General features: G+C 53.1%; 55 protein-coding genes and 1 pseudogene. 21 read left to right on the top strand and 35 right to left on the bottom strand.

The window, feature by feature from the left end:
• The first annotated feature begins 655 nt into the window (after window positions 1–655).
• Window positions 656–1,003 carry an HNH nuclease YajD gene (yajD, locus tag ACS603_RS10980; RefSeq protein WP_014070216.1) on the top strand — a complete coding sequence of 116 codons (348 nt, stop codon included), beginning with the start codon at window positions 656–658 and terminating at the stop codon, window positions 1,001–1,003.
• A gap of 450 nt (window positions 1,004–1,453) precedes the next feature.
• Here yajD and ACS603_RS10975 read toward each other — a convergent pair whose 3' ends face one another.
• The 5 genes from ACS603_RS10975 to ACS603_RS10955 form a co-directional block, all read right to left on the bottom strand.
• Complete coding sequence (locus ACS603_RS10975) at window positions 1,454–3,415, bottom strand: putative bifunctional diguanylate cyclase/phosphodiesterase (RefSeq protein ID WP_395677313.1); 1,962 nt, start codon at window positions 3,413–3,415, stop codon at window positions 1,454–1,456.
• Between the two features lie 17 nt (window positions 3,416–3,432).
• Window positions 3,433–3,927, bottom strand: a complete 495-nt coding sequence (locus ACS603_RS10970; RefSeq protein ID WP_315688594.1) for a putative pterin-binding protein — start codon at window positions 3,925–3,927, stop codon at window positions 3,433–3,435.
• Window positions 3,928–4,279: 352 nt separating this feature from the next.
• On the bottom strand, window positions 4,280–4,678 hold the full coding sequence (locus tag ACS603_RS10965) for a cell envelope integrity TolA C-terminal domain-containing protein (protein ID WP_182060987.1): 399 nt from the start codon (window positions 4,676–4,678) through the stop codon (window positions 4,280–4,282).
• Window positions 4,679–4,688: 10 nt separating this feature from the next.
• A complete protein-coding gene (gene dapF / locus ACS603_RS10960; protein WP_474944244.1) occupies window positions 4,689–5,543 on the bottom strand; it encodes a diaminopimelate epimerase in 855 nt (284 codons plus the stop codon).
• Between the two features lie 186 nt (window positions 5,544–5,729).
• Window positions 5,730–6,662, bottom strand: a complete 933-nt coding sequence (locus ACS603_RS10955) for a LysR family transcriptional regulator (RefSeq protein WP_474944243.1) — start codon at window positions 6,660–6,662, stop codon at window positions 5,730–5,732.
• 86 nt (window positions 6,663–6,748) lie between these two features.
• Between ACS603_RS10955 and ACS603_RS10950 the strand changes: the two genes are divergently transcribed.
• On the top strand, window positions 6,749–7,225 hold the full coding sequence (locus ACS603_RS10950; protein ID WP_014070197.1) for a GNAT family N-acetyltransferase: 477 nt from the start codon (window positions 6,749–6,751) through the stop codon (window positions 7,223–7,225).
• Window positions 7,226–7,347: 122 nt separating this feature from the next.
• On the opposite strand, the gene gstA is transcribed toward ACS603_RS10950, so the two are convergent.
• On the bottom strand, window positions 7,348–7,953 hold the full coding sequence (gene gstA, locus ACS603_RS10945) for a glutathione transferase GstA (RefSeq protein WP_474944242.1): 606 nt from the start codon (window positions 7,951–7,953) through the stop codon (window positions 7,348–7,350).
• Window positions 7,954–8,080: 127 nt separating this feature from the next.
• Between gstA and ACS603_RS10940 the strand changes: the two genes are divergently transcribed.
• A complete protein-coding gene (locus tag ACS603_RS10940; RefSeq protein ID WP_474944241.1) occupies window positions 8,081–8,956 on the top strand; it encodes a LysR family transcriptional regulator in 876 nt (291 codons plus the stop codon).
• Window positions 8,957–8,984: 28 nt separating this feature from the next.
• On the opposite strand, the gene ACS603_RS10935 is transcribed toward ACS603_RS10940, so the two are convergent.
• Together ACS603_RS10935 and ACS603_RS10930 are read right to left on the bottom strand one after the other, a co-directional pair.
• Window positions 8,985–9,467: a glutathione peroxidase gene (locus ACS603_RS10935; protein WP_315688589.1), complete on the bottom strand. Its 483-nt coding sequence runs from the start codon at window positions 9,465–9,467 to the stop codon at window positions 8,985–8,987.
• Window positions 9,468–9,726: 259 nt separating this feature from the next.
• Window positions 9,727–9,963, bottom strand: coding sequence for a tautomerase family protein (locus ACS603_RS10930; RefSeq protein WP_315688588.1), 237 nt, complete (start codon window positions 9,961–9,963; stop codon window positions 9,727–9,729).
• 61 nt (window positions 9,964–10,024) lie between these two features.
• Here ACS603_RS10930 and ACS603_RS10925 point away from each other — a divergent pair, with 61 nt between their 5' ends.
• Window positions 10,025–10,501, top strand: a complete 477-nt coding sequence (locus ACS603_RS10925; RefSeq protein WP_315688587.1) for a winged helix-turn-helix transcriptional regulator — start codon at window positions 10,025–10,027, stop codon at window positions 10,499–10,501.
• A gap of 74 nt (window positions 10,502–10,575) precedes the next feature.
• On the opposite strand, the gene ACS603_RS10920 is transcribed toward ACS603_RS10925, so the two are convergent.
• Window positions 10,576–11,484, bottom strand: coding sequence for a LysR family transcriptional regulator (locus ACS603_RS10920; RefSeq protein WP_474944240.1), 909 nt, complete (start codon window positions 11,482–11,484; stop codon window positions 10,576–10,578).
• 94 nt (window positions 11,485–11,578) lie between these two features.
• Here ACS603_RS10920 and ACS603_RS10915 point away from each other — a divergent pair, with 94 nt between their 5' ends.
• The 4 genes and pseudogenes from ACS603_RS10915 (at window position 11,579) to ACS603_RS10900 (ending at window position 15,465) form a co-directional block, all read left to right on the top strand.
• Window positions 11,579–12,547, top strand: a complete 969-nt coding sequence (locus ACS603_RS10915; protein WP_474944239.1) for an NAD-dependent epimerase/dehydratase family protein — start codon at window positions 11,579–11,581, stop codon at window positions 12,545–12,547.
• A gap of 181 nt (window positions 12,548–12,728) precedes the next feature.
• Window positions 12,729–14,465, top strand: coding sequence for a SulP family inorganic anion transporter (locus tag ACS603_RS10910; protein WP_315688584.1), 1,737 nt, complete (start codon window positions 12,729–12,731; stop codon window positions 14,463–14,465).
• An 85-nt stretch (window positions 14,466–14,550) separates the two neighbouring features.
• Window positions 14,551–14,838 (top strand): annotated as a pseudogene (locus tag ACS603_RS10905) (CatB-related O-acetyltransferase); the annotation flags it as partial.
• 159 nt (window positions 14,839–14,997) lie between these two features.
• On the top strand, window positions 14,998–15,465 hold the full coding sequence (locus ACS603_RS10900; protein ID WP_315688583.1) for a GNAT family N-acetyltransferase: 468 nt from the start codon (window positions 14,998–15,000) through the stop codon (window positions 15,463–15,465).
• Window positions 15,466–15,577: 112 nt separating this feature from the next.
• Here ACS603_RS10900 and paaY read toward each other — a convergent pair whose 3' ends face one another.
• From paaY to paaA, 13 genes are all read right to left on the bottom strand, one after another.
• Entirely contained in the window at window positions 15,578–16,174 is a 597-nt protein-coding gene (gene paaY, locus ACS603_RS10895; RefSeq protein WP_474944238.1) for a phenylacetic acid degradation protein PaaY, read from the bottom strand.
• A gap of 9 nt (window positions 16,175–16,183) precedes the next feature.
• Window positions 16,184–17,119: a phenylacetic acid degradation operon negative regulatory protein PaaX gene (paaX, locus tag ACS603_RS10890; protein WP_014070179.1), complete on the bottom strand. Its 936-nt coding sequence runs from the start codon at window positions 17,117–17,119 to the stop codon at window positions 16,184–16,186.
• Between the two features lie 79 nt (window positions 17,120–17,198).
• Complete coding sequence (paaK, locus tag ACS603_RS10885; protein WP_182060942.1) at window positions 17,199–18,515, bottom strand: phenylacetate--CoA ligase PaaK; 1,317 nt, start codon at window positions 18,513–18,515, stop codon at window positions 17,199–17,201.
• Between the two features lie 26 nt (window positions 18,516–18,541).
• Window positions 18,542–19,744: a 3-oxoadipyl-CoA thiolase gene (gene pcaF, locus ACS603_RS10880; RefSeq protein WP_474944237.1), complete on the bottom strand. Its 1,203-nt coding sequence runs from the start codon at window positions 19,742–19,744 to the stop codon at window positions 18,542–18,544.
• On the bottom strand, window positions 19,744–20,166 hold the full coding sequence (paaI, locus tag ACS603_RS10875) for a hydroxyphenylacetyl-CoA thioesterase PaaI (protein WP_014070176.1): 423 nt from the start codon (window positions 20,164–20,166) through the stop codon (window positions 19,744–19,746). Before paaI ends, pcaF begins: the two co-directional genes overlap by 1 nt.
• Entirely contained in the window at window positions 20,156–21,583 is a 1,428-nt protein-coding gene (gene paaH, locus ACS603_RS10870; RefSeq protein ID WP_474944236.1) for a 3-hydroxyacyl-CoA dehydrogenase PaaH, read from the bottom strand. The genes paaI and paaH overlap by 11 nt, the downstream gene beginning before the upstream one ends.
• A 1-nt stretch (window position 21,584) precedes the next feature.
• Window positions 21,585–22,373, bottom strand: a complete 789-nt coding sequence (gene paaG / locus ACS603_RS10865; protein ID WP_315688699.1) for a 2-(1,2-epoxy-1,2-dihydrophenyl)acetyl-CoA isomerase PaaG — start codon at window positions 22,371–22,373, stop codon at window positions 21,585–21,587.
• Entirely contained in the window at window positions 22,373–23,140 is a 768-nt protein-coding gene (paaF, locus tag ACS603_RS10860; protein WP_182060939.1) for a 2,3-dehydroadipyl-CoA hydratase PaaF, read from the bottom strand. The genes paaG and paaF overlap by 1 nt, the downstream gene beginning before the upstream one ends.
• Complete coding sequence (gene paaE, locus ACS603_RS10855; protein WP_315688579.1) at window positions 23,137–24,207, bottom strand: 1,2-phenylacetyl-CoA epoxidase subunit PaaE; 1,071 nt, start codon at window positions 24,205–24,207, stop codon at window positions 23,137–23,139. Before paaE ends, paaF begins: the two co-directional genes overlap by 4 nt.
• Before the next feature lie 7 nt (window positions 24,208–24,214).
• Window positions 24,215–24,712 carry a 1,2-phenylacetyl-CoA epoxidase subunit PaaD gene (gene paaD / locus ACS603_RS10850; RefSeq protein ID WP_182060937.1) on the bottom strand — a complete coding sequence of 166 codons (498 nt, stop codon included), beginning with the start codon at window positions 24,710–24,712 and terminating at the stop codon, window positions 24,215–24,217.
• Between the two features lie 11 nt (window positions 24,713–24,723).
• On the bottom strand, window positions 24,724–25,470 hold the full coding sequence (paaC, locus tag ACS603_RS10845) for a 1,2-phenylacetyl-CoA epoxidase subunit PaaC (protein WP_182060936.1): 747 nt from the start codon (window positions 25,468–25,470) through the stop codon (window positions 24,724–24,726).
• 8 nt (window positions 25,471–25,478) lie between these two features.
• Window positions 25,479–25,766 carry a 1,2-phenylacetyl-CoA epoxidase subunit PaaB gene (gene paaB / locus ACS603_RS10840; RefSeq protein WP_003857353.1) on the bottom strand — a complete coding sequence of 96 codons (288 nt, stop codon included), beginning with the start codon at window positions 25,764–25,766 and terminating at the stop codon, window positions 25,479–25,481.
• A 12-nt stretch (window positions 25,767–25,778) separates the two neighbouring features.
• Entirely contained in the window at window positions 25,779–26,708 is a 930-nt protein-coding gene (gene paaA, locus ACS603_RS10835) for a 1,2-phenylacetyl-CoA epoxidase subunit PaaA (RefSeq protein ID WP_474944235.1), read from the bottom strand.
• Between the two features lie 284 nt (window positions 26,709–26,992).
• Between paaA and paaZ the strand changes: the two genes are divergently transcribed.
• From paaZ to ACS603_RS10820, 3 genes are all read left to right on the top strand, one after another.
• The gene (gene paaZ, locus ACS603_RS10830; protein ID WP_474944234.1) at window positions 26,993–29,038 is read left to right on the top strand and encodes a phenylacetic acid degradation bifunctional protein PaaZ; all 2,046 of its coding nucleotides are present in this window, start codon (window positions 26,993–26,995) and stop codon (window positions 29,036–29,038) included.
• Window positions 29,039–29,203: 165 nt separating this feature from the next.
• Window positions 29,204–31,477, top strand: coding sequence for a primary-amine oxidase (tynA, locus tag ACS603_RS10825; protein WP_474944233.1), 2,274 nt, complete (start codon window positions 29,204–29,206; stop codon window positions 31,475–31,477).
• Between the two features lie 260 nt (window positions 31,478–31,737).
• Complete coding sequence (locus ACS603_RS10820; protein WP_315688576.1) at window positions 31,738–32,844, top strand: GGDEF domain-containing protein; 1,107 nt, start codon at window positions 31,738–31,740, stop codon at window positions 32,842–32,844.
• A gap of 59 nt (window positions 32,845–32,903) precedes the next feature.
• On the opposite strand, the gene ACS603_RS10815 is transcribed toward ACS603_RS10820, so the two are convergent.
• Window positions 32,904–34,403, bottom strand: a complete 1,500-nt coding sequence (locus tag ACS603_RS10815; RefSeq protein ID WP_474944232.1) for an aldehyde dehydrogenase family protein — start codon at window positions 34,401–34,403, stop codon at window positions 32,904–32,906.
• Between the two features lie 241 nt (window positions 34,404–34,644).
• Between ACS603_RS10815 and feaR the strand changes: the two genes are divergently transcribed.
• Window positions 34,645–35,553, top strand: a complete 909-nt coding sequence (gene feaR, locus ACS603_RS10810; RefSeq protein ID WP_182060929.1) for a transcriptional regulator FeaR — start codon at window positions 34,645–34,647, stop codon at window positions 35,551–35,553.
• On the opposite strand, the gene ACS603_RS10805 is transcribed toward feaR, so the two are convergent.
• Genes ACS603_RS10805 through ACS603_RS10795 form a run of 3 tightly spaced genes read right to left on the bottom strand, consistent with a single transcriptional unit; the run spans window position 35,554 to window position 38,712 of the window.
• Window positions 35,554–35,874, bottom strand: coding sequence for a YdbL family probable chaperone protein (locus ACS603_RS10805; RefSeq protein WP_474944231.1), 321 nt, complete (start codon window positions 35,872–35,874; stop codon window positions 35,554–35,556). It abuts the gene before it with no gap.
• Between the two features lie 7 nt (window positions 35,875–35,881).
• The gene (locus ACS603_RS10800) at window positions 35,882–36,073 is read right to left on the bottom strand and encodes a YnbE family lipoprotein (protein ID WP_014070162.1); all 192 of its coding nucleotides are present in this window, start codon (window positions 36,071–36,073) and stop codon (window positions 35,882–35,884) included.
• Window positions 36,070–38,712 carry a YdbH family protein gene (locus ACS603_RS10795; RefSeq protein WP_474944230.1) on the bottom strand — a complete coding sequence of 881 codons (2,643 nt, stop codon included), beginning with the start codon at window positions 38,710–38,712 and terminating at the stop codon, window positions 36,070–36,072. The genes ACS603_RS10800 and ACS603_RS10795 overlap by 4 nt, the downstream gene beginning before the upstream one ends.
• Before the next feature lie 394 nt (window positions 38,713–39,106).
• On the opposite strand from ACS603_RS10795, the gene ACS603_RS10790 reads away from it, so the two are divergent.
• Complete coding sequence (locus ACS603_RS10790) at window positions 39,107–40,096, top strand: 2-hydroxyacid dehydrogenase (RefSeq protein ID WP_182060926.1); 990 nt, start codon at window positions 39,107–39,109, stop codon at window positions 40,094–40,096.
• A gap of 103 nt (window positions 40,097–40,199) precedes the next feature.
• Here ACS603_RS10790 and dcp read toward each other — a convergent pair whose 3' ends face one another.
• A complete protein-coding gene (dcp, locus tag ACS603_RS10785; RefSeq protein ID WP_474944229.1) occupies window positions 40,200–42,230 on the bottom strand; it encodes a peptidyl-dipeptidase Dcp in 2,031 nt (676 codons plus the stop codon).
• A gap of 143 nt (window positions 42,231–42,373) precedes the next feature.
• Here dcp and ydfG point away from each other — a divergent pair, with 143 nt between their 5' ends.
• Window positions 42,374–43,120, top strand: a complete 747-nt coding sequence (gene ydfG / locus ACS603_RS10780) for a bifunctional NADP-dependent 3-hydroxy acid dehydrogenase/3-hydroxypropionate dehydrogenase YdfG (protein ID WP_182060924.1) — start codon at window positions 42,374–42,376, stop codon at window positions 43,118–43,120.
• Window positions 43,121–43,211: 91 nt separating this feature from the next.
• Entirely contained in the window at window positions 43,212–43,898 is a 687-nt protein-coding gene (locus tag ACS603_RS10775; RefSeq protein ID WP_182060923.1) for a GntR family transcriptional regulator, read from the top strand.
• Between the two features lie 43 nt (window positions 43,899–43,941).
• On the opposite strand, the gene ACS603_RS10770 is transcribed toward ACS603_RS10775, so the two are convergent.
• Complete coding sequence (locus tag ACS603_RS10770; protein ID WP_474944228.1) at window positions 43,942–44,373, bottom strand: universal stress protein; 432 nt, start codon at window positions 44,371–44,373, stop codon at window positions 43,942–43,944.
• Window positions 44,374–44,660: 287 nt separating this feature from the next.
• On the opposite strand from ACS603_RS10770, the gene ydfZ reads away from it, so the two are divergent.
• Entirely contained in the window at window positions 44,661–44,864 is a 204-nt protein-coding gene (gene ydfZ, locus ACS603_RS10765) for a putative selenium delivery protein YdfZ (protein WP_014070153.1), read from the top strand.
• A 42-nt stretch (window positions 44,865–44,906) separates the two neighbouring features.
• Here the strand turns inward: ydfZ and ACS603_RS10760 are convergent, their stop codons facing one another.
• The 6 genes from ACS603_RS10760 to ACS603_RS10735 form a co-directional block, all read right to left on the bottom strand.
• Window positions 44,907–46,370 carry a mannitol dehydrogenase family protein gene (locus tag ACS603_RS10760; protein WP_474944227.1) on the bottom strand — a complete coding sequence of 488 codons (1,464 nt, stop codon included), beginning with the start codon at window positions 46,368–46,370 and terminating at the stop codon, window positions 44,907–44,909.
• A gap of 217 nt (window positions 46,371–46,587) precedes the next feature.
• The gene (locus ACS603_RS10755) at window positions 46,588–48,144 is read right to left on the bottom strand and encodes an MFS transporter (RefSeq protein ID WP_474944226.1); all 1,557 of its coding nucleotides are present in this window, start codon (window positions 48,142–48,144) and stop codon (window positions 46,588–46,590) included.
• Window positions 48,145–48,327: 183 nt separating this feature from the next.
• The gene (locus ACS603_RS10750) at window positions 48,328–49,704 is read right to left on the bottom strand and encodes an MFS transporter (RefSeq protein ID WP_474944225.1); all 1,377 of its coding nucleotides are present in this window, start codon (window positions 49,702–49,704) and stop codon (window positions 48,328–48,330) included.
• A 73-nt stretch (window positions 49,705–49,777) separates the two neighbouring features.
• Window positions 49,778–50,797 (bottom strand): Zn-dependent oxidoreductase, encoded by a 1,020-nt coding sequence (locus ACS603_RS10745; protein ID WP_474944224.1) that lies wholly within the window; start codon window positions 50,795–50,797, stop codon window positions 49,778–49,780.
• A 14-nt stretch (window positions 50,798–50,811) separates the two neighbouring features.
• Complete coding sequence (gene rspA / locus ACS603_RS10740; RefSeq protein WP_182060918.1) at window positions 50,812–52,026, bottom strand: starvation-sensing protein RspA; 1,215 nt, start codon at window positions 52,024–52,026, stop codon at window positions 50,812–50,814.
• 111 nt (window positions 52,027–52,137) lie between these two features.
• Window positions 52,138–52,464: a YnfA family protein gene (locus tag ACS603_RS10735; protein WP_041162057.1), complete on the bottom strand. Its 327-nt coding sequence runs from the start codon at window positions 52,462–52,464 to the stop codon at window positions 52,138–52,140.
• A gap of 152 nt (window positions 52,465–52,616) precedes the next feature.
• Between ACS603_RS10735 and ACS603_RS10730 the strand changes: the two genes are divergently transcribed.
• Window positions 52,617–52,955, top strand: a complete 339-nt coding sequence (locus ACS603_RS10730; RefSeq protein ID WP_182060917.1) for a DUF1283 family protein — start codon at window positions 52,617–52,619, stop codon at window positions 52,953–52,955.
• 15 nt (window positions 52,956–52,970) lie between these two features.
• Window positions 52,971–53,531 carry a spermidine N1-acetyltransferase gene (gene speG, locus ACS603_RS10725; RefSeq protein ID WP_182060916.1) on the top strand — a complete coding sequence of 187 codons (561 nt, stop codon included), beginning with the start codon at window positions 52,971–52,973 and terminating at the stop codon, window positions 53,529–53,531.
• A 20-nt stretch (window positions 53,532–53,551) separates the two neighbouring features.
• On the opposite strand, the gene ACS603_RS10720 is transcribed toward speG, so the two are convergent.
• Window positions 53,552–54,298, bottom strand: coding sequence for a YnfC family lipoprotein (locus tag ACS603_RS10720; RefSeq protein WP_395678269.1), 747 nt, complete (start codon window positions 54,296–54,298; stop codon window positions 53,552–53,554).
• Between the two features lie 74 nt (window positions 54,299–54,372).
• Between ACS603_RS10720 and ACS603_RS10715 the strand changes: the two genes are divergently transcribed.
• From ACS603_RS10715 to ACS603_RS10705, 3 genes are all read left to right on the top strand, one after another.
• Window positions 54,373–54,666 (top strand): DUF1161 domain-containing protein, encoded by a 294-nt coding sequence (locus tag ACS603_RS10715; protein WP_474944223.1) that lies wholly within the window; start codon window positions 54,373–54,375, stop codon window positions 54,664–54,666.
• Window positions 54,667–54,810: 144 nt separating this feature from the next.
• A complete protein-coding gene (ynfE, locus tag ACS603_RS10710) occupies window positions 54,811–57,249 on the top strand; it encodes a selenate/tellurate reductase subunit YnfE (RefSeq protein ID WP_474944222.1) in 2,439 nt (812 codons plus the stop codon).
• A gap of 10 nt (window positions 57,250–57,259) precedes the next feature.
• A partial coding sequence (locus ACS603_RS10705) for a 4Fe-4S binding protein (RefSeq protein WP_474943979.1) occupies window positions 57,260–57,340 on the top strand: 81 nt, incomplete at its 3' end.

Here is a 57,340-nt window from a genome sequence, read left to right as displayed (position 1 = left end):
ACGGTGTTCAGACCTGACTGGAATGCCCTAACCCTGTGAGTGCCAGTACTCCGGGGTTGCGGCAACTGTTCTTATGAATGCACGGGTGAAAATCAATAGCTATGATATGCCATTAGCAACGTACCATATAGCGTCGCAGCACAGAGCAGCCGCACTAAATATATTTCTAATACTCTTTCGCCTTCTAAGTAAGACTGATGATTCAGCTTATCTTTTATCGTCCTTTTTTCGGCCTTATCACGCCCGCCCGTGATTAACGTCTTCTTCAGCGAAACGAGAAACATAATAGACCCCACGTAAAATCATACCCTGTTAACTGCTATGATAATAAATTCCCGGATTGTTAAAAGTGAATTAATTTGATGCCTTTATATTTTCAAAACAATTAAGCGAAAAATAAAAACCCAATAAACCTCTTATCTCCTCGTCAATTAACCACACAAACAACAACACCTGTCGTTCAATCCCAGTGTAAAAATCTGGCGTACCGCCGCCCAAAAACCATAAGCTCAGGTTAATACTCAAGCGTTGTGATTTTCACGCCTGGTGGGTTGCTAAAGAGATGGCTCGCGCAGAGTGGCATCTCGCTTATTCTCCTTCTTTCCATTATGGGATATATTGTGAAACCCACTCTTTTTAGCAGGTAACATTGGCAATGGCTCTGATCCCCAAAAACTACGCGCGGCTGGAAAGCGGCTATCGTGAAAAGGCGCTTAAAATCTACCCCTGGGTATGCGGGCGTTGTTCGCGGGAGTTTGTGTATTCAAACCTGCGCGAGCTGACGGTGCACCACATCGATCACGACCATACCAACAACCCGGAAGATGGCAGTAACTGGGAGCTGTTGTGTCTGTTTTGCCACGACCACGAACACTCTAAGTACACCGAAGCTGACCAGTACGGCACCACCGTTGTGGCGGGTGAAGACGCGCAAAAAGATGTTGGCGAGGCAACCTATAATCCCTTCGCTGATTTAAAGGCGATGCTTAATAAGAAAAAATAATATCGTTAGCGGGCTTGTCGGCTCATCCTGCGGGGAGAGGAAAATAGATCTCCCTGTCGGGCCGGTAGCCACACCCCGTTGGTGCAGCCAGCTCAACGGCACGAGAACCCGCCTCAATACTGCCTTCCCCCGTATTTTTAAATAATTGAATAATCCCCTCATGAACGTTTAAAGGCGGCATGTTTTTTGTTTGTGCTGTCTCAACATCCCTCAGCCCATTGTCTAATGTGATGAATAGTAGATTTTAATTGATGACTTCGGCTACTACACCCGCACAGAAGTCCAGGCGACCTTCGACTGGGCGTTGCAGCAGCACGCCAGCACGCTGAATATCAAATCGCGACCGATCCCCACGGAATACCGCGAGTCCAGCTTGCCAACAAAGGGAAAACCACCGATGGCTGGTATCAGATGGCCACTTTTGCTATCAGGTAAGCCTTTGGAACATGCTCAGGATAAACGTTCGCAGTTTAACTGTTCCTGATAACCGTTGCGTATTTCCGCTGCGATATGTGGCTGAGGTTTACCAAATAGATACCCTTGTGCGAAATCGCAGCCCAGCGCCTGAAGACTCTCCAGCTGTTCCTGCGTTTCAACACCTTCTGCAATAGCCTTCATATTTAGGGATTTCGCCATCCCCGTGATGAGTTTGATGATATTAATGGCGTCTTCCTGGGTAGCCAGCGAATGGACAAATGACTTGTCTATTTTGATTTTATCGAAGGCAATCCGGCTCAGTCGCGACAGAGAAGAGTACCCCGTACCAAAATCATCGATGGAGATTTTCACGCCCTGGGATCTGAGCTTGTTCAGGGTATTCATCGGCGTAGTGCTCTCCGTAAAGAGAGAGGATTCAGTCACTTCCAGTTCAAGACGTTCAGTTGGAAGCCCTGTTTCCTTCAGAATGGACAGCACTGTTCCGGCAAAGGTTTTACTGCTGAGCTGGACAGGGGAGACATTGACTGAAATTTTCGCCGGAACTGCCCAGGTCGCCGCTTCCCGACAGGCCATTTCGAGCACCGTTTTACCCATCTCGTTAATCATTCCTGTTTTTTCAGCAACCGGAATAAAGCTATCCGGTAACAGGAGTCCCTTCAGAGGATGTATCCAGCGAATAAGGGCTTCATAACTGTAAATTTCCCGGCTGAACGAATCAACAATAGGCTGATAATAAACCACGAACTCTTTGTTCACGATTGCCATGGCCATATCATGTTCAAGGGTTCTGCTTTCTTGCAGCTTGTCTAACATGCGCTGCCGGAAGACTTTTATCTTACCTGAACCTTCATTTTTGGCTTCATAAAGGGCCAGATCGGCAAATTTATAGAGATAGTCAGAGCGGCGTTCAGTCTCAGAAATAACAATACCCACACAGGTGGTGATGTTGATAATGGTGTTATAAATCGTGTACGGCTGGTTGATAAATTCACATATTTTTTGGGCCCGGGAAACCGCCTGGCTTTCGGTCAGGCCACTCGAAAGAAACGCAAACTCATCTCCGCCTAAGCGGTAAAGCGTATCTGAAGCAAGGCTCATCGACACCAGACGGTGGGAAATCTGGCGTAATAAGATATCACCGGCATCATGTCCGTATGTATCATTGACCTCTTTGAATCGATCTAAATCAAACAACATGACAGCCACAGAGTGATTAACTTTTTCTGCCACCTCGATGGTTTTAGTTAAATTTTCCCAGAAGAAATGGCGGTTATTCATCTCTGTGAGAGAGTCGTGGTAGACGTCATACTCCAGTTTTGCATTCTGGCTTTGCAGTTTTTCTTTCGATTTCTGGAGCTCTTCAGCCAGACTTTTAACCTGAAGATGCGCCTTCAGAATATTTCTGTTTTGATAGAATATCAGCACGCCTAATATCGCACTGAGTATTATTAGCAGTACCGACGTTGCTGAATAAATATAATACAGCGTTTGAATATTGTGGTTCGCATTATTTATCGAGTTAACATCTTTGTCTAATGCGCCAGATGAAAGGCGGCTTAGCGGCGAATCAAGCTCATGCATGACTTTCAGGTACTCCTTGATGTCTGAGCGGTCCATCTTCTCAAGATGAACATCCAGATATTCAAGCGTACTTTGAAGTTGTAACGCCAGTTCATGATGGGCTTTATTGCTGTCTATATAATGCCCTAAATCACCGCCTTTCATTAAATCACTCTGGCTGAGCATAATGTCGAGACGCAGGCGTACGTCATCAAGTTCCATCGTATCAACAATAGTGTAAAGACCAAGCCATGACTCGAAACGGTAATATTCTGACACCAGCTGTGCAGCAGACCATGAGTCGGTGTAACGACTTAGCTTCTGTAACTCTTGTTGCCTTTCATGCACAAGGAAAGAGATATACCCTGTGGATATAAAAAGGGAAAAGATTATGCCAGCCAGTATTCTGTTCATGATGCTCCTCTGAACTCTTACTCAATACTCATGCGGCTGACCTGCCATGCTGATCGTGAATAATAGATCTGATTATTCAGTTCAGGCAAACTGTCATAGGGATACACAATGAAGAACGGGCCTTTATCACGGACACGCATATATTCCCCGTTAATTTTAAACGCGAGGATCACATTGTAATTCTTGAAATCACTGAGAGGGATAACAGTGGTGTAGTCATTGAGCGCGGTGACCTTAACAACAGTCCCTTTCGCCCCGACATAATCCATGAGCTTTTGCATGGAAATACCCGTAAAATTCGTGCGCCCATTATACCAGGGTGAAGAGGTCTGAAAACTCACTACGCCCAGTTTCTCAAGGCTCGCGATATCAAAAACGGCTTTGCCGTTATCGTTGGTATTTTCTATTTTACCCGATATGGTTAAAAGGACTTTACCGGTAGGTTTGGTAAGTTCCCCTGCCCAGACCTGAGTGCAGACCACCAGGCTCAACAACATGACAATTAAACGCATTCTAACCTCACCTATCTACCCGATGTTAAAGGATTATAATTTAGATATCATGCCTTTAGTATATGCTGCCTGGCCAATCTTGTTGCAATAAGTTCAACAACATTTTAACTTAATGGAATCAATGAGTTATGTCATATCAATTTTTTAATATTAATTAATAAATATCGACACTGCTATTTGATGTGCGATTAATCCTATGGTTTTTGTACAAAAAACAAGCCACCAGTTTAGGTAGTACGTTGAAGACCTACGAAAATAGAGGTTTATTAGATTGCGCAGCCACAGGAGAAATCACGAGTCACGGCTACGGTTTTCCTGACATATTGTTATTTCCCCTGCGGTAATTTTATGGCTAACCCTGCATATCAAAGCCGGATTTCTGAAAATCCCGATAAACATCCGGGTTGGTAAAGGCCGGGAACTGGGCTTTTTGTGCTGCTGATTTTATGGCCTCGCAATAGGCTTTATTGCCGTTGCTGGTTGATATGTTTAGCGCCGTACCATCTTCAGCAAATTCCAGATGCAACCTGCATTTCTTCCCTTTCCAGCGTTGTGGATCTGCAATTTTGGCATTGACTGCGTCTCTGATTGCCCGCGCTTGTGCGCCCCATTGATCATTGTCATCCCAGCGACCAGAGCCGCAACTACCCGTTGCCGTTGTTTTATGGCATCCGGACGGATGTAACGGCGCACACCCTGCTGCCAGGCTGGCCACAACGGCCAGCATCACGATTGTCTTCACCCTTTTCATTTCCTTTCCCTTATTTCTGCGTTATCGCCGCGTTGAAGCAATCTTCATCTACCGTCAGGCTGGCAATTTTATGCACCGGGCCGCACATGCTGACCTGAAAATCATGGCTGAAGCTAATCTGCAGCTGCCCACCGGGCATATTGACGTTGACCCGATCGTCAACATGCCCCAGCTTGCGCATCACACTGGCGGCCGCGCAGCTGCTGCTACCGGATGCTGTCGTGAATCCGGCCCCTCTCTCCCAGATACCGATGCGCAGCGTAGCGCGATCAACGACTTCAACGAATTGCACATTCGTTCGTCTGGGGAACAGAGGATGGTTTTCAATCTGCGGGCCTAACCGGTGCACCTGCGCCAAATCCAGCTTATCGACGGGTACGACACAATGGGGATTGCCCATTGAAACCAGTGACACTGACAGGGTTTCATCTTTCAGTTTCAGGGGATAATTCAGGGCTTCGGGCAGATCCAGTAAGGCAGGCAATGCCGCCGGATTAAAATTCGCCTGGCCCATTTCGACCGTAATCTGATGAGGATCGTCATGAACAGTGCAACGGACGTCTCCACCTGCGGTATGCACCAGAAACGGCTGATGTCCCACCCGACCGATATCAAAAAGATAACGTGCGTAAATTCGCAAACCATTTCCGCTTTTTTCGGCTTCAGAACCGTCAGGATTAATGATCCTCAGTGTAGGGTGAATCTTATCGCCGCTGTCGATAAGCAGGCCGTCAGAACCGATGCCATAGTGGCGATGGCACAAGATCTGAATCTGTTCATTGGTCAGTCGGTCGGCAATATCTCGATGGCAAACCAGGTAGTCATTACCGAGGCCATGATATTTATGCAGAAGAAGTGATGTCATAGGGTTAATCGACTAGCAGCGGAAGAGTTAACTTCATAATACAACAAGTTATTTATCTGCAAATAAAAACAGCTTCATGCGGAATCAAAAAAGCGGACGCAGTTTGCGCCGTACTGGGAAATGGATCCAACGGATGCTAGCGTTTTAAACTTTGCCATCTTTAGCCAGAACACCGGGTTTCGGCCCTCACAAGGCTGTTTTCATCTCGTCAGCCAGGATTTGCAGTTGTGCTTTCAGCCAGTTAGTCACGCCTCGCTTACCGCTGCGTTTATGTGAATAAATCTTCACTTCAAACGGGCGGATCGCGAATGGCAGTGGGAAAATCCTGATATCCGTCGCCGGAACCAGTTTCTCAGCGGCATATCGCGGGATTGCCATCAGCAGATCGCTCTGGGCAACGATAAAGGGCGCGCTGAGCATAGACGGGGTTTTGATCGCGATTTGCCGGGTATGCCCCAACTGCTCAAGCTGTAGATCCAAAACGCCCTGCTTCTCATTCCAGGGTGTCACCACCAGATGTCGGGCGGCGAGATAATCCTCCAGCGTCAGTTGTGTCCGGCGGGTGTTACTGATGACAACATACTCATCTTCGAACCAGCTAATCTCTTCCAGTTCCGGGTGACGAATGTCATCCGACGTACTGAACCCAAGTGCCAGATCCACTTCCCCTGCCAGCAGTTCCGTCAGTGCCGGGCTGTGCGGCAAATAGCGTAACTCCAGATGCAGACCTGGTGCCTGATGCTGCAACTTGTGCATCAGCGCAGGGAAAATACAAAATGCAGTGAAATCCGTAATCGCAATCTGTAATGACTCCGTACTCTCAGAGGCTTCAAATTCCGGCTGTGGCGTCAGCTCCTGATTGAGGAATTTTAGTGTCGATGCAATCGCAGGCGCAAGCTGAGTGGCATACACACTGGGGCACATGCGATGGCCTTCCCGATAAAATAACGGATCGTTAAGCGTGATACGCAGGCGAGACAATGCATGGCTCAGCGCCGATGTGCTCATTGCCAGTTCATCCGCCGCCAGCCGCACAGAGCTGTGACGGTAAATCGCGTCAAAAACGGGGAGAAGGTTTAAATCAAGACGCCTCAGAGTTGGATGCATAACATTCATCATTTGTTGATTTCATTGCACTTAATTCTTCTGACGATAACCCTTATGCTTAGCCCCATCAACAAAATGCAGAGCAAACAGGAATACTCATGAGCATCACGATTCGTCAGGCCCGCCCGGAAGATGCAACCGCAATTTACGATATGATTTACGAGCTGGCGGTTTACGAAAAAGCCCCGCAAGAGGTTGTCACCACGCCAGACGAGATCCGGGAAACACTTTTCGCCGCAGGCAGTAAAACCGAAGCATTGATTGCCGAGAGTGAAGGTAAAGCCGTGGGGTATGCCGTTTTCTTCACCAGCTATTCAACATGGCTGGGTCGTAACGGTATCTATATGGAAGATTTGTATGTTTCCCCGGATTATCGCGGCCAGGGTGCGGGAATAGCCTTGCTAAAAAATATCGCGCAATGCGCAGTGCAGCGCCAGTGCGGCCGCCTTGAATGGAGTGTTCTGGACTGGAACCAGCCCGCCATTGACTTTTATCTGAGCATTGGCGCATTGCCGCAGTCTGAATGGGTTCGCTATCGTCTTGATGGTGAAGCACTGCTCAAATTTGCCGGCTAAATACATCCCCTCCTGACAGGCTCGCTGGAGTGGCGGGCTTACTGGAAAGCCGCCCTTAGACCCGGAGCGACCCTCTCATGTTTGGGCACACAACATGGTGCCCAATACTCAGTATGACGACCTTAATCCGAGGCTTCAGCACGTAATGCAGCCTGCACCGCAGGCCGTGCATGGATTCTGGCCATATAGGCTGATAGCACAGGCCAGCTATTCAGGTCGATGGCGAAGAATTTACACCAGCTCAGCACGGTGAACAGGTAGGCATCAGCAACACTGAACGCCGACCCCATCAGACAGGTTTTGCCATTGAGTTGCTCCTCAAGAAAATTGAATCGCCGGAACAGCTTCTCGCGATAAATCGATTTGACCTCTTCGGGCAGCGAGGAATTGAATAATAGCGCCGAGCCCGCGTGTATTTCACTGGTGATAAAGTTAAGCCATTCCTGGAGACGAACCCGATCCCAGGTGCCCGCGCGTGGAGCCAGCCCGCTTTCCGGTTTACGATCCGCAAGATACTGCACAATGGCCGGACCTTCAGTGAGTATCTTGCCATCGTCAAGTTCAAGAGCTGCTACATAGCCTTTTGGATTAATGGTCAGGAAATCACGCCCGTCAGCAGTACGCTTGCTACGGTTGTCCACTTTAACCAGTTCAAACTCAAGCTCCAGTTCGCGCAGCACGATATGGGGTGAAAGTGAACAGGTATCAGGGGCGTAATAGAGTTTCATGTTGTCTCCTTTGAATTAAAAATAGTAATCAACGCTTACTACGTTCATGAATACACTCTGCTTAACGGCGTTATTGCTGTAAAATTAATTGTTCATAATTTAACTATTAGTTGAGCTACTGATACCCATGATGAATCTTTTGCACTGGCGCCTGGTGGTAGCCGTCGCAGATGCCAACAACATTTCACGGGCTGCCGAAGAAATTGGCATGACGCAGTCTGGTGCCAGCCAGGCAATTGCTCAGCTGGAGGCCGCACTTGGGTTTCCGGTGTTCACACGTGAGCGGCGCTATATTGGTGTAACCGCTCTGGGTGAGCAGGTTGTCGCACATGCAAGGAGCATGGTATTGCAGCTGGATGCGATTCGTTCCCTGGCAAACCAGAGCCAGGAATTGAACAGCGGGCGCATTCGCCTGGCCAGTTTTCCCTCCGTGACGTCCACATTTTTACCCAGGTTATTACGGGACTTTAAGCGCCTGCATCCCGGTATTGAGGTAGTTGTTCTGGAAGGTACAGACGAGGAAGTTGAGGAGTGGCTCGCGCAAGACACCGTTGAACTCGGGGTTGTCATGAACCCTGCCCCCGGGCGCGCAAATATTGTCTTAGGAAAAGATGCCTGGGTTGCGGTAATGCCGGCTCGTCATCCACTGGCGGGGCTCGCAAGGACATCCGGCATTACGTTAGAAGAACTGGCAGACCAACCCTTTATTCTTGCCACCGGAGGGTGTTTAGTGAATGGGCAAAGCCTGATGGAAAATGCTGGCTTAAAGCTCACTGACGTGCGCGTGAAGGTACGCGATTGGGTCAGCGCCTGCTTGCTGGCAGGCGAAGGAATGGGCGTTGCACTTGTCCCTGAATCAGCCCTGCCGGAGGAATTACGCGGCCTGTGCGTGGTACCCGTAGCACCTTCCCTGCATCGCGAATTTGGGCTGGTTTGTTCGCAATCCGGAAACGCCTCTGCTGCGACACAGGCACTGCTCAAGGGTCTGTTTTCTAATAAATAGTCATGCCGACTTCTGGTTAAAGGGCCTGCTACATTTCAAGTGCCGCAAGAATGGCGGCTTCCATTTTCTCCGGGGTAGTGTACGGTGCAAAACGCTTGAGTGGTTTACCATCCCGCCCGATTAAGAACTTAGTGAAATTCCACTTGATCCGCTCTCCCGGCATGCCGGGCAATGCGTTTTTCAGATAACGAAACACCGGATGGGCAGCAGTTCCATTGACCTCTACTTTCTCGAATATCGGGAAGGTCACACCGTAGTTAATGTGACAGGTCCGCGCGATGTCGTCGGCGTCGCCTGGCTCCTGTTTGCCGAACTGGTTACAGGGGAAACCCAACACCACCAACCCCTGGGCGGCATATTGCTTGTAGAGCGTTTCAAGGCCTGCATACTGCGGCGTGAAGCCACACTGGCTGGCGGTATTCACGACCAGAACCACCTTACCCGCATAGTCGGCCATTGGGATCAGTTTGCCGTCCAGACGGGTGGCTGATAGTTGATAAAAAGTTGTCATATTGGGCTCCTCGAAGCAGAACCCGTTCGAAATCGACATGACAACATTCTGCGTTGCTGTCTGAGCAGGTCTGGAATTGTGTGTGATACATATTTGCAAAGTCGAACGAAAAGAACAACAAACCTCGTGAACTGCTCCTCCCGGGTTCACACACGATGAACTGAGTTGCTCGTATTTTTCCATTGCGTGATAACGGGTCCGCTCTGAGCGAGGAGCGGACCTTCATGCAGTGATCAGTCCTGAGTTAAAAAAAAACAAATCAGGAGCGCTGTGGTGCTGCATATTTTGCAGCAATCATTTCAGATGTTGGTTGTATTCCCCCAAGACTCCACTGTTCCGGTTCATACTCATCAATTCGGATCCATACGGAACGCCGGAATTCAGGGTCGCCTTTCCCCTCAATTTCAACAATAAGGTCAGTCATTCGACGTAGCAGCTCATTTTTTTGCTCCGAATTCATAATTCCTTTAATGGTTTGCACATTAACGAAGGGCATTGTATTCTCCTTGAATACCTGAGTATTAAAATAATACTCAGACTAAGAGGCAAACGCGCACATGTCAAAAGATAATTCATTACCGTACTTGTTACCTGAGCTTTGCGGGCTTGCGGCGACAGCAGAACTACTTGGAGATCAATGGGTTTTATTGATTATAAGAGAGGCGTTTTATGGGGTCACTCGCTTTGAAACTATACGTGCTCATACAAAAATCACGAAGCAGACATTGGCAAACAGATTAAAAAAAATGACTGAACTCAATCTCCTTTGCAAAATTCCCTATCAAGAAGATGGGGCTCGTGAACGGTATGAATATATTCTCACAGCAAAAGGCCGCAGCCTTGCACCGATTCTTATCTCCATGATGGAATGGGGTCATAAATACATACTGCATGACTCACCGCATGTTGCCTTATCGGATAAAGAAAGTGGAGAAATGCTGCATAGCGCCTTTGTCACCGCAAGCGGTAAGGTGGTTGATCCTAAAAACGTTCAGTTAACAGCGCTTGCCAGCCAGTTCGGAAAGAAGCTTTGACATGTTTTTTAGCATCCCCTCGCCGTCTGGCTCGCGGGGGGACGATAAACGGATCGACGTTTTTCAGGAGAGGGTCACCGTTGTCCCCTGCTGATATAAACCTGTAAATCATCAGCAAGGAAATCAAATACCGTTTTACAGGCCAGGCTGTGGCGCAAATCCTCATGCATCACCAACCAGGTATCGAGATGGAATGCAAAAAAATCAGGCATCAGTCTCTGTAACGGCGCAGAAAAATTGGCCAGCTGAACCTGACACATACCGATACCGGCACCTGCACGAATAAGGTTTAATTGTGCAACATCACTGTCAGTTCTCACGGTAAACAGGTCGCGGTTTAGCTGAGGATAATGTTTCAGTGCCTGCAAAATAAATGGCGTCGTCTTATCGAAACCCACGAGTGTATGGGTGAGTAACTCATCAATACTTTCTGGTGCAGCATGTTTTGAAAGATATGAAGGCGAGGCATGCAGACCAATTTCAATACTGCCTATCCGGCGCGCAATCAGTTGCTCCTGTACCGGAGTGGTCATGCGTACTGCAATATCCGCTTCCCGGCTTAGTAGATCCTGAACTCGATTAGACAGAACGAGTTCAACGGTTATATGTGGGTACTCATCCTTTATTCGCGCGATCGCAGGAGGCAGAACCTCCGTGCCGATAATTTCGCTGGCGGCAACGCGTACTACCCCGCGTAGCCCGGATGTGCGGGTGCTGAAGCTGGCAGCCGACCGCTCAATCATCATGGCGGTATTTTCCATCGCTTGTGCATGCCCCCTCAACTCGAGGGCGGCATCTGTGGCCTGTAATCCTGTTTGTGAACGAGTAAATAAAACAAGGCCGAGGGCCGATTCCAGTGCTGCCACATGGCGTCCGGCGGTTGGCTGAGTGATGGCGAGCACGCGAGCGGCCCCTGACAGGGAGCCTTCTCTCATCACAGCCAGAAAGGTGCGATACCATTCCCAGGGAATATTCTGCTTCATACAAAAATGCATACCTGCTGTCTTATATTATGCAATTACATTTAGCGCGTATGGCCACTACGATGTCAAGCAGATATCCGACAGAGGTGAGACGATGAAAAACACAAATAAGGTACTTATATTGGGCGCAACGGGTGGGATCGGTGGCGAAATTGCTCGTAAACTCATCCGCGAAAAATGGGATGTTCATGGATTGCGCCGCAGTGCCTCGCAACATGAAGTGCTCAGCGGAATTACGTGGATAAACGGTGATGCACTGAACGCAGAAGACGTCGAAGCTGCTGCGTCAGAGTGTAGCGTGATTGTCCATGCTGTTAACCCGCCGGGGTATCGAAACTGGGAGCAGTTGGTTATGCCAATGCTACACAACACCATCAACGCGGCGGAGAAAAATGGAGCATTAATCGTTCTGCCGGGCACTATTTATAACTACGGCCCGGATGCTTTTCCCCTCTTACAGGAGGACTCTCTTCAGAACCCCGTCACCCAAAAAGGGGCCATACGAGTGCAAATGGAGAAGTCACTATCAGCCTATGCGCAGCGAGGCGGAAAGGTGCTGATTCTGCGGGCTGGTGACTTTTTTGGCCCTCATGCAGGCAACAGTTGGTTTTCACAGGGGTGGATAAAACCGGGGCGTTCACCACAGATAATTAAAAATCCCGGGAAAGCCGGAGCAGGTCATCAGTGGGCTTACCTGCCCGATGTTGCCGACACACTTGCAGCGCTGCTGGCGCGTCGGGAGGAACTCGACCCGTTTGCCTGTTTCCATATGCGTGGGCACTGGGATCCTGACGGCACTGCGATGGCCGCAGCCATAAAGCATGTTGCCGAACGTGCCGGTATTAAGGCGAAGGTGAAATCATTTCCCTGGTGGCTTATCTCTTTGATGGCACCTTTTAACACCACGCTGCATGAAATGTTGGAGATGCGTTATCTCTGGGAACAGACCATCGCGATGGACAATTCAAAACTGATTGCGTTTTTAGGCTATGAACCGCAAACCCCTCTTACTGAGGCCGTGCATTCAACATTAACTGGTCTGGGCTGTCTTCATTCTGCGTGATTAACCAGTCACCGGGTGCCCGCACTTTTGAACTATGTTTAACACCAGACAGAATAATAAGATGGTCGAGGTTATTAGGGCCTGAGCGGCGGCGGCCTCAGCCCGGGCCCCGTTGAAAACCAGAACTTCACTCTGAAGTATGCCAACATTGCGTGAGTAGGATCCATATCCGGAGAATAACGTGTTCGGAAAATTTTTATTACACTACATGCCAGGGTTACAAAATTTATTAGCCTACGATAAAAGCTGGCTAAAACATGATGTTAAAGCCGGGCTGTCTGTTGCAGCTGTCGCACTCCCCGTTGCTATTGCTTACGCTGAGTTGGCGGGTGTTGGGGCAATCGTAGGGCTGTATTCCTGCGTTTTACCAATGATAGCTTATGCGCTGTTTGGTTCTTCACGTCAGCTGATTGTTGGCCCTGATGCAACGACCTGCGCGGTGATTGCAGCCGTTGTGTTTCCTCTTTCTGCCGGAAATCCCGAACTGCACTGGCAACTGACGATCATCATGACATTGATGATGGGCGGCTGGTGCCTTCTTGCCAGTAAATTTCGCCTGGGCGCACTTGCCGATCTGCTTTCTCATCCCATTCTTACCGGTTTGCTTAATGGCGTAGCCGTGACGATTATTGTCGGGCAATTAGGCAAGGTTTTGGGGATCACGCTTGATGAGGCGCAGGTTATTGAGAAAATAATTGCCTTGCCAGGCCGAATTGCAGACAGCCATTTATTAACTTTAGGGCTATCACTTTTAACGTTAGCTATTTTAATGGTTATCAAAACGTATCGCAGCCACTGGCCAGCACCGTTGATTGCCATTGCGATAACAACGGCACTGGTATGGGGAACATCTGCGCAAAATTATGGTATTGCCACTATTGGAGGGGAAGGTTTCCAGCCTGGTTTACCCGTCGTGAACTGGGCGGCATTTCAGCCAGGTCCGATGCGTGATTTAGTGATCCCGGCGCTGAACCTGGCTTTGGTCAGTTTTGTCAGTCTTATGCTGACCGCTCGCAGTTTCGCCGCGAAAAATGGCTATGAAATTAATGCTGATGCAGAGTTCAGAGCTCTGGGTATTGCGAATCTCATGTCTGGATTATCCCAGGGGTTTGCTATCAGTGGAGCCGATTCCCGAACCGCAGTTAATGATTCAACTGGGGGGAAAAGTCAGCTGGTTTCTGTGGTCGCAGCCCTACTCATCGGTATCGTGGTCGTATTTTTCACTCAGCCATTACAGTTTATTCCGGTTTCTGCATTAGGTATCGTTCTAATGTATGCATCGTGGTCATTGATTGATTTACGTGGGCTATGGAATCTGAGGCGAAGAAATAAACAGGCATTTCGCCTGGCCTTCTTCACGTTTGGCTGCGTTTTAATTATCGGCGTTATCCAGGGGATCGGCCTTGCGGTGTTGCTGGGTCTGTTACAGTTTCTGCGTACAGTCTTTCGTCCCTCTGAACACTTACTGGGAACTGACGAAAATGGAATGATTCACTCATTAGGCAATTCAACTGATATTAAAATGGTCCCGGGCGTGCTGATGTATCGATTTAACTCCCCGTTGACCTATTTTAATGTGGCTTATTTTAAACGTCGGGTTTTGAACTTAGTTGATGGTACCGCATTACAACCTAAATGGGTGGTCATTGATGCCGTTGCCTGCTTCACCTATTCAGATATCAGTGTCCTGGCCACCATTAATGAGTTAAAGCGCGACCTGAAAAGTCGACAGATTACGTTAATCCTTGCGGGCAGGAAAACGGAATTAACACGCTGGTTTAAAGACAGTCGGCCAACAATGAATGATGATGACATGATTCTGGCGCCAGACCTCTATTTGGCCCTCCGGTTCATTCAAAGCAAAGAGAGTGTGAATGAGGGTGAATCAGGCGGTGATGTACAACCAAACCCTGGTTAAATCCCCGTTTTCGGCGCGCAGCAGACAGGCCCGGGAGCATGAGGCCTTAATTGAGGGAGGAGCGGACGTACGAAAATCGCCCTCACCACTGGGTGACGGCTGCTGGCTGGGAATGCGGGCGATGATTATGCCTGGTGTTACCATTGGTGAAGGTGCAGTCGTTACCGCTGGCGCTGTGGTATCGAAAAATGTGCCACCGTATGCGGTTGTCGGTGGCAACCCGGCAAAATTGATTAAGTACCGTTTTCCTGAAGACGATATTGCCCGAATACTGGCGCTAAAATTATACGATCTTCCTGAAGAAAAACTGGTTTCCATTCAGCCATTATTGTCGTCGGGTGAAATCACTACACTAGAAAATATTTTACGATAACAATCTGATACTACTCGTATTTGCGTACGACTTTTCTTTTTTATAACCGTTCAGCTGACAAAACTGTTCGTAACTCTGGTAACCGCAGTTAACACAGAGCGATCCAGACAGTACAATAATAAGGTTAGGTCTTTCTGAATCTTCTGAGCAGGAACGAAAGTGAGCATTTCAGCGAAACATGAATGGCATAGAGATAACTACCTGGTAAGCACAGACAGAGAAAAACTAGATGTGCAGGCTATCCATCGCTATCTGACGAGGTCCACCTGGGCTCAAGGTATTCCTCTGGACATTGTCTGTGCCTCAATAGAAAGCAGCCTTAATTTTGGTGTTTTTCATAATGAAACCCAGATAGGTTTGGCTCGTCTGATAACGGATTATGCTACATTCGCTTACCTTTGCGATGTCTATATCCTTGAAGAATATCAGGGAGAGGGACTTGGACGATGGGTTATGGAATGCATACATAGTCATCCTGTGTTTGAGCAGCTTCGCAGAATCATGTTGTTCACAACAACAGCGCCCTGGCTTTATGAAAAGTTTGGCTATGAGCCCGTAAATCGGGAAAACTATGCATGGACCATTACCCGGCCTGATATTTATACCAACGGAAAAAAGCCTGGCTGAGCTACGCTAATATTTAGCTCCACACAGGCTTATTTACGCCTGATTTTGCAACGTCTCCTCCTGGCACCTGGCGGGCATTTCCTGTTAATGGACTGTTTCCGCCTTTACGCCCTCACCCTGCCGACTTTGGCCGTAAATTTTCATCAAATTCCAGCCGTTTGCGGCCAGGCTCTTCCTCACGCAGCGGCTCGACCTGGTGCATGGTCAACTTACAGCGTTCAACCAGAACCTGATATTCCCCTGTCCCCTGCATTTTCCACTCGATTTCCTGAGCACTGAGTTCGCGTATCGCTTTAGCCGGGCTGCCAATAATCAAATGGTTTGCCGGCATTTCCGCCTTCGCTTTCACGAATGCCGCGGCACCAACGATACTGTTTTCGCCGATCACAGCCCCGTCCATCACCACGGCATTCATACCCACCAGCGCGTTACGCCGGATGATGCAGCCATGCAAAATCGCGCTGTGGCCGATATGTCCGTCCTCTTCCACCACGGTGTCTTGTTCTGGAAAGCCGTGCATCACGCAGTTATCCTGGATATTCGCCCCATCTTTCACCACGATACGACCAAAGTCCCCGCGCAGGCTGGCATTAGGGCCAACGTACACCCCTTTGCCCAGGATCACATCACCAATCAGCACGGCGGTCGGGTGAACATAACTCTCTTCAGGCACAACCGGCGTCAGGCCGTCAATTTGATAAACAGGCATCCCCACTCCTTATGCGATATTCAGGCCACCAAAGCGCTGGTAATAGAGCGTGCCAGGCACAGGCAATTCGCCTACCGAGGTTTCACCTTTCTCGCTGACAAATGCCAGCGCCCCCGGCGCTACGCGCTGGTAGATATTAATGCACAACTGTCTTGCGCTTTGTCCTGCCCAGTGCGCCGGGAGCAACTCCTCCGGCAGCAGCGGATCTTTAAGCACAACACGACGATAAAAGTGAATCAGTAGCAGCTGGATCTGGAAGCAACGTTCCGGCGTCAGCTCTTCCGGTGCTGCCTCTTTAAGCAGCGGCAGTAACGGACGGAATGAGTCGATAAACGCCTCGTACATCGTATTCTGTTCAGTCAGTTGCCAGCACTCCTCCACGCGCGAGCGTAGAGCTGCGCGGGAGAGCGCCAGCGGTGAATGCGCTTCAAAAAAGATAACGTTTTCCGCCACACCCGCGTCATGCAGCAACGACTGCACATCTGCCAGATGCTGTGAAGGCGACGCCATCAGGCTCGGGGCCAGCGTGCCAAACCCCTGCCAGATCAGCTGTTTTTTCACGTCAGCGAGAGTGGTTTTATCCAGCCCTTCAGACAGTAACAACAGCCATTTTCCGTCCCAGGCGGGCAGTTCTGCGCGGTAAATTTTATTTTCCGCGCGACGGGTCAGACGTAACCCTTTATCGCTCAGGCGGTAAAAACTGCGACGCCCGATGCGGGACACATCCAGCCAGCCCTCTTTGTTGAGGCGAAACAGCGCGGTACGCACAAAACGTTCGCCAAAGCCCATCCCTTCGAGCAGTGCGGCAAGGCTCCCAAGCCAAATCTCGCCGCCGCGATGGGAAAGCGCATCACCATAAAGGGAAGAAATAAGCGAAGTACCGCTGATGGGAACCGAGCTGACAGCGTGCTGGATAAAGGCGTCGAGTTTATTCATATGATTCATTCTGTTGTGATTTTTTTCCTGGATGAATCATAGCACAGTTTTAAAACACCCCTCTCTCCCCAGGAAAGAGGGGTTACGGTTAGCCGTTAGCGGCCACTTTACGCAGGTCGAACACGCGACACGCTTTACCTTCGGAGCGTGGGATACTGCCGCAGTTGACGATAGTGACGTCGGTTGAGATCCCCACCATCGACTTAATGCGGTGGCGCAGGTTATGGCACACCTGGCAGCGCTGCTCGTGGGTTAACGTCAGGCTACTCTCTTTCAGCTCGACCTTCACAGAAAGCGAATCAAGATGACCACGACGATTCACCTCCAGCTGGTAGTGCGGAGACAGGTGCTCAAACTTGACGATCTCCTCTTCGAGCTGTGACGGGAAGACGTTTACGCCGCGGATAATGAGCATGTCGTCGCTGCGTCCGCTAATCCGGTCCATACGACGCATGGTGCGTGCCGTACCGGGCAGCAGGCGGGTCAGGTCGCGGGTGCGATAGCGAATCACCGGCAATGCCTCTTTAGTCAGCGTGGTGAACAGCAGTTCGCCCAGTTCGCCATCTTCCAGCGGCGTGCCATCGTTCGGGTTTACAATTTCAGGATAGAAATGGTCTTCCCAGATTGTCGGGCCATCAGCGGTTTCAATGCATTCCATCGCCACGCCCGGGCCCATCACTTCTGACAGACCGTAAATGTCCAGCGCGGTAATGCCCAGACGTTTTTCGATTTCACGACGCATGGCCTGCGTCCACGGCTCTGCGCCAAACACGCCCACGCGCAGGGAACACTGGCTGGCATCGCCACCCATCTGGCGCTCAAGCTCTTCAATCAGGTTGAGGCAGTAAGATGGCGTCACCATGATCATGTCCGGCTGGAAATCACGGATAAGCTGCGCCTGTTTCTCGGTCTGACCGCCGGACATCGGGATCACCGTGGCCCCTAAACGTTCTGCGCCATAGTGCGCGCCCAGCCCGCCGGTAAACAGCCCATAACCGTAGGCCACGTGGATTTTATCTTTCGCGCTGCCGCCTGCGGCACGCAGGGAGCGGGCGACGATGTTGGCCCAGGTATCAATGTCATTCTGGGTGTAACCCACCACCGTCGGTTTGCCGGTCGTGCCGGAAGAGGCGTGGATACGCACCACCTGCTCCATCGGCACGGCAAAGGTATCGAACGGGTAGTTATCACGCAGATCCTGTTTAGTAGTGCACGGGAATTTGCGGATATCGGCCAGCTCTTTGAAATCATCAGGGTGAACGCCCGCAGCATCAAACTTGCGTTTGTACATTGGTACGTTGTTATAAGCATGGTTCAGCGTCCATTTCATGCGCTCAGTCTGCAACGCCTGTAACTCATCAAAGGACGCGGTTTCGATCGGATCAAGCTTTGTTGTATTTGTCATTGTAGGGTACTCACATTGTTTTTCGCTCAAACACGCTCAAGGATCATGGCAATGCCCTGACCCACACCGATGCACATCGTACAAAGCGCATAGCGCCCGTTGCGTCGGTGCAATTCGTTGCTCGCCGCCAGCGCCAGTCTGGCACCGCTCATACCGAGTGGGTGGCCTAACGCAATCGCCCCCCCGTTCGGGTTAACATGCGCGGCATCATCCGGTAAGCCCAGTTGACGCAACACACCCAGCGCCTGCGAAGCAAAAGCTTCGTTAAGCTCAATGACATCCATATCGTTAATGCTTAGCCCCGCACGCTCCAGCACTTTACGGGTCGCCGGAACCGGCCCTAACCCCATCAGGCGCGGTTCAACGCCTGCCGTTGCCATTGCCACAATACGCGTGCGTGGCACTAAACCTTGTGCCAGCGCCATGTGCTCGCTGGCGATAATCAACGCTGCCGCACCGTCGTTCACGCCAGAGGCGTTCCCCGCCGTGATCACACCGTTTTTACGAAACGGCGTTTTCAGCGCAGCCAGCTGTTCCAGGGTCGTCTCGCGAGGATGTTCATCAACGCTGATTTCCGTTACGGCCCCTTTTTTGCCCGCCACCAGCACCGGCACAATTTCCTGAGCCAGAATGCCGTTCTGCTGAGCCAGCGCAGTACGCTGCTGGCTACGCAGCGCGAAGGCATCCTGGTCGGCACGGCTAATATTTAACAATTCAGCTACATTCTCTGCCGTTTCCGGCATACTGTCAGTTCCGAATTGCTGATGCATGAGCGGATTCACAAATCGCCACCCGATCGTGGTATCGAACATCTCTGCCTGACGCTGGAATGCCGATGTCGCTTTGCCCATCACAAACGGGGCGCGGGACATTGATTCCACGCCGCCGGCAATCAGCAGATCGCCGTCGCCTGCTTTAATGGCGCGTGCCGCAAAGCCAATGGCATCCAGCCCGGAGCCACACAGGCGGTTAATCGTGGTGCCAGACACCGTTTGCGGCAGCCCGGCAAGCAGCGCCGACATACGTGCCACGTTGCGGTTGTCTTCCCCGGCCTGATTCGCGCAGCCGAAAATCACATCGTCTATGCGTTCTGCGTCCAGCTGCGGGTAGCGCGCCAGCAATGCACGCAGCGGCACCGCACCTAAATCATCTGCACGTACCCCCGACAACACACCGCCATAACGCCCCACCGGGGTACGAACACCATCACAAATAAATGCATCACGCATCAGGCTTCTCCTGTCACACTGCCGCCAATGCGGTGAGATTTCCCGCGAAAGAGAGCGACCGTTTTTTGTTGTTGGTTCTGGATTTCAATGTCGTACACGCCGGTAAGCTTGCCCTGATGCTTAACCCGCGCGATGGCGGTCAGCTTGTCCCCGGCAAATCCCGGACGCAGAAAGTCGATGGAGCAGCCAGACGCCACTGCCGCCAGCCCCTGGCTGTTGCAGGCGTAGGCAAATGCGGTGTCTGCCAGCGAGAACAGCTGGCCGCCGTGGCAGGTTTTGTGGCCGTTGAGCATCTGCGGGGTGATGGTCATCGTCACCACCGCGTACCCTTCGTCCATTTCGATAATATCGATCCCCAGCGCCTGGGCGCAGGCATCTTGTTCATACATCGTACGGGCGTTATGCCAGGCGTTATGACTCATAGCTACTCTCCAGAAGCGCACGCTGGCGCAGCAGTGAACAGGGGCGATAGCGTTCCTCGCCGTAGTGGCGTTGCAGGTTTTCCAGCAGCGCTAACAGGCGTTGCCAGCCCAGACGTTCGCCCCAGGCAATCGGTCCGCAGGGGTAATTCACGCCAAGGCGCATCGCGGTATCAATATCTTTTTCACTGGCAACCCCTTTTTGCAGAGCGTCCAGCGCTTCGTTGACAATCATCGCCACCGTGCGCCAGATGAGCAGGCCAGGATAATCTGTAATCTGCACCACCCGTTTTCCCTGCTGTTGCAGCCAGAAGATGGCTTTTTGCGTGGCCGAATGCGGGTTACTGGCAGCCGCGGCGATTACCGCCACATCGCCTTCCATCCGGTCGACCACCACCACCGGGCTGTTTAAGCGCAGCGCCAGCGCCTGGGCGGTCTCCCCCTGGGTTTCAATCAGCAGCAGTTCATCAATTTCTGTGACACCGTCACTTCTTCTCTGCGTGTTCATCGGGCTAAAACTGTCGCTGACGGCATCGAGCCACTTCACGTCAGGTTTATTCCCATTCCAGTCGTACACGCCCTTCCCGCTCTTTTTACCCAGACGCCCGGCCAGCACCAGCTCTTGCTGGACCAGCGATGGCAGGAAACGACGCTCCTGCCAGAAGGCGTTGAATACCGAACAGGTCACGGCAAAATTGACGTCCTGACCAATCATGTCGGTCAGCTCCAGCGGTCCCATCGGGAACCCGCCGCCTTCGCGTAACGCGGCATCGATGACTTCGGGCGCGGCCACCTGCTCTTCCAGCGCACGCCAGGCTTCAGAATAGAAAGGACGCGCCACACGGTTAACAATAAAGCCCGGCGTGGACTGACAGCGCACAGGCTGTTTGCCCCAGTTTGTTGCCAGCGCGCACAGTTCGTCCGCCACTTCCGGGGATGTCGCCAGCCCGCTGACCACTTCGACCAGCTTCATCACCGGGGCCGGATTGAAAAAGTGCAGCCCGGCCACGCGCTCGGGGTGACGAATATCCGCCGCAATCGCGGTGACGGAAATGGACGAGGTATTACTGGCCAGCAGCGTCTGCGGCTGGCAAATCTCGGCCAGTTGAGCAAACAGCGCCTTTTTCACTTCCAGGCGTTCGGATGCGGCTTCAATCACCAGATCCGCTGCGGCAAGCGCGTTGATATCGGTTACCGGAATGAGCCGCGCAAGGATCTGGCCGCTGGCATCCGCAGACAGTTTTCCGCGCGTCACGCGGGATGCCAGGCGCTGACGGATACCGTCAATGGCACGCGAAATGGCGGCAGCGGCGATGTCGTAAATCAGGACCTGATGGCCGTGGCTGGCTGCCACTTCGGCAATCCCGGCGCCCATCGTGCCGCTGCCAATCACGGCAACAGTGTGAATATTCATCACCATTTTATTTCCCCGTGAAGTTTGGCGTACGTTTTGCCAGGAAAGCGCTCACGCCTTCGCGATAGTCATCGCTGCGTCCGGCCAGGCGCTGGTAATCACGCTCCAGGTCGAGTTGCGCATCCAGCGAATTGGTTTCGGCGGCGTTAATGGCCTGCTTGATAAGCCCCAGGCCAAAAGTCGGCTGGGAGGCAAAGTGCAGTGCCATCTGCTGGGCGGTACTGGAAAGTTGCTCGTCATCCACCACCTGCCAGATCATCCCCCACGCCTGCGCCTGCTCGGCACTCAGTTTGTCGCCGAGCAGCGCCAGCCCCATGGCACGGGCGCGGCCAGCAACGCGTGGCAGCAGCCAGGTCCCGCCGCAGTCCGGCACTAAGCCAAGCTTACTGAAGGCCATAACAAAATTCGCTGAACGCGCGGCAATCACCATATCGCAGCCCAGCGCCAGGGTTGCACCCGCACCCGCCGCCACACCGTTCACCGCAGCAATGACCGGTTTTGGCAGTCTGGCCAGGCGGCGTACCAGCGGGTTGTAGAAGGTTTCCACGGACATACCCAGATCCGGCGCCGGGCCGTTCGGGTCGACGTTGCGGTCGTTAAGATCCTGCCCGGCGCAAAAGCCACGCCCCGCTCCGGTTATCAGCAAACAGCGGATAGTGTCATCACGCTCGGCCTGCTTCAGGCATTCGGAAAGTTGCTGATGCATGACATCGTTAAAGCTGTTTAAACGCTCCGGACGATTGAGCGTAATGGTCATTACGCCTTGCTCTACTTGACTCAGAATAAATTCCACAATTAGCGTCCTTTAAAGTCGGGGGTGCGTTTTTGTAAGAAAGCCTCGATACCTTCACGGCGATCGTCAGTGGCTGAAAGTAACGTAAACAGCTGTCGCTCTTGCGCCAGCCCGGCCTGTAGCGGCACTTCCTGAGACTGACGCAGTGCCTGTTTCGCAGCCTGTAACGCCAGCGGCGAGTGGCGCGCCATCAACGCCGCCTGCTTCAGGGCATATTCCAGGGTCAGCGGCGCAGGGAAGATATCGCTCACCAGCCCGGCGTGTTGCGCCTGCTGCGCGCTAATACTTTCACCGGTCAGCACCATTTTGCTGGCAAGGGATTTACCCACGCTGCGAATAAGCCGCTGCGTACCGCCAGCACCCGGCATAATGCCGAGGGTGATTTCCGGCAGCCCAAAACGCGCGTTGTCACCGGCGATCACCACATCGCACAGCAGCGCAAGCTCGCAGCCCGCACCCAGCGCAAAGCCGTTAACGGCGGCAATCAGTGGTTTAGGAAAGGCGTTAATCCGCGCCCACAGCTGGGGGCGAATGTCATTCAGCGTGGCAGGCAGATCTTTTTCCGCCATTTCGTTGAGATCAGCCCCCGCGGCAAAGCAGCGTTCGTTGCCGTAAATCACACAGGCCGAGATATCACCATCCACCGCCGCGGCTTCCAGTTCAGTGGCAAGCTGGGTCAACAGCGCATTGTTCAGGGCATTGCGCGCGGCCGGGCGGTTCAGCGTGAGCTGCAACACGCGGCCATGACGGGTGACAATCAGTTCGCTCATGCCATCCCCTTCGCATCAAAGTCGACAATGACGTCAGCGGTTAGCGGCAACGCCTGGCAGCTCAGCACGTATCCGGCAGCCAGTTCGTCCGGCTCCAGGCTGTAGTTGGTTGCCATATCTACATTGCCGCGCACCACTTTGCATTTACAGGTGGCGCACACGCCGCCCTTGCAGGCATACGGCAGGTCAGCGCCCTGACGCAGGGCCGCATCAAGAATGCTTTCGTCGTCAGCGGTCAGGGTGATTTCGCGGTCACGACCATCCTGACGCACGGTCACTTTTTGCCCCTGCGCCTGCACGCTGAGGGTACGTTTCACGCCAGATCCAGGGGTATTAAAGCGCTCAAGATGGATGGTTTTTTCCGGCATCCCCAGCGCTTTTAACGTCGCTTCGGCATCGTCCATCATTGCTGACGGACCGCAGATAAAGGCTTCGTCATACTGACGGAAATTGATCAGGGTCTTTGCCAGCGCCTGAAGTTTTTCGCCATCAATACGCCCGTGCAGCAAATCGCTGTCGAGGGTTTCCTGGCTGAAGATGCACACCAGTTGCAGGCGCTGCGTGTATTTGTCTTTCAGGTCAGCCAGCGCCTGACGGAACATCATGCTCTGGCTGCTGCGGTTACCGTAAATCAGGGTGAAATGGCTGTTCGGCTCGGTGGTCAGTGTGGCGGACAGGATCGCCAGCATCGGTGTGATCCCGGAACCCGCGGCAATGGCCAGATAGTGACCTTCACGTTCGGCCTGCGGCTGGTAGCCAAAGTGCCCTTGCGGAACCATGACCTCCAGGGCCATGCCCTGTTTGATCTCATCCCGGGCGTAGCGCGAAAAGCGCCCCCCTTCGATGGCTTTAACAGCCACGCTGATTTCGCCAGGCGTCACGCTGCGACAAATAGAGTAGCAGCGGCGCAGTTCATCGCCGCCCAGCGTGGCTTTAAGAGTCAGGTGTTGCCCTGGACGAAAGCGGTAAGCCTCCTGCAACGCCTGTGGCACCGCAAAGGTAATGGTCACCGCATCGCGGGTTTCGGGTTCTACTTTTGCCACAGTTAAGGAGTGAAACGTTGTCATGGCAACCTCAAATACATTTGAAATAGTCGAAAGGTTCACGGCAGCTATTGCAGCGATAAAGTGCCTTGCAGGCCGTCGAACCAAATTCACTGATAAGCGAGGTGTCGGTGCTGGCACAGCGCGGGCAGCTGACTTCAGCCGGTGCATGGGCGTGGCAGCTGTGGCCGACTGGCGGGCTGATGCCATACTCACGCAAGCGCTCGCGGGCATCGGCAGTCATCCAGTCGGTGGTCCAGGCGGGCTCAAGCTGCAACACGATATGCACAGGGGTGAAACCGTGCGCCGTCATCGTTTCGCGAATGGCACCCAACAGGTGTTCCGTTGCTGGGCAGCCCGAATAGGTTGGCGTAAAGCCAATCACCCAACCTTCGCCCTGCGCGGTGACGCTGCGAACCATCCCTAAGTCGGTGATGGTCAGAACCGGCACTTCCGGGTCCGGGATCTGGCTTAACAGCGACCAGATTTGCGGGATTTCCGCAGGGGCAATCTCGACGAAACGTTGCATAACCGCTCTCCTTACCACTGCTGGCCCGGGTTGACGCGCTGGAGATATTGCATCTCTGCCAGCATCGGCCCCAGGTGTTCGGTGTGCAGCCCTTTCTTGCCGCCGGTGCGATACGCCACTTCTTCCGGCACATGCAGCCCGGCTTCCTGCAATCCGGCAAAGACTTCGCTTTCCCAGCCCTGACGCAGTTCGCGCGGATCAACGGCGATACCTTCTTCAATCAGCGCCAGCTCAACGTCATCGGCTTCAAACAGCTCTGCCGTAAAGCGCCACAGATTGTCCACCGCCTGCTGCATTCGCTGTGCGGACAGTTCCGTGCCTGCCCCCAGGCGGACCAGCCAGCCACGGCTAAAGCGCAGGTGATAACGCGCTTCTTTAATTGCCTTCGCGGCAATAGCGGCCAGTTGGCGATCGCGGCTCTGGGTTAAACGGCTGAACAGCTCCACGTGCCAGGCATCCATAAAGTACTGGCGGGCAATGGTATCTGCGAAGTTGCCGTTTGGTTGTTCCACCAGCAGTAGATTCTGGAACTGGCGCTCATCGCGGCCATAGGCCAGCGTGTCTTCATCGCCCAGGCCTTCCAGCTCTGCCGCGTAGGTCAGGAAATTGCGCGCCTGCCCAAGCACATCAAGGCCGATGTTGGCCAGCGCCAGGTCAATTTCCAGCTCCGGCGCATGGCCGCACCAGGCACCAAGACGCTGCGAAAGCACCAGACCGTTGTCGCCCAGACGCAGGGCATATGCAGTTGTCGTTTTCATCCCTGACCTCACATGTGCTCGATGCCATCAGGGATGGTGTAAAACGTCGGATGGCGGTAAACCTTGCTTTCCGCCGGGTCGAAGAACTCACCACTCTCTTCCGGCTGTGAAGCCACGATCTCGCTCGCCTTCACCACCCAGATGGAACAGCCTTCGCTGCGACGGGTGTAAGCATCGCGTGCATTTTCCAGCGCCATGCGATCGTCGGCAGCGTGGAGGCTACCCACATGACGGTGGGACAACCCTTGTTTGGATCGCACAAAAACTTCGTATAACGGCCAGTAAACATTGCTCATTGTTGTTTCCTCTTATGCGACCTGACGGGCGCGCTGTTTTTCTGCGTGCACCAGTGCGGCTTCGCGCACCCACGCCCCGTCTTCCCAGGCTTTTCGCTTTGCGGCCAGGCGTTCGTGGTTACACACGCCGCGCCCGTTAATCACGTCTTCAAATTCGTGCCAGTCAATTTCACCGAAGCGGTAATGGCCGCTCTCTTCGTCAAAACGCAGGTCGGCATCCGGTACGGTCATGCCCAGCATTTCCACCTGCGGTACGGTGTTATCAACAAAACGCTGGCGCAGCTCGTCGTTGCCAAAGCGTTTGATTTTCCAGGCCAGGCTGCGGGCGCTGTTTGGCGAGTTGTCATCGTTTGGCCCGAACATCATTAATGCCGGCCACCAGAAACGGTTGATGGCGTCCTGCAACATCTGACGCTGGGATCCACTGCCCTGCGCCAGCGCCATGCAGGCTTCAAAGCCCTGACGCTGATGGAAACTCTCTTCTTTACAGATTTTCACCATCGCACGGGCATAAGGGCCATAAGAGGTACGGCACAGGGCCACCTGGTTCACGATGGCGGCACCGTCCACCAGCCAGCCGATCACGCCAATATCGGCCCAGCTCAGCGTCGGGTAGTTAAAAATGGAGGAGTATTTCATCTGACCGTCGAGCATCTTCTGGTAGATATCTTCCCGCGCGCAGCCCAGCGTTTCAGCCGCACTGTAGAGATACAAACCGTGTCCGGCTTCGTCCTGCACTTTCGCCAGCAGAATCGCTTTGCGTCTCAGCGTCGGGGCGCGGGTGATCCAGTTCCCTTCAGGAAGCATCCCGACAATTTCAGAGTGCGCATGTTGCCCAATCTGGCGGATCAGCGTCTTGCGGTAGGCATCAGGCATCCAGTCCTGTGGCTCGATGGCAGTCTCCTGCGCGATGCACTGCTCAAAGCGTTGTTCTTGTGTCACATCATCACCTTTATGATTCGTTAACTGATTACGTTAAGTGAAATAGTGAATCACTTCGTTTCTTAAAAGTTACACAAAGGTTAAATACAACCCCAAGAAACGTTTGTGTAATTTGTGACATCGCTCGCAAGGCTTTTCAAATCTGGGGCAAACACAAAGAAGAATGGAAGGGTGTTTCGTCAGGTGAGATCACAATGTTAACAATTCATTAAAACATCGCTTGATTTTTATGATTCACGATCAAAGTATTTATAGTGAAATCACGTAACACTTGGAGATAAGAAATGCAGCAGTTAGCCAGCTTCTTGTCCGGCACCTGGCAGTCTGGCCGGGGCCGTGAGCGCCATATTCATCATGCCATTAGCGGCGAAGCACTGTGGGAAGTGACCAGCGAGGGTCTGGATATGGCGGCGGCTCGCCGTTATGCCATTGAGCATGGCGGTGAATCACTTCGCGCCATGACCTTTATTGAACGTGCAGCCATGCTCAAAGCGGTGGCAAAACACCTGCTGAGCCAGAAAGCAGCGTTCTATGCGCTGTCGGCACAAACCGGGGCAACCAAAGCCGATAGCTGGGTCGATATCGAAGGCGGTATCGGCACCCTCTTCACCTACGCAAGCCTTGGCAGCCGCGAACTGCCGGACGACACGCTGTGGCCGGAAGATGAACTGATCCCGTTGTCAAAAGAAGGCGGGTTTGCCGCACGCCACGTCTTAACGTCCAAATCCGGTGTGGCGGTACACATCAACGCCTTTAACTTCCCCTGCTGGGGAATGCTGGAAAAACTGGCACCGACCTGGCTTGCCGGGATGCCCGCCATTATCAAACCCGCTACCGCCACCGCGCAGGTGACGCAGGCAATGGTGAAATCCATCGTCGACAGCGGCCTGGTACCGGAAGGGGCAATAAGCCTGATTTGTGGCGGTGCCGGGGATCTGCTGAGCCAGCTCGACAGCCAGGACGTGGTGACCTTTACCGGCTCCGCCAGCACCGGGCAGAGCCTGCGCGTACACCCGAACATTGTCGCCAACTCCATTCCGTTCACCATGGAAGCCGATTCGCTGAACTGCTGCGTACTGGGCGATGATGTGACGCCGGAACAGCCAGAATTTGCCCTGTTTATCCGCGAAGTGGTGCGGGAAATTACCGCCAAAGCCGGGCAGAAATGTACCGCCATTCGTCGCATCATTGTGCCGCAAAGCCAGGTGGATGCCGTGAGCCAGGCGCTGATTGCCCGCCTGGAAAAAGTGGTGGTGGGCGACCCGACGCAGGAAGGGGTAAAAATGGGCGCACTGGTCAACCACGAACAGCGCGCAGATGTGCAGGAGAAAGTGGATCTGCTGATTGCCGCAGGCTGCCAGGTTCGCCTGGGGGGCAAAGCGGATATGCAGGCGGCTGGTGCGTTCTTCCCGCCAACCCTGCTCTTCTGCCCTCAGCCTGATGAAAGCCCGGCAGTCCATTCCACTGAGGCCTTCGGCCCGGTTGCCACGCTGATGCCATACCGCACCGCCGACCACGCCATGCAGCTTGCCCGTGCGGGCGGCGGCAGCCTGGCCGGGACGCTGGTGACGGCAGATTTAGCGATTGCCCGCCAGTTTATTGCTGGTGCCGCGCGTGCTCACGGGCGAATTCAGATCCTTAACGAAGAGTCTGCCAAAGAATCTACCGGACACGGTTCTCCGCTGCCGCAACTGGTTCACGGTGGCCCGGGACGCGCGGGTGGCGGTGAAGAGCTGGGTGGTTTGCGGGCAGTAAAACATTACCTGCAACGCACTGCCATTCAGGGCAGTCCGTCGATGCTGGCGGCGATCGGCAAACAGTGGGTGCGCGGCGCGCAGGTGCAGGAAGACCGGGTTCATCCGTTCCGCAAATACTTCGAGGAGTTACAGCCGGGTGATAGCCTGCTGACACCGCGCCGTACCCTGACGGAAGCCGATATCGTCAACTTTGCCTGCCTGAGCGGCGACCATTTCTACGCTCACATGGACAAAATTGGCGCGGCGGAGTCTATCTTCGGTGAACGCGTGGTCCACGGTTATTTCCTGATTTCCGCCGCTGCGGGTCTGTTTGTGGATGCGGGCGTGGGGCCGGTGATTGCCAACTACGGCATGGAAAACCTGCGCTTTATCGAGCCGGTCAAGCCAGGCGACACCATTCAGGTACGCCTGACCTGCAAACGCAAAACGCTGAAAAAACAACGTGCCGCCGATGAAAAACCGACAGGCGTAGTGGAATGGTCGGTTGAAATTTTTAACCAGCATCAGCAAGCCGTTGCCCTCTATTCCATTTTAACGCTGGTGGCGCGCCAGCAAGGCGATTTCACAGAGTAAAACGTTACGCACATTGACCGGGGATGTGATTTACCCCCGGTCTTTTTTTAACCTGGCAAGACTGACAAATAACCTGGCAGATGCAGGCAAACGCTTTTCACACAGCCCTGCCAGGATAACGCTGGCACAACACAAAAAACACAACAAAACAAAATGAGGTCAACGATGGGAAGCAACTCTTCTTTTTCTGCCCGTAAAACGGCACTGGCCATGGCAGTTGCTCTGATTTGCGCCTGGCAAACCCCTGTTTTCGCCCACGGCAGTGAGGCGCACATGGTTCCGATGGACAAAACGCTTCAGGACTTTGGCGCAGATGTGCAATGGGATGATTACGCTCAGATGTTTACCATCGCCAAAGACGGGGCATTTGTGAAGGTCAAGCCAGGTGCGAAAACGGCGATCGTCAACGGCAAAACCCTGAAGTTACAGGTGCCCGTGGTGATGAAGGGCAAAAAAGCCTTTATCTCTGATACCTTCATCAACGATGTTTTCCAGTCAGGCCTCGACCAGACCTTCCAGGTAGAGAAACGCCCTCACCCGTTGAATGCGTTATCTGCCGATGAAATTAAGCAAGCCGTAGAGATTGTGAAATCCTCTGCGGATTTTAAACCTAACACCCGCTTCACCCAGATTGCGCTGGCCGAGCCGGAAAAAGCCAAAGTCTGGGACTTTGTGCTGAACGGCACGGCGGTAGATTCCCCTCGTCAGGCGCAAGTCACTATGCTTGACGGTAAACACGTCATTGAAAGCCTGGTTGATCTGAAAGACAAAAAAGTGCTGAGCTGGGAGCCAATCAAAGATGCGCACGGTATGGTGCTGCTTGATGACTTCACCGCCGTACAGCAGATTATCAATGACAGCCCGGAATATGTTGAAGCGCTGAAAAAGCACGGCGTAACCGATCCGAAGAAAGTGATCACCACCCCGCTGACCGTGGGTTATTTTGACGGCAAAGATGGCCTGAAGCAGGAAGACCGCCTGCTGAAAGTGGTGAGCTATCTCGATACCGGCGACGGTAACTACTGGGCGCACCCGATTGAAAACCTGGTGGCCGTTGTCGACCTGGAACAGAAGAAAATCCAGAAAATCGAAGAAGGCGCCGTGGTGCCAGTGCCCATGGCACCGCGTCCGTATGATGGGCGTGACCGCGTGGAAACGCCGAAAAAACCACTCGAGATTATTGAGCCGGAAGGCAAGAACTACACCATTACCGGTGACATGGTGCACTGGCAGAACTGGGACTTCCACCTGAGTCTGGATTCCCGCGTGGGGCCAGTTATCTCTACCGTGACCTACAACGATAACGGCAAAAAACGCCAGATTATGTACGAAGGTTCTCTTGGCGGGATGATCGTGCCTTACGGCGACCCTGACGTGGGCTGGTACTTCAAAGCGTATCTGGATTCCGGCGACTACGGTATGGGCACCCTGACCTCTCCGCTGGTGCGCGGCAAAGACGTTCCGTCTAACGCCGTATTGCTGAATGAAACCATCCCGGATTACACCGGTGCGCCAATGGAGATCCCACGCGCCATCGCCATTTTCGAGCGCTACGCGGGCCCTGAGTACAAACATCAGGAGATGGGTCAGCCAAACGTCAGTACCGAACGCCGCGAGCTGGTCGTGCGCTGGGTCAGTACCGTGGGTAACTACGACTATATCTTTGACTGGGTGTTCCACGAAAACGGCACCATCGGTATTGATGCCGGTGCAACCGGGATTGAAGCGGTGAAAGGCGTGCTGGCGAAAACCATGCATGATGCCACCGCCAAAGACGACACCAAATACGGCACGCTGATCGACCATAACATCGTCGGCACCACTCACCAGCATATCTATAACTTCCGTCTGGATATGGATGTGGATGGCACCAACAACAGCCTGGTGGCAATGGATCCTGAAGTGAAGCCAAACACCGCGGGCGGCCCACGTACCAGTACTATGCAGATTAATCAGTACAATATTGATACTGAACAACAGGCCGCGCAGAAATTTGACCCGGGCACCATCCGTCTGCTGAGCAATACCAGCAAAGAGAACCGCATGGGTAACCCGGTTTCGTATCAGATTATCCCGTATGCAGGCGGTACTCACCCGGTTGCCACTGGGGCAAAATTTGCACCGGATGAGTGGATTTACCATCGTCTGAGCTTTATGGACAAGCAGCTGTGGGTCACGCGTTACCATCCGAACGAGATGTACCCGGAAGGGAAATTCCCGAACCGCTCCACCCACGACACGGGCCTTGGCCAGTACAACAAGGATAACGAGTCGCTCAACAACGAAGATGATGTGGTCTGGATGACAACCGGCACAACCCACGTTGCCCGCGCCGAAGAGTGGCCAATCATGCCAACGGAATGGGTTCACACCCTGCTGAAACCGTGGAACTTCTTTGACGAGACGCCAACGCTCGGCAAGAAAAAAGACGATAAATAACCTAAGACACGCCGGGCATAACGCCCGGTTTTTTTACTTCTTTTCCATCCTGCCAGTTGCCGAACGCATTCCCCCGATTATATTTATTCATACTTTCTTCTTTTTTTATCTCTTACAACACGTTCAAACTGGACGCTATGACAGGATATATCAATAACGTTTAATTCTGACTTAGCATTGTGACATTGTAACGCATAGACGAGCGATACTTCCCGCCCGCTATTTTCACTTTCTCCCTTTGGATGGGGATACTGGCCACTATGGAAAAAAGACACAATATAACGTCCGACCTCGCCACCTGGCCTACACGTAAATCGATGGTGCGTCACGGCCTGGCAATGAATCTGCCGTGGCTGGCTTTTGTGAACGTGAGCTTCGCGCTCATGCTCCTGCTGCGCAACGTCCTGTTTGGTGATATCGACAGTCTGATTGGTACGACGAAGCAGCTGGCGTTGATGGTGGATACCTCAATGCTGGGGATTGTCATTATTTCGGCGGCCCTGCTGGTCATGGCCTGGCAACATATCGCCGGGATCAGCATCGTTTTGTTTATTTGTAGCCTGCTGTGGGCGATATGCGGGTATCTGTTAATCGTTTTAGTGCAACTTCCTCACGCATGGCCAATCTTCATTGTGCTGCTTTTAGCGGGCATGACGGCACTCTATTTTCACCCTTCCGGGCTGTTGGCTTTTGTTATACCGCTGTGGCTTAGCTTGCCCGTTTCCAGTATCGCCCTGAACCACGGTGTTAACCTGCGTTTTGCCGTCATCTGGATTGTGTTTACCCTTATTCTGATCTGCGGGCGCTTTATCCTGTTGAGCTGGTTCGAAGAGGCCTGGCGGCGCAACCAGCAGAACCAGCGCTTAATTTTGCGGCTCGATGCGCTGGCACATCTGGATGCATTAACCCAGACGGCAAACCGACGGGCGATGGAAACCGTGCTGGAGAACGCAGTTGATCAGAAAAAAGCCTTCTCGCTGATTATGCTCGATGTCGATTATTTCAAGCTTTATAACGACACTTACGGCCACCAGGCCGGTGATGACTGCCTGATGCGCGTGGCGCAGGTGTTGAAGAAATCGGTGCGTACGCCGCACGATGTCGTGTCTCGCTACGGCGGCGAGGAGTTTGTGGTGATCCTGTTCGACTGCCCGGAAAACATGGCGGAACAGGTTGCCGTGCGTATTCAGGATGGCCTGCGCGCAGCGGCTATCCCGCACAGTGCCTCAAAAGTGAGCGGTGTGGTTACCGCCAGCATGGGCATTGCGGCCATGGAGGAGGGTCAGGCCGGGACGGAGATTATCGCTCGCGCCGATGCGGCGCTGTACCGCGCGAAAGAAGCCGGTCGGGACCGGTGGTCGCATTAAAAAATGCCGGGTGGCGGCTGCGCCTTACCCGGCCTGCAACACTAAAATAACAGAGTGGCTTAATACCGCACACAAACCGACTTAGTCTCGCACCAGCCATCCAGCCAGTCCGGGCCAAAATCACGCCCGGTGCCAGACTGCTTCATGCCGCCAAACGGCAGGTTGGCGTCGATCAGCGTATGGCTGTTCACCCACACGGTGCCAGCCTGGAGTCTGTCGGTGTACTCCAGCGCTTTGCTCATGTTCTGCGTCCAGACGCTTGCCGTCAGCCCATATTCCGTATCGTTCGCCAGCTGTAAAGCCTCTTCGCCATCAGCCACCCGGACCAGGTTAACCACCGGGCCAAACACCTCTTCACGCGTCAGACGCAGGCTGGCCTCCGGGTTCACCACAAGCGTTGGCGAGACATAATAGCCCTGCCCATCCGGGCCACGGTTGCCGGTGATAAGCTCCGCGTTGCGCGACTTCGCTTCATCGAGGAATGTCTGAACCTTGTCACAGTGAGCGCGCGACACCAGCGGGTTAATAAACGCCTGCTGTGACATGCCCGGGCCCACGCTCAGGGATTTTACTGCCTGCTCAAAACTGCTCACCAGGGTATCAAACAGCGGTGCTTCAATATAAATACGCGAGCTTGCCGCGCACACCTGTCCCTGGTTGAGGAAGCTGCCGGTCATCAGACCTTCAATCACCCAGGCCGGGTCGGCATCTTTCAGGACGATGGCCGGGTTTTTACCGCCCAGTTCCAGCGTCACGCCCGTCAGGGTATCTGCCGCGGTGCGGGCGATCTGTTTGCCCGTCGCCGTGGAGCCGGTAAAGCTGATTTTGGCAATGTGCGGATGAGAGGTTAACGCCGCGCCACACACGGCGCCGCTGCCGGTCACCACGTTAAACACGCCATCGGGAATGCCTGCTTCGCTTGCCAGCTCCGCCACGCGCAGCATGGTCAGCGGCGTGGTTTCGGACGGCTTAATCACAATCGAACACCCTGCCGCCAGCGCTGGCATCACTTTCCACATGCCAATCATCAGTGGGAAGTTCCACGGCACAATCCCGGCGACCACGCCAACCGGCTCTTTGCGCGTCCAGGCCTGATAGCGTGCGCCCTGTGGCAATGGAATAGAAAGGTCGAGCGTTTTGCCCGCAATTTTGGTGGTCAGCCCGGCGGTGTAACGCATCCAGTTAAGGGTGCATCCCACTTCAAAGGCGCGGGAAATATTGATGGATTTGCCCTGCTCCAGGGTTTCAAGCTGCGCCAGCTCTTCGCTGTGTTGTTCGACCAGATCGGCGAAACGCAGCAGAATACGCTCGCGCTCAGCGGGCAGTTTTCCGGCCCAGCTGCGGGCCACAAAGGCACGCCAGCCAGACATCACCGCGCGATCGACATCCGCTACGCTGGCATCGGCGGTGGAGGCAATGACTTCACCGGTTGCCGGGTTATACACGTTCAGGCGTTTTTCACTGTCGGATGCAGCCTGACGGCCTTCGATCCACAGTCCATGATGTCTATCTAAAAACTGCTGTACGCCTGGCAGGACTGCGACCTGTGATTCAGACATAGGGTACTCCTTCGTTATTATTCGCAGGGTGTTATTGCAGTCTAAGAGGCGTTTTGCATTACCGCTTTTGTCTGTGTGACATTCGCTTTGCCACCTGTGACAGGCTCCGCAAAACATGATAATTCCCGCTTATAACACTGTTCCCGGTGAGTGTTCTTTCCTATAGTCAGCCTCATGGCTCTGACAAAATGCAACACAAATGCAACAATGCAAAAACATTGAAAGTGCAGCGAGATAAACGATGGCGTGTGCAAGCGAGCAGGAAAAATATCAGCAGTGGCTGGCGCAAATTAACCAGGTTTGTGGGCGTTTTGACGCTCGCCCGTTAGAGGGTGAGTTCATTGGCGAACTGGAAACCAGCTATGCCCGTAGTCTGAAACTCAGCACCGTTACAGCCGGTGGTGTGAACCTGTTTCGTACCCGACAGGAGATTAAAAACGGCAACGATGCCTGGTTTTATACCGTGTTTCAGCTTGAAGGCAGCGCTGAGCTGGAGCAGGACGATCGCCGCTCCATTCTTAAAACGGGTGATATCACCTTGATTGATGCTTCACGCCCCTGCTCGATTTACTGGCAGGAAAAATCCCGCCAGATTTCGCTGCTTGTTCCCCGTCAGATTATTGAGCAACAGTGCCGTTTCCAGGAAGTTAGCTGTGCGCTTACGCTATCGCGCAGCCTGCCAACGGTGCAGCTGAGCCACCGCCTGTTGCAGGAGAGTATGGGCAACGCCGACCTGAGTGATTTAGAGAGTGAAGCGGCACTTGAGGCCATGGTTTGCCTGCTGCGTCCGGCATTTCAGCAGCGCGAAGCGGTCCAGCCGCGCAAAGAGCGTCAGTTCCAGAACGTGCTGTCCCTGATTGATGACCATATTCAGTCTGAAGCTTTACGCCCGGAATGGATCGCCACTGAAAGCGGGATGTCGGTGCGCAGTCTGTACCGTATGTTTGCTGATAAGGGACTGGTGGTTGCGCAGTATATTAAAAACCGACGTCTCGACCTGTGTGCGCAGGTGTTGCGCGCCGCCAGCGATGATGAAAAGCTGGCGGGGATTGGCTATAGCTGGGGGTTTGCTGACCATAGCCATTTTTCAACGGCGTTTAAGCAGCGCTTTGGCGTGTCGCCTGGCGAGTATCGTAAGCGTTGCCGCTAACTACTTTTTCAGCCATTTCCCGTTAATGCCCTTCACATACTCACCTGGCTGCGCCCTGGCGACCAGCTTTTGGCCTGCCATTTTCGCCACTTCATCCACCGGCAGATTGTTGCTGTCGGCCAGTTTCTGATAGCTTTCGGTCCGCGCGGCATTGATCTGATTTACCAGGGCCAGGGTTTCTGCATCCTGATGCAGTGGCGCGATATAGCCGCTCAGCGTTTCTCCTACGCGCCCCTCGGCACGCGCCTCATTCAGGGTGAGTGTTGCAGCCTGCACGTTCATGCCCAGCGCCAGTAAAGTAAGAGCTAATATTCGTTTCATGGCGTCCTCAGAACAGATCGCTGCGCGATTTCAGCAAGGTTTCGACGTCTTTATCGACCTTGATATGGATCTCATGCTCAATTTTCACGTTCATATTGATGGTAATTGGCTCTTTTGGCGCCGCAACTTCAATACGCGGCGTACAGCCTGTCAGCAACGCGACTACGGCCACGGTGAGTACACCCGCCATCTTTTTCATTGTTGTTCCTCACTTTCCTTGCCTGTCGAACTGCGGCTGATATTCGGTAATGCCGCGTGTTGCTCAAACCATGTTTGCAGATTGTCCCCAAAACGCAGACTGCGCCAGAGGGTAAAGACGTTCTCGTCATGGGTGTAATTAAGGTGAACGGTACTGCTTTTCCCGTCCACACGGCTGGTTCCACTGATCGTAGCCTGCATGGTTAATTCACCCAGATTATCTAAATTGATTCTCGTCCACGAACGCGAAATCTCCATATAGCGGAGCCAGTTAATTGCCGCCCCCGCAACCATATTATCGTTCACAATGGCATCGGCCGTGTCTTTGTCGATACGCAGCGTCATGGGGCCGGGGTTGGTTAACCAGCCGTCCTTGATTATCCATTTTTCATTGTCCAGCCAGAAAGGCAGCGCCCCGCTTACCGGGCCGGACACGGCAAACTGCTTCGGGTTAACCGCGCTGATAAGTTCGCTGGACGAGATATTATTCACCCGCAGCAGAGCCGGATCGTGCTGCGGCATTCGCAGCTGCTGCATGGTGATTTTGCCGCCAAGCGCATCGACGCTAACGTTGGTTAACAGCAGCGGATTGTCTTCACTCCACGGGTAGTCACCCTGCAAATCTGCCGTGATGTTACGCGCAGTGACCAGGTTAACGACCTCGCCAATGCGTAAAGTGACCGGGCCGCGCGTGCCAAGCGACCAGGTACCCTCGCTAAAGCGGAATGGCAACACAAAATCGACGCCGTTAATCTGGTTATCCGGCATCCAGGCGCTGCCGGATTTCAGTACCCCATGGCCACCGGCTTCAAAGCCTTGCCCCGCTGCGGCAGAGAACGCCACCTGCGCATAGAGATTGCCGTCCCGCAGCATCATTTTCCAGTCTGGTGGAAGAAGTGGCTGGAACACGGTGAGAGACTGTTTCGGCCACCAGGCCTGGCCGCGCAGGCGTTCACCATCCCAGCGCCCGTTCACCTGGACCGGGCCAATTGCGCCCGCATGAAGGGAGCCTTTGTACTGGAAAATCGTCGGGTCGTTGCCCTCTACGCTAAAGGTCAGCACGGATGGAGGAAGCACGCTGCCGCCGGAAAATGAGGTTTGTCCGGCATTCAGTGACAGCGCACCGCTGAACTGGGGGTTAGCCGGATCGCGTAGCCAGCGAACCGGTTTATCCAGCACCAGACGCGGCGTGGTGACCAGCATCGTTCCGTACTGAAGTTTATCGAACCCCGTCGACAAATCGGTAAGCTCGATAACGTTGTCGCGCCATTCCCCTTTACCGGCCACATCCCAGCGCGCGTTCATTGGCGTGAAGTTCCCTTTCCCCCAGTAACGCCAGCGCCACAGGCCGTTATCGGGTAGGAAGTCATTGGCCTGGCCATCCAGATGCAGCTCAAAATCCCCCATTTCATTTTCGTGGGCGCGCAAGATGGCCTGTAAACGACCGTCTACGCCCTTCCGGGCAAGCTTAACACCGGCTAAAGGCCAGCGAATTTCATCAATATTCAGGGAGTCAATCACACGCCCGCGCGAACGCAATAACGCCCCTGGCTCGAACGCCAGCTGCGGGTCGTTCAGGCTTCCGGTCAGTTTTGCCGGAAGCATGGCGTAAAGGATCAGATCATTTTGTTTGGCTTCACCACTCAGATGCAGCGGCATATCGCTGTTATCCATACTGAGCTTACCCGGCCCGATGATCAGCACGGCGTTACCTTTGCCCGCATCGCCCTTCGTCAGCACGTTAAGACGGCCTGAGAGGGTTGCTTTCTCCAGCCCCTGCTGCCAGTTATCGATATTCAGACCAATGCGCCCGCTCAGTGGCATTCCGGAGAGGAGCCAGTTCCAGCGACCATCACTGATGGACAGCTGCTGAGGCGTAATTTTCCATGGCAGGTCGAGGAGCGGGTCGGGGTTATCGCGCGACATCACAACCAGTTGCCCCTGATTTTGCTCCCAGTCCAGGTCTGCATCTACCAGCGAGGAGAGCTGCGGCACATTAAAGGTTGCCACCGCATGACCTTTAACCGGCACGCCGTCTGGCACCAGTGGCAAGGTGAATTCCCCCACCAGCGACACAGGCTGCGGGTAATCGGGCAGATGGGCTTCAAACTGGCTGATGGTCAATGTTTGCCCGTGCAATTTGCCCTGCACGTTGACCTGCTCGCCCTTATAGCTCAGCTCTTGTATGGCAGGCGTTAGCGACGCCTTGAGCTCACCCTGCCATTGCTGCCATGGAGAGAGCGTCAGCCGGTGGACGTTAATCCAGGTGTTGGGAAGCAGCGCCTGCCATTGTGCCAGCGTTTTGGGCGCGACCGTTGACGGCGCGGTTTGCGGTAATTTGCTCAGACAGGCGGTGTTGAGATCCAGCGCACCAATATCCATCTTCCAGCGGCTGGGATGTGACAGTGTCGCGTTTTCGACTCTGGCAATCTCACAGTCTTCAACCAGATATCGGAGATCCGGGATAACTATCGAATGGCGAGTCAGACGGGGGCTTTTTTCAAAGGCGATACGCGTCCCCACGGGTAGCCAGACTCCGGCAAGCGTAGGCACCCACTGGGCGAGCGTCATCAGCAGCGTCAGCGGCAAAAGTATTATCAGCAGTAGAAGCGCGAGCGCGGCTTTGTATTTACCCTTCATGGGCAGTTAATATCCTGATTTATTGTAAAAAATAAGCCGACAGTGCCGATCATTGTCGCATGTTTAGCCAGTCAGTTGAAGAGAACGCCATTCTTTAGGATAGATGCACCATCGGGCATAGGTAAAATTTCGTTTATCGTCGCAGGGTTTCGAATCCGTACACTGCGGACCTGCTGATTAGAAGTCCGTAGCGCTGGATGTCGCAAAACCAGCGGTGACATTCCCTGTGCAAAATATCTGCGAAAGAAACCCCTGTGGTTGGAATACCCTAGGGTTATTGCCCGCAGATGCTCTAGAATTATCCATAGAACCTATTGAATTCAATAATATTTTATAAATTGTAAGATTATTTTAATCATGCTAACGTGAATGCAAAATCACTGGAGAAAGTCTTATGAAACTCGCGGTATATAGCACAAAGCAGTACGATAAAAAGTATCTGCAACATGTTAACGAGGCTTACGGATTCGAACTTGAATTTTTCGACTTTCTGCTGACTGAAAAAACGGCCAAAACGGCTCACGGCTGTGAAGGTGTCTGTATCTTTGTGAACGACGACGGTAGCCGCCCTGTTCTGGAAGAGCTGAAAAGACATGGCGTGAAGTATATCGCCCTGCGCTGCGCGGGCTTTAACAACGTTGACCTTGATGCCGCTAAAGAACTGGGCCTGAAGGTCGTTCGCGTTCCGGCTTACTCACCTGAAGCGGTCGCTGAACACGCTATCGGGATGATGATGTCGCTGAACCGTCGCATTCACCGCGCGTATCAGCGTACCCGTGATGCGAACTTCTCTCTTGAAGGCCTGACCGGTTTCACCATGTACGGCAAAACCGCTGGCGTGATTGGCACCGGTAAAATCGGCATTGCTACCCTGCGCATTCTGAAAGGCTTTGGGATGCGTCTGCTGGCATTTGATCCGTACCCAAGTGCAGCCGCGCTGGAGCTGGGCGTGGAATATGTCGATCTGCAAACGCTCTTTTCCCAATCTGACGTGATTTCCCTGCACTGTCCGCTGACGCCGGAAAACTATCACCTGCTCAACCAGACGGCGTTTGACCAGATGAAAGACGGCGTGATGATCATCAACACCAGCCGTGGTGGTCTGATTGACTCGCAGGCGGCTATCGAAGCGTTGAAAACCCAGAAAATTGGCGCGCTGGGTATGGACGTGTATGAGAATGAACGTGACCTGTTCTTTGAAGACAAGTCTAACGACGTTATCCAGGATGACGTGTTCCGTCGTCTGTCCGCCTGTCATAACGTGTTGTTCACCGGCCACCAGGCGTTCCTGACTGCCGAAGCGTTGATCAGCATTTCAGAAACCACGCTGGGTAATTTGCAGCAACTGGAAAAGGGTGAAGCCTGCCCTAACGAACTGGCGTAAAGGTGTGATGCCGGGTAGTGACGGCGAGAAATAAACAAACGGCAACCTTCGGGTTGCCGTTTTTCTTGCCGGGAGCCAGGGTGGTGGCGGTGCACTGCCCCCCTTAACTCAACCCACGATTCTTCAACATCGGCTCAATCTTTGGATTGTGCCCGCGCCAGTCACGGTACAGCGCTTCCAGGTCACTGCTGTTGCCGCGCGATAAAATTGCGTCACGGAATATCTGCCCGTTTTCACGCGTTAACCCGCCCTGCTCAACAAACCACTGATAGCCGTCGTCAGCCAGCATTTGCGTCCACAGGTAAGCGTAATACCCTGCCGCGTAGCCGCCGCCAAAAATATGGGCGAAATAGCTGCTGCGATAACGCGGGGGAACAGCAGGAAGATCCAGGCCTTCTTTTTTAAGCGCGGCAGATTCAAACGTATCAACATCTTCCACCGGTTCAGCAATCCCATGCCAGTTCATGTCGAGCAACGCGGCACTCAGCAGCTCCGTCATGTCGTAGCCTTTATTGAACTGGGTAGCATTTAACATCTTATCACCCAGCGCTTCCGGCATCGGTTCGCCCGTTTCGTAATGCCGCGCATAATGGGCAAACACCTGCGGATGGCTGGCCCAGTGTTCGTTAATTTGCGACGGGAACTCTACAAAATCACGCGGCGTATTGGTGCCGGAAAGCGTGGCGTAGCGCTGGCTGGCAAACAGGCCATGCAGGGTATGACCAAATTCGTGGAACAGCGTGACCACATCATCCCAGGAGATCAACGCCGTTTGCCCGTTAGCCGGTTTTTGATAATTGCAGACGTTATAAATAACCGGACGCGCGGCGAATTCGTAAGATTGCTCCACGAAATTGCCCATCCACGCCCCGCCGCCTTTTGAGTCACGGGCAAAGAAATCACCATAGAACAACGCCATCCCTTCGCCTGTGTGGTCAAATATTTCCCACACACGGACATCCGGGTGATATGCCGGAATATCAAAACGTTCGACGAAACTAATGCCAAACAGCTGGCTGGCGGCCCAGAACACGCCATCTTGCAGCACGGTATTGAGCGCAAAGTAAGGTTTAATTTGCGACTCATCGAGGGCGTATTTTCCTAAACGCACGCGCTCAGCGTAAAGCGGCCAGTCCCAGGCCTGCGCGGTGAATCCGCCTTGTTCGTCGTCGATCACTTTCTGGATATCCGCCAGCTCCTGTTCCGCCCGGCCACGCGCCGCCGGGACAATACCGCGCATAAACGCCAGCGCAGCGTCAGGTGTTTTGGCCATTTGATCGGCGGTGCTCCAGCTTGCGTAGCTTTCGAATCCTAACAGGTGGGCCTGACGCGCACGTAATGCTGCCAGGCGTAGTATCAGTTCGCGGGTATCATTTTCATCACCCTTCTGAGTGCGCAGCCAACCAGCTTTGAACAGGTTTTCACGCGTCTGACGGTTTTCGAGTGCCGAAAGCGCAGGCTGTTGCGTGGTATTAAGCAACGGGATAAGCCAGCGATCGTTCAGCCCCTTTTCAGCCGCTGCCTGGGCGGCAGTCGCAATTTCATCGGCACTGAGGCCTTCAAGCTGGTGAACATAATCCACCACCAGCCCACCCGTTTTATCCGCCGCCAGCAGGCGCTGGTTAAACTGGCTTGTCAGAGAGGCGGACTCGGTGTTCAGGGATTTCAGTTCAGCTTTTTCGCCAGCGTTCAGGCGCGCACCTGCCAGCACAAAGTGCTGATGGGTTTCTTCCACCAGACGGCGGGATTCCGCATCCAGCGTTGCTCTTTCCTGCCAGACGGCTTCTACGCGGGAAAAGAGCGTTTCGTTCAGCCAGATATCGTTGGCAAGCCCTGCCAGCTCGGTTGAAAACGCCTCGTCCAGCTCCTGTAAATAATCATTGGTGTGCGCCGACGTCATGGCGAAAAACACGCTATTGACGCGCGACAGCATGGCGCCGCTTTTTTCCAGCGCCAGCACGGTGTTGGTGAAATCGGGTGGTGTTGTTTGCGCAATGATGGCATCAATGTCGGCGCGCTTCTGGCGCATAGCTTCATCAAATGCCGGACGATAGTGGCTATCGTTAATGACGTCGAAACGCGGAGCCTGGTAAGGTAACAGGCTGATTTCAAAAAAAGGATTACTGGCCGACATCGTTGACTCCTGAGAACGGGATATCCCCCCAGAGTAGGACAGCCGCTCACCGCCTGCAATCCTGACATAGAAAAGTTGCCTTAACGCGCTCCCTGAGAGCGTGCTATGTTAGTACAACATAAAAAGCGTTGAGGAACAGTGAGATGATTATTTTAGTTACCGGGGCGACGGCAGGTTTTGGTGAAAGCATCACGCGCCGTTTCGTTGCCAACGGCCATAAAGTGATTGCAACAGGCCGTCGTCAGGAGCGTTTGCAGGAGCTGAAAGACGAGCTGGGCGACAGCATCCTGACGGCGCAACTGGACGTCCGCAACCGTGCTGCGATCGAAGAGATGATTGCCAATCTGCCTGCTGAATGGCGCGCCATTGACGTGCTGGTCAACAATGCCGGTCTGGCACTGGGCCTGGAGCCTGCACACAAAGCCAGCGTGGAAGACTGGGAAAACATGATCGACACTAACAACAAAGGCCTGGTGTACATGACGCGCGCGGTTCTGCCAGGAATGGTTGAGCGTAATCGTGGCCATGTGATTAACATCGGCTCCACCGCAGGCAGCTGGCCTTACGCGGGCGGTAACGTCTACGGTGCGACCAAAGCCTTTGTTCGTCAGTTCAGCCTCAACCTGCGCACCGACCTGCACGGAACGGCAATTCGCGTTACTGATATCGAGCCGGGTCTGGTGGGCGGTACTGAATTCTCTAACGTGCGCTTCAAAGGCGATGATACTAAAGCCGACAAAACCTATGAAAACGCCAATGCGCTGACGCCGGAAGATATTACCGAAGCGGTCTGGTGGGTGGCAACGCTGCCAAAACACGTCAACATCAACACCGTTGAAATGATGCCGGTTAGCCAGAGCTTTGCCGGACTTAGCGTGCATCGCGGTTAATCGACCCCTACCCGGCCTGCGGGCCGGGTCTGTGATGGCAGGCAAAAGAATGGTAGTATGTTCGCGTTAACTCTCTGAGAAATCACAACCCATGGCCGCTGAATCGCAACTCAACCCTACCCAGCCTGTTAATCAGCAAATCTATCGCATTTTGCGACGTGATATCGTGCATTGCCTGATCCCGCCGGGAACGCCTCTTTCTGAAAAAGAAGTGTCGGTGCGTTTTGACGTTTCTCGTCAGCCCGTTCGCGAAGCATTTATTAAACTCGCTGAAAACGGTTTGATTCAGATCCGCCCTCAGCGCGGCAGCTATGTGAATAAGATTTCACTTTCTCAGGTACGTAACGGCTGTTTTGTACGCCAGGCCATTGAGTGCGCCGTCGCACGCCGTGCCGCTTCGTTTATCGACGACAATCAGTGTTACCTGCTGGAGCAAAACCTGCATCAGCAACGCATTGCTATCGATCGCAAGCAGCTAAATGACTTTTTCCAGCTTGACGATGAATTCCATCAAAAACTGGCGCAAATTGCCGATTGTCAGCTTGCGTGGGACACTATCGAGAATATCAAAGCTACCATCGACCGCGTGCGTTATATGAGTCTGGATCACGTCTCGCCGCCGGAAATGCTGCTTCGTCAGCACCATGATATTTTTAAGGCGCTGGAAAAACGCGATCCTGATGGGGTAGAAAAAGCGATGACGCTGCATTTACAAGAAATCAGCGAATCAGTGCAGTTAATTCGACAAGAAAATAGCGACTGGTTTAGCGAAGATTAATGTCTGCCGCATCCCTCAACTTTCGGGGGATGCGGCGGTGATATTAGCGAACCACTAATACCGGGATTCTGGCGTAGCGTAATATTGATTCCGCATTTGAACCAAGCAAATGCGTTGTAATGGTTGGGTTTTTCGAACCAATGACAATGATGTCATATTCGCCTTCTTTGCTCATGGCGATAATTTCATCGCGGACGTTACCAAAGCGTACCGTGCAATGAATATTCTCTGGTGCTATATCAAACAAGCGTTTTAATTCGCCCATCTTTTTTTCTGACTCATTCGTCATGTATTCTTCAAACCTCTTGATATCCGCGTTGAAGCCGCGCAGAAGAGAGCGACTGCTGCTGGGCAGGATGTTCACCAGCGTGATCGCCGCCCCTTCTGACTTCGCCAGATTTTCTGCGTGGCGCACCGCTTTATCGCTCAAATCCATTTCAAACACATCTACAGGCATCAAAATGTTTTTATACATAAGCCTGGCTCCTTATTCCGCTGAAGAGTTATTTTCTGAATACAGAGTGACATTCGCTATATAAACAAACCTTAAACAGTCACATGCAGAAACTATCAATAAAAGAAAATAACTGTCCGCTTTGTAAATACCTGTTGGGTTACGTCAACCCCTACGAAAATTGAGAAAAAAGTGTGAGTTTGATCAAAAACAAAAAAATGCGTGGCTGAGAGGCGTATTTATAGATCTCCGAAAGCGGCAAGAGATGAATATCGCCGTAACGGCTAAGCAAGAGAGGAGAAAATACCATGATGACTTACGATCGTAACCGTAACGCAATTACCACTGGCAGCCGCGTGATGATTAACGGCACAGGCCGCACCGGCATTATTAAAGCGATTCACAGCAACGGCCTGGATGCCGCACACGTGCGTCGTAGCAAAACGGTTGAAGTGGAAGGATGCGAAGGGAAGTTTGAACCGATAGAACTGATTCGCCTTGGTATGCACTAAAACGTGCGGAACATGCCGCCGCGAACGGCGGCATGTGATGGATTACAACTGCCCGGCGTAGGCTTCAACCGTGGCTTTCGCACCGTTCGCCAGTAATGACTGATAGGCTTTCATCACCGCATCAACAAAGACAGTCTCCTGCGGCAATTCCTTACCGAAGATGGCGTCAATGCCCAGCAGCGCTTTCACCCGGCTTTCACCTTCGGCACTGCCTTTCACTGCGGCCTGAATCACCGCCAGCTGCGGATCGCTCACCTCAATGGCGTTACCCTGCTCATCCACACCACCGACATAACGCATCCAGCCTGCCACACCCAGCGCCAGCAAAGGGAAGCTACGCTGATGAACCAGATGCCAGCGCACGGAATCCAGCATCCGCTGAGGCAATTTCTGGCTGCCGTCCATCGCAATTTGCCAGGTACGGTGACGCAACGCCGGGTTGCTGTAACGTGCAATCAGCTGATCGGCATAATGTGCCAGATCGACCCCTTTCACTTTTAACGTCGGCGCTTGTTCTTTCAGCATTAGCGCGTGCGCCGCATGGCGATAGTGGACATCTTCCATGCAATCGTTGATGTGCTGATAACCGGCCAGATAACCCAGGTACGCCAGGAATGAGTGGCTACCGTTCAGCATTCGTAACTTCATCTCTTCAAACGGGATAACGTCTGCAACCAGTTCTGCGCCGGCTTTTTCCCACTGCGGGCGACCAGCAACAAAGTTGTCTTCGATGACCCACTGACGGAACGGTTCGCAGGCCACACCTGCCGGGTCACGTACGCCGGTCAGTTGCTCAATTTTATCCAGCGTTTCAGCCGTTACTGCCGGAACAATACGATCCACCATGGTGGACGGGAATGTAACGTTCGCTTCAATCCACTCCGCCAGTTCGCTATCCAGCGCGCGGGCATAGGCACAGGTGACATTGCGCATCACATGGCCGTTTTCAGGCATGTTATCGCAGGACATCACCGTAAAGGCCGGTACCCCTGCCGCTTTACGGCGTGCCAGCGCTTCGACAATCACGCCAGGCGCAGATTTTGGCTGGTGAGGATTTTGCAGGTCAGCAACGATGAACGGATTGTCGAGCATCAATTGTCCGGTCGCCGGAGAGTGGCAATAGCCTTTCTCCGTAATGGTGAGCGACACAATCGCGACCTGGGGTTCGCACATCACCGCCAGCACGGTTTCCAGGCCATCCATCTGAACATGCAGCGCCTTGTTCACCACGCCCACCACTCGAGAGGTCCACGCATCAGCAGACATTTCGGCAACGGTGTAGAGATTATCCTGAGCCTTGAGATCGGCAATTTGCTGCTCACCACCAATCAGGTTTACTTCGCAGTAACCCCAGTCGCTACCCTGTTCAGCGGCAAGGATATCGGTATACACCGCCTGGTGCGCACGGTGGAATGCGCCAAACCCTAAATGAACAATGCGCGTCTTAAGGCTGTCGCGATCGTACTGAGGAAGCGTAGCTTTCGCCTTTAATAACCGGTTTTCCATGATTGAGACTCGTTGTCGTAAATGAAAAATGTAACCCTGCAGCGGCAACATCATCACCGCTGCGGACTTGCTGACTACACCAACTAGAATGGCAGTGTGTATAATTTTGGATGAGCCATAACCATACTGAATGCGCTGGACCGAATATTGATTTACATTAACTTTCGTCTAATTGGTGTGATATAAAAATTAAGTTGTGTGACATCTAAGGCAAAAGCTATAAACCACTCTGCTTCGCGGAAAATGTCCCTTGAGAAATGCTTCCCGACCAGGCGTTCTCCCCCAGACACAGTGTGTCCCAGGAATACCCAGTCAGATCTTCCACCACCCGGCGTGCTTCAGGCGTGGCCTGCTGTGCAGAGCCGTTCGCTTTCAGACGATCCAGTTCATCAACAAAAATCTTGTGGGTACGTTTGTTAAGGTGGAACGTCAGTGCCTGCCACAGGGCCAGGATCAACAGCCCGGCCGTGCCGATAAACAACAGCATGGCGATGGTATGAATCGCTTCCGGCGGCTGGGTTTGACTCCCCTTCACGAAACCGCCATTTTGCAGCAGTAAACCGACAATAAAGGTCGCAACTGCAACGGTCGTTTTACGGGCAAAAGTCATGACGGCGGCAAAAAGCCCTTCTCGTCGCTGGTGACTGACCATTTCGTCAATATCCGGAATGAACGGGAACACATTCCACGGCGTGAACTCCAGCACCGAACGCCCGACCTGGTAAAGCCCGGCAAGAATAACCAGCGTGGACACCGTGTTGAGCGCCGGGATTTGGTACACCGCGAAGAAACCGCCCAGACACAGCATCATCAGCGAATACGCAAAGATATAGAGTTTTGACGGGCCAAATTTGATGATCCCGATACCTGCAAGAAGCGTAACGGGTAGCCCGACAATACTCATCGACAGCAAGCTTCCCGCCAGCGATGAAGAGACATTCAGGCAGTAAACGCAAAAGAAGACGAACACCGTGTTGTAAACATCTTTGCCGGTGAAGGAGAGCAGATAGATAGCCAGATGTTTTCTGAACGCGCGGATCTTAAGAGTGGAGCCGTAATCCTTGAAAAGCTGGCAAAAGGCCGCCAGTTGTTCCACCCGCGTTTTACGTGGTTCGCGTTTATCTATACTCGCTTTCATTTCTGGCGTCAGTTCGCGTTCCCAGGTGACTTTCCAGGAAATGAACACGCAGACCATAAACAGCACCGCAAAGATAACCCCGTTAATCAGGTACGCATGGGCACTCTTTTCGCCAAAGTAACCGATGAGCAGTCCTGGAATAAAGGTGGCGAGAAACGTACCGGACGCCGATAAAAACATTCGGCAGGTCGATAGCTTGGTACGTGAATTAAAGTCTTTGGTCATTTCTGATGGCAGGGTTTCCCACGGGATGAGAACCATTGCCGCAATAATTTCGAAGGCTAAATATACGGCAAGATAAAAGCCGTAATTCATACCATCAAGCCAGAGCAGTGCATATACCAGCATTAATGGAGCGCCGATTAACAGGAAAAAGCGTCGGCGGCCAAATTTCTTGCCAAAATAGTTTTTATAAAAGTGGTCGGTAAAGCTGCCCATAAAGAGGCTGACGATGGCATCGACAATGCGTGCAATCGCCACAATAGATGCCGCCTCTACCGGGGACAAGCCAACAAAGGTGGTGTAGAAAAAGAGTAGCCAGGCGCCAATAACGGTAAAAGCACCGCCACCCATAATATCCGTCAAGCCGTATCCGATACTAACCGGAATGGTTATTTTTCTGTTTTTCCGTGACATGATCCATTCTCACAAGATAAATAACATTTAAAAACCGAAATAGCCCCTGACATTATTGTGACAAATATTTATTATCATTCGGGAAAGCATATAGTTATTATCTGGCACACCTCCTTTTAATCCATCACCCAGCCAACGCCGGGTGATGGATGCTGAATTGCTATTATCGGTTATTAATAGAACTCATGGCTGTACCCCGTATTTATGCGCGTTAACGTTTAACGCTTTAGCCTCTGCGGCATCTTCGGCTGCGCTCAAATCCCGGTCGCACACTTCCGGCATTAAAATTGCGGACAACAGACCTATCAGTGAGTACACCACCATCATCACCACAATAGGCCACCAGGAGCCGGTCATGTTGCAGAAGATACCCGCCAGCACCGGACCAAACCCAACCGCCACCAGGCCGCCCGCCTCTTTCGAGATGGCCATGCGGGTAAAGCGGTTACGCGAGCCGAACATTTCCGCCATGGTGATGTTTTCCAGCGCGAACAGCCCCAGTACGGCGAAGTTGTGGATAATAATGATCGAGAGCATGATCACACCCGGGGTGTAGGTTTTGTCGACGATAATCGACAGCATCGGGTACGCCAGGATGATGGCCGAGATGTTAAGAACAATGTAAGGCAGACGACGCCCGATTTTGTCAGACAGCCAGCCCAGCAGCGGAATGGTGATGAACCCCAGAATGGAACTTATCATCAGCGCATCGGTTGGAATGCTTTTATTAAACAGCAACGTCTGCACCAGATAGCCCGCCAGGAAGGTCTGAATCAGACCAGAGTTACCCGCCTGACCAAAACGCAGACCGGTTGCCAGCCAGAACGATTTGCTTTTGAACATCGCACCCAGCGTCGTTTCCTGCTCAGGGACCTGCGCCACGCTGTCTTGATCGCTGACCTTTTCAAAGACCGGGCTTTCTTTGAGGTTCATTCGCAGCCAGATAGCAAATATCATCACCACCACGCTTGCCAGGAACGGAATACGCCAGCCCCATGCCACCAGCTCTTCACGATCGAGGACAAAGAACATCAACGCCCAGATGGCTGTCGCGCTCAGCGTTCCACAGTTGGTCCCCATTGCCACCAGTGAAGAGATGATGCCGCGCTTACCTTTCGGTGCATATTCGGCAAGCATAGTTCCCGCACCAGAGATTTCTGCCCCGGCGCCAAGCCCCTGGATAATGCGTAATGTGACGAGCAGAACAGGGGCAAAGATGCCTATCTGTGCGTAGGTTGGTAATACGCCAATCAGGGTGGTACAGATCCCCATCATCGTGATGGTGATGAACAGCACTTTTTTGCGGCCGATTCTGTCGCCCATTCTGCCGAAAATAAACGCCCCGACGATGCGCGCAATATAGCCTGCACCATAGGTTCCCATCGCCAGGATCAATGCCATCGCAGCGGATTGCTCCGGGAAAAAGATCTCATGGAAAACAAGGGCAGCACCCAGCGAATAAAGCTGAAAATCCATGAACTCGAGCGCGGTGCCAAGCCAGCCGGAAACAGCGGCTTTCACCAGATCCGAGGTCGTTCTTTGAGGTTGTGTCTGAGTCATAATGGCTATCTCTGAAAGGTAAGATGCGTACCACGTAGAGCCTGTCTGTGCAGGCTCTTAACCGCACTTCTTGTTATTGGTCGAATGTGAGCAAGACTTTGCAGCACTGCCGCTGGTCTTTCTCAAACAGTTCAATGGCGTCTGTTACGTGGTGATAGTCAAAAGTATGAGTAACCAGTTTTTCCGGGTCGATAAGCCCTTTTTCCAGCCACTCAATAACGACCGGGAATTTGTGTGCATTCAGGCGCGACGAGAAAATCGACAGCTCTTTGCCGGTAATACCCTGCTGCACAATCTGGCTGGGTTCACTGGAGAAGCCCATCAGGACAATACGGGCTGCCGGAGCGGCCAGGGTGATAGCCTCCTGTAGAATGGATGGATGACACGCGGCATCAATAATCAGCGTGGGTTTAATGCCTTTTTCTTCCAGTTCGGACTGCACGGAGCGTTCGGCGTTGTTGAATACCCAATCCGCGCCGCTACGTTCGGCCATCGCCAGGCGTTCATCAATCCTGTCAACGACGATGACCTGTTTCACCTTGTAAACCCCTTTCAGCGCCTGCACGGTGACAAGCCCCATAGGGCCCGCGCCGAAGATCAGGGCCACATCCTGTTCTGTGGGTTTGGCCTGCCCGGTCACGTTCGCCGCAATGGTGAAAGGTTCGACCATTACCGCATGTTTATCGGGGATAGCATCGGGAATAACCCACGCGTTTTTTGCCGGCACCACGGCGTACTCACTGAAACCACCGTCACGGTGTACGCCCAGCACCACAAGGGATGCACAGACGTTTGGTTTCCCGACTGAGCACTGATAACAATGACCGCAGCTAATAACCGGATCAACCGACACGCGCTGCCCAACACGTGAGGCATCAATCCCCTCGCCCACGGCATCAATCACGCCAAAGAACTCATGGCCGATAACACGCGGATATTTGGCAAAGGGGTTGTGGCCGCGATAGATATGGCTGTCTGAACCGCAGATCCCGGCAAGTTTGATTTTGACGCGGACTTCACCGGCAGCGGGCACCGGGAGCGGGCGCTCTTCAATCACCAGTTCATTCGGTTTTTGAATCACTACACTTTTCATTGTTCGCTCCTGTTTTACCAGTTCCACAGCGTGCCATCTTCAAGACGAGCCACCGGCAGGTAGGCCGGATCGTACGGATATTTCGCCGCCAGTTTTTCGTCGAATTCGATGCCCAGCCCTGGTTTGTCGCCCGGGTGCATATAGCCGTTATCAAAGCTCCAGCTATGTGGGAAGACTTCCAGCATCTGCTCGGAATAGCCCATATATTCCTGCACGCCAAAATTCGGTACCCACAGGTCAAAGTGCAGTGCAGCCGCGTGACATATCGGTGACAAATCAGACGGGCCATGCGAGCCAGTGCGCACCTGATACAGCGAGGCGAAATCAGCAATACGACGCATCCCCGTGATCCCACCCGCATGGGTGATGGTGGTACGGATGTAGTCGATAAGCTGCTCTTCAATGAGCTGTTTGCAATCCCAGATGCTGTTGAACACTTCGCCCACCGCAATCGGGGTAACGGTGTGCTGGCGAATCAGACGGAAGCACTCCTGGTTTTCCGCAGGGGTAGGATCTTCCATCCAGAACATGCGGAATTCTTCGATGCTCTTGCCGAAACGCGCCGCTTCAATTGGCGTCAGGCGGTGGTGCATGTCGTGCAGCAGGTGTTCATTAAAGCCATACTTGCTACGCACGGCATCAAACAATTTCGGCGTGAAATCGAGGTATTTTTCCGTTGACCACAACTGCTCTTCCGGCCAGTGGCCCTTGGTGGCAGGTTCATAGGCCAGCCCTTTTCCTTTAGACATGCCGTAAGTGGTTTTCATTCCCGGTACGCCGCACTGGACGCGAATGGCTTTGAAGCCCATCTCTTTGTGACGCGCATAGTCTTCCAGCACATCATCAATGGTGTGACCCGTGGTATGGCAATACACCATCACGCCTTCACGGGATGCGCCACCCAGCAGCTGGTATAACGGCATATTGGCGGCTTTCGCTTTGATGTCCCACAGCGCCATGTCTACGGCAGAAATCGCCGACATGGTTACCGGCCCGCGACGCCAGTAGGCACCTTTGTAGAAGAACTGCCAGATATCTTCGATTCGGTGGGCATCGCGACCAATCAGCTGCGGGCAGAGATGATCTTTCAGGTAAGAGGCAACGGACAGCTCACGCCCGTTCAGCGTGGCATCACCCAGGCCGACAATTCCCTCATCGGTGGTGATTTTAAGGGTGACAAAGTTGCGCCCCGGACAGGTCACAAATACTTCAGCCCCGACAATCTTCATAATCCAGTTCCTTACATCGCTCGTTGTGATGCAGGAAATTTACTCAACTACACTACTACCATACAAGTATAATGATCATGAAATAAGCGTCTGGTCACAAAATTGGGGCACTTACGTGCGCCCCCATCCGGCGACGATGATCAGCATCCCGCACAGTGCAACCAGCGCGCCAGCCCAGTCGTACAGGCTCAGTTTGACGCCGTCCACAACCCGAAGCCAGAGCAGCGCCGTGCAAACGTATACGCCACCGTAGGCCGCGTAGACCCGGCCACTGGCGGCGGGATGCAGCGTTAACAGCCAGACAAAAAGTGCCAGCGCTATTCCGGCGGGAACCAGCAGGAATACCGAAGCCCCCTTTTTCAGCCACAGCCAGGGTAAGAAACAACCGATGATTTCACACAGTGCGGTGGCAAAAAATAGCAGTGTTGTTTTGATCATATCGAACATCTTTTGAGGATTGATTGAGACATCATACGCGATAATCTCCTTTACTTTTCCATACCTGCCGCACGGGTATGCCGTCCTTTTGGATTGGTGTAGAATCCGGGTTGGGTAAAACGTTTATCTGCACCCATTAAAAAGGAAACGCGATGACTACATTAAGCAAACGCCTTTGTCTGTCAGCGATACTCGCGCTGTCAACGTTCGCCTTCGCCGCCACCGCATCAGCCGAAACCAGCAAGCTGGTCATCGAGTCTGGTGATAGCGCGCAAAGCCGCCAGAACGCTGCTATGGACAAAGAACAATGGAATGACACCCGCAACCTTCGTCAAAAGGTGAACAAGCGGACTGAAAAAGAGTGGGACAAAGAAGATGTCGCTTTTGATGCGCGTGATAAGTGCCAGCAAAGCGCGAACGTCAATGCCTACTGGGAACCTAACACGCTGCGCTGCCTGGATCGCCGTACCGGCCGCACTGTTGCCCCCTGATGTCACGGAGTCAGTATGGCCGATATGTTAGCCGTTAAACTTCGTCCGCTGGAACGCGAGGATCTGCGCTTCGTCCATCAGCTCGATAACAATGCCAGCGTGATGCGCTACTGGTTTGAAGAGCCTTACGAAGCGTTTGTCGAGCTGTCAGATCTCTACGATAAGCACATTCACGACCAAAGTGAGCGGCGTTTTGTAGTGGAGTGTGAAGGCGAAAAAGCCGGTCTGGTCGAACTGGTTGAGATAAACCACGTTCACCGTCGGGCGGAATTTCAGATAATTATTTCGCCGGAATACCAGGGTAAGGGCCTGGCGTCACGGGCGGCAAAGCTGGCGATGGATTATGGGTTTAACGTCCTGAATCTCTATAAGCTGTATCTCATCGTCGATAAAGAGAACGAAAAAGCGATCCATATCTACCGCAAACTGGGCTTTATGGTGGAAGGTGAGCTGATTCATGAGTTCTTTATCAATGGTGAGTACCGCAACACCATTCGCATGTGTATCTTCCAGCATCAACACCTGGCCGGACACAAAGCATCTTCTGCAAGCCTGCTAAAACCAACCGCGCAATAACCTGCGCGGTTTTCATTTCATCAATAGTAATCAATGCTGTTCTTGATGGTGTACTTGCGTTCAACTGCCGGTTTTACGCTGTCGTCGGTGATAAGCAATTGGCAGGTGACCGGGTTGTTATGTCGATCGTAATCACAGCTCTGTTTTACGTGCCCGAGCTGCTTGTCGTTCAGCAGGCTGATTGCCGTGTAGTCCAGTTTTTTACGCACATCTTTTGACGGCGTGGCCTGAACAGACAGATGTTGCTCACCGGATACCGTTGTTTTTCCCAGCGGATACCCTTCTGCATCATAGCGATATTTCACTTCCATCTCTTTTCCGTGCGCGGCCACCACAAACCCATTGTCGTCGGTGTCCCAGGTCACACCTGCCGAAGGCAGTTCCGCGAGCTGGCATTTGCCCTGCAATTTCACCTTACGTTGCTGCGTTTCCGCGTCGAGATAGTAGTTGGCATCAAGTACCAGCGCGACACCGGTATTGGCCTCCAGGTCGTGTAATTCCAGCGTATCAAAGCACCCTTCTGTTGATACCGTGCCCGTTACCCGTTTCGAGACTTCACCCTTATCGTTGAGCAACGTCTGGGTAAAGTCTTTTACCGGCCCGCGAAGGGGATCAAAATCAAACTCATTTGAGAAACTGGCCATCTCCGGCGAAAAAGACAACGGCGTAGAGGCGTTATCGCACCCCACCAGCACCGTAGCCAGAAGCGTCATCACTGCGTATTTCTTCACATTATTTACCGATACAGGGAGATAATTCCCAATCATATTAGCAAATACATATGTTTACGCGAACCCTGCTAAAATCATTCTATATACAGAGAAGAGAAAAGGAGCTACAGATGAAACGGTTACCCTGGATTACCGCCCTGCTGTTGATGAGTGTTTCCCCGGCCATTCTGGCTGCCCCGGATTCGTGCGAGCGAATTAAAAGCGACATCCAGCAGAAGATTGTTAACAACGGCGTGCCTGAAACCGGCTTTACGCTGAACATCGTGCCGAACGATCAGGCCGACCAGCCCGATGCGCAGGTAGTTGGGCATTGTGCCAACGACACCTTCAAAATTTTGTACATCCGCACAGGAAGCGGTGCGGCAGCGGGCACTCAGGACAGCACGCAAGGTGAACCGCAGTGATTTTTATCCAATATCGCTGCAACAATACCCTTTGATTTGATGAGGATTAATATTTAGTACCCTCAAATAAGTAAAACTCACCCATCATTAGCCCGATTGTAATAACGGGCGTAAATAATTCCCACTACAATGATGGAGTGAGTCATGTCCGAGGCAGATATCCACGGCGGGATTAGCCGTCGAACGCTGGTTAAATCCACCGCAATTGGCTCACTGGCGCTTGCCGCCGGTGGGCTTTCATTACCTTTCGGTTTGAAAAGCGCAGCCGCAGCGGTGAAAGATGCCGTGTCTCCCGCTGAAGATAAAGTGGTCTGGGGAGCCTGCTCCGTAAACTGCGGTAGCCGGTGTGCGCTGCGCCTGCACGTGCGCGATAACGAAGTGTATTGGGTGGAAACCGATAACACCGGCGACGATATTTACGGCAATCATCAGGTTCGCGCCTGCCTTCGCGGACGGTCAATCCGTCGTCGTATCAACCACCCGGACCGCCTTAACTACCCGATGAAACGCGTGGGTAAACGCGGCGAGGGCAAGTTTGAGCGCATTAGCTGGGATGAAGCCCTGAATACCCTCACTGCCAGCCTGAAAGGCGTGGTGGAAAAGTATGGTAATGAAGCGGTGTACATCAACTACTCCTCAGGCATTGTCGGCGGTAACATCACCCGCTCCTCCCCTTATGCCTCGTTAGTGGCGCGTCTGATGAACTGCTACGGCGGTTTCCTGAGCCATTACGGCACCTACAGTACGGCACAAATTGCCTGCGCAATGCCTTACACCTATGGCAGCAACGACGGCAACAGCACCTCCGATATCGAAAACACTAAACTGGTGGTGATGTTCGGCAATAACCCGGCGGAAACGCGCATGAGCGGCGGCGGGATCACGTACTACCTTGAACAGGCCCGTGAACGTTCCAATGCCCGCATGATCGTTATCGATCCGCGATACACCGACACCGCCGCCGGACGCGAAGACGAATGGATACCGATTCGCCCGGGCACTGATGCCGCGCTGGTCGCCGGGATTGCGTGGGTATTGATTGACGAAAACCTGGTTGATCAACCGTTCCTGGATAAATACTGCGTAGGCTACGATGAGAAAACGCTGCCGGAAGGCGCGCCAGCCAACGGCCACTACAAAGCGTATATCCTCGGCCAGGGCGATGATGCCACCGCCAAAACGCCGGAATGGGCGTCACGTATTACGGGTATTCCAGCGGAGCGTATCATCAAGCTTGCCCGCGAAATCGGCTCAGCGAAACCGGCCTATATCTGCCAGGGCTGGGGGCCGCAGCGTCAGGCGAACGGCGAACAAACCTCGCGCGCTATTGCCATGCTGCCAATTCTGACCGGCAACGTAGGGATCAACGGCGGCAACAGCGGCGCGCGTGAGTCTACCTACACCATCACCATCGAACGTATGCCGCTGCCGGATAACCCGGTAAAAACGCAAATCTCCTGCTTTAGCTGGACGGACGCCATTGTGCGCGGCCCGGAAATGACGGCGCTGCGCGACGGCGTGCGTGGCAAAGATAAGCTCGACGTGCCGATTAAATTTATCTGGAACTATGCCGGGAACACCATCACCAACCAGCATTCCGATATCAATAAAACCCACGACATTTTGCAGGACGAAAGCAAATGCGAAATGATCGTCGTGATCGACAACTTCATGACCTCGTCCGCGAAGTACGCCGACATCGTGTTGCCAGACCTGATGACCGTAGAGCAGGAAGACATTATTCCTAACGACTACGCCGGTAACATGGGTTACCTGATATTCCTCCAGCCGGTTACCGCACCGAAGTTCGAACGCAAACCGATCTACTGGATCATGAGTGAAGTCGCTAAACGACTCGGACCGGATATTTATCAGCAGTTTACTGAAGGGCGCACTCAGGAGCAGTGGTTACAGTATCTGTACGCCAAAATGCTGGAAAAAGACGCCAAACTGCCTTCGTATGATGAGCTGAAAAAAATGGGTATTTATAAGCGCAAAGATCCTGCCGGGCACTTTGTCGCATACAAGAAATTCCGCGATGACCCTGCGGCGAACCCGCTGAAAACCCCTTCCGGTAAGATTGAAATTTACTCCAGCCCGCTTGCAAAAATCGCCTCGACCTGGGAGCTGGAAAAAGACGAAACCATCACCCCGCTGCCGGTGTATGCCTCCACGTTTGACGGATGGGATGCACCTGAACGCAGTACCTACCCGCTGCAGCTGTTTGGCTTCCACTTTAAGGCCCGCACCCACTCAAGCTACGGCAACGTCGACGTACTGAAAGCGGCGTGCCGCCAGGAAGTCTGGCTGAACCCGGTCGATGCCGCGCAACGCGGGATTAAAAATGGCGATATGGTGCGCGTCTTCAATGGCCGTGGGGAACTGCGCATTCCGGCGAAAGTCACGCCGCGCATCATGCCGGGCGTGAGCGCCATGGGCCAGGGTGCCTGGCACGATGCCAACATGAATGGCGATCGGGTTGACCACGGCTCCTGCATCAACACGCTGACCACGCACCGCCCTTCTCCGCTGGCGAAAGGTAACCCACAACACACCAATCTGGTGCAGATCGAGAAGGTATAAGGAGTAACCGATGACAACCCAGTATGGATTTTATATTGATTCCAGCCGCTGCACCGGTTGCAAGACCTGCGAACTGGCCTGTAAGGATTAT

It is taken from the genome of Enterobacter sp. Li2LvB3 (assembly GCF_056156645.1).
Note: the sequence above shows the minus strand (reverse complement) of the source record. Positions and strands in the feature narration are given on the sequence as shown.

Bases quoted from the DNA above. Each gene is read 5' to 3' on its own strand.
- paaB (WP_003857353.1), bottom strand. From the start codon at position 25,766: ATGAGCAATGTTTACTGGCCGTTATACGAAGTTTTTGTGCGATCCAAA.
- paaI (WP_014070176.1), bottom strand. From the start codon at position 20,166: ATGAGTCATAACGCCTGGCATAACGCCCGTACGATGTATGAACAAGAT.
- ydfG (WP_182060924.1), top strand. From the start codon at position 42,374: ATGATTATTTTAGTTACCGGGGCGACGGCAGGTTTTGGTGAAAGCATC.
- paaE (WP_315688579.1), bottom strand. From the start codon at position 24,207: ATGACAACGTTTCACTCCTTAACTGTGGCAAAAGTAGAACCCGAAACC.
- ACS603_RS10950 (WP_014070197.1), top strand. From the start codon at position 6,749: ATGAGCATCACGATTCGTCAGGCCCGCCCGGAAGATGCAACCGCAATT.
- ACS603_RS10820 (WP_315688576.1), top strand. From the start codon at position 31,738: ATGGAAAAAAGACACAATATAACGTCCGACCTCGCCACCTGGCCTACA.
- paaD (WP_182060937.1), bottom strand. From the start codon at position 24,712: ATGCAACGTTTCGTCGAGATTGCCCCTGCGGAAATCCCGCAAATCTGG.
- ACS603_RS10805 (WP_474944231.1), bottom strand. From the start codon at position 35,874: ATGAAACGAATATTAGCTCTTACTTTACTGGCGCTGGGCATGAACGTG.
- ACS603_RS10730 (WP_182060917.1), top strand. From the start codon at position 52,617: ATGACTACATTAAGCAAACGCCTTTGTCTGTCAGCGATACTCGCGCTG.
- paaY (WP_474944238.1), bottom strand. From the start codon at position 16,174: ATGCCTGTTTATCAAATTGACGGCCTGACGCCGGTTGTGCCTGAAGAG.
- ACS603_RS10975 (WP_395677313.1), bottom strand. From the start codon at position 3,415: ATGAACAGAATACTGGCTGGCATAATCTTTTCCCTTTTTATATCCACA.
- ACS603_RS10940 (WP_474944241.1), top strand. From the start codon at position 8,081: ATGATGAATCTTTTGCACTGGCGCCTGGTGGTAGCCGTCGCAGATGCC.
- paaC (WP_182060936.1), bottom strand. From the start codon at position 25,470: ATGAAAACGACAACTGCATATGCCCTGCGTCTGGGCGACAACGGTCTG.
- ACS603_RS10970 (WP_315688594.1), bottom strand. From the start codon at position 3,927: ATGCGTTTAATTGTCATGTTGTTGAGCCTGGTGGTCTGCACTCAGGTC.
- yajD (WP_014070216.1), top strand. From the start codon at position 656: ATGGCTCTGATCCCCAAAAACTACGCGCGGCTGGAAAGCGGCTATCGT.
- paaZ (WP_474944234.1), top strand. From the start codon at position 26,993: ATGCAGCAGTTAGCCAGCTTCTTGTCCGGCACCTGGCAGTCTGGCCGG.
- gstA (WP_474944242.1), bottom strand. From the start codon at position 7,953: ATGAAACTCTATTACGCCCCTGATACCTGTTCACTTTCACCCCATATC.
- ACS603_RS10935 (WP_315688589.1), bottom strand. From the start codon at position 9,467: ATGACAACTTTTTATCAACTATCAGCCACCCGTCTGGACGGCAAACTG.
- tynA (WP_474944233.1), top strand. From the start codon at position 29,204: ATGGGAAGCAACTCTTCTTTTTCTGCCCGTAAAACGGCACTGGCCATG.
- ACS603_RS10775 (WP_182060923.1), top strand. From the start codon at position 43,212: ATGGCCGCTGAATCGCAACTCAACCCTACCCAGCCTGTTAATCAGCAA.
- ACS603_RS10925 (WP_315688587.1), top strand. From the start codon at position 10,025: ATGTCAAAAGATAATTCATTACCGTACTTGTTACCTGAGCTTTGCGGG.
- paaH (WP_474944236.1), bottom strand. From the start codon at position 21,583: ATGGTGATGAATATTCACACTGTTGCCGTGATTGGCAGCGGCACGATG.
- dcp (WP_474944229.1), bottom strand. From the start codon at position 42,230: ATGTCGGCCAGTAATCCTTTTTTTGAAATCAGCCTGTTACCTTACCAG.
- ACS603_RS10715 (WP_474944223.1), top strand. From the start codon at position 54,373: ATGAAACGGTTACCCTGGATTACCGCCCTGCTGTTGATGAGTGTTTCC.
- ACS603_RS10815 (WP_474944232.1), bottom strand. From the start codon at position 34,403: ATGTCTGAATCACAGGTCGCAGTCCTGCCAGGCGTACAGCAGTTTTTA.
- paaX (WP_014070179.1), bottom strand. From the start codon at position 17,119: ATGAATCATATGAATAAACTCGACGCCTTTATCCAGCACGCTGTCAGC.
- rspA (WP_182060918.1), bottom strand. From the start codon at position 52,026: ATGAAGATTGTCGGGGCTGAAGTATTTGTGACCTGTCCGGGGCGCAAC.
- ACS603_RS10965 (WP_182060987.1), bottom strand. From the start codon at position 4,678: ATGAAAAGGGTGAAGACAATCGTGATGCTGGCCGTTGTGGCCAGCCTG.
- dapF (WP_474944244.1), bottom strand. From the start codon at position 5,543: ATGACATCACTTCTTCTGCATAAATATCATGGCCTCGGTAATGACTAC.
- ACS603_RS10735 (WP_041162057.1), bottom strand. From the start codon at position 52,464: ATGATCAAAACAACACTGCTATTTTTTGCCACCGCACTGTGTGAAATC.
- ACS603_RS10795 (WP_474944230.1), bottom strand. From the start codon at position 38,712: ATGAAGGGTAAATACAAAGCCGCGCTCGCGCTTCTACTGCTGATAATA.
- ACS603_RS10755 (WP_474944226.1), bottom strand. From the start codon at position 48,144: ATGTCACGGAAAAACAGAAAAATAACCATTCCGGTTAGTATCGGATAC.
- feaR (WP_182060929.1), top strand. From the start codon at position 34,645: ATGGCGTGTGCAAGCGAGCAGGAAAAATATCAGCAGTGGCTGGCGCAA.
- ynfE (WP_474944222.1), top strand. From the start codon at position 54,811: ATGTCCGAGGCAGATATCCACGGCGGGATTAGCCGTCGAACGCTGGTT.
- speG (WP_182060916.1), top strand. From the start codon at position 52,971: ATGGCCGATATGTTAGCCGTTAAACTTCGTCCGCTGGAACGCGAGGAT.
- ACS603_RS10930 (WP_315688588.1), bottom strand. From the start codon at position 9,963: ATGCCCTTCGTTAATGTGCAAACCATTAAAGGAATTATGAATTCGGAG.
- ACS603_RS10760 (WP_474944227.1), bottom strand. From the start codon at position 46,370: ATGGAAAACCGGTTATTAAAGGCGAAAGCTACGCTTCCTCAGTACGAT.
- ACS603_RS10915 (WP_474944239.1), top strand. From the start codon at position 11,579: ATGAAAAACACAAATAAGGTACTTATATTGGGCGCAACGGGTGGGATC.
- ACS603_RS10955 (WP_474944243.1), bottom strand. From the start codon at position 6,662: ATGATGAATGTTATGCATCCAACTCTGAGGCGTCTTGATTTAAACCTT.
- ACS603_RS10800 (WP_014070162.1), bottom strand. From the start codon at position 36,073: ATGAAAAAGATGGCGGGTGTACTCACCGTGGCCGTAGTCGCGTTGCTG.
- ACS603_RS10745 (WP_474944224.1), bottom strand. From the start codon at position 50,797: ATGAAAAGTGTAGTGATTCAAAAACCGAATGAACTGGTGATTGAAGAG.
- pcaF (WP_474944237.1), bottom strand. From the start codon at position 19,744: ATGCGTGATGCATTTATTTGTGATGGTGTTCGTACCCCGGTGGGGCGT.
- paaF (WP_182060939.1), bottom strand. From the start codon at position 23,140: ATGAGCGAACTGATTGTCACCCGTCATGGCCGCGTGTTGCAGCTCACG.
- paaK (WP_182060942.1), bottom strand. From the start codon at position 18,515: ATGACAAATACAACAAAGCTTGATCCGATCGAAACCGCGTCCTTTGAT.
- ACS603_RS10770 (WP_474944228.1), bottom strand. From the start codon at position 44,373: ATGTATAAAAACATTTTGATGCCTGTAGATGTGTTTGAAATGGATTTG.
- ydfZ (WP_014070153.1), top strand. From the start codon at position 44,661: ATGATGACTTACGATCGTAACCGTAACGCAATTACCACTGGCAGCCGC.
- ACS603_RS10790 (WP_182060926.1), top strand. From the start codon at position 39,107: ATGAAACTCGCGGTATATAGCACAAAGCAGTACGATAAAAAGTATCTG.
- ACS603_RS10920 (WP_474944240.1), bottom strand. From the start codon at position 11,484: ATGAAGCAGAATATTCCCTGGGAATGGTATCGCACCTTTCTGGCTGTG.
- ACS603_RS10750 (WP_474944225.1), bottom strand. From the start codon at position 49,704: ATGACTCAGACACAACCTCAAAGAACGACCTCGGATCTGGTGAAAGCC.
- ACS603_RS10720 (WP_395678269.1), bottom strand. From the start codon at position 54,298: ATGATTGGGAATTATCTCCCTGTATCGGTAAATAATGTGAAGAAATAC.